The organism is Halomonas profundus, from assembly GCF_020865425.1.
Classification (GTDB): Bacteria; Pseudomonadota; Gammaproteobacteria; order Pseudomonadales; family Halomonadaceae; genus Vreelandella; species Vreelandella titanicae.
This window is the reverse complement of the sequence record NZ_CP086344.1, coordinates 1,552,593-1,610,263: the sequence shown is the minus strand read 5'-3', so window position 1 is coordinate 1,610,263 and position 57,671 is coordinate 1,552,593. Positions and strand designations below refer to the sequence as shown.

The 57,671-nt window shown below is 54.6% G+C and carries 45 protein-coding genes (1 of these 45 only partly in view); 10 read left to right on the top strand and 35 right to left on the bottom strand.

Features of this window, described 5'->3' with window-relative positions; all coding sequences use genetic code 11:
- Window positions 1-30 precede the first annotated feature (30 nt).
- The 5 genes from msrB to yrfG all read right to left on the bottom strand — a co-directional run bounded on the left by msrB (window position 31) and on the right by yrfG (window position 4,811).
- Window positions 31-537 (bottom strand): peptide-methionine (R)-S-oxide reductase MsrB, encoded by a 507-nt coding sequence (gene msrB / locus LMS44_RS07245; protein WP_022519711.1) that lies wholly within the window; start codon window positions 535-537, stop codon window positions 31-33.
- A 223-nt stretch (window positions 538-760) separates the two neighbouring features.
- A complete protein-coding gene (locus LMS44_RS07240; RefSeq protein WP_498947170.1) occupies window positions 761-2,317 on the bottom strand; it encodes a phosphoenolpyruvate carboxykinase (ATP) in 1,557 nt (518 codons plus the stop codon).
- A 301-nt stretch (window positions 2,318-2,618) separates the two neighbouring features.
- Complete coding sequence (gene hslO / locus LMS44_RS07235) at window positions 2,619-3,494, bottom strand: Hsp33 family molecular chaperone HslO (RefSeq protein ID WP_022519713.1); 876 nt, start codon at window positions 3,492-3,494, stop codon at window positions 2,619-2,621.
- A gap of 238 nt (window positions 3,495-3,732) precedes the next feature.
- Entirely contained in the window at window positions 3,733-4,122 is a 390-nt protein-coding gene (locus LMS44_RS07230) for an RNA-binding S4 domain-containing protein (RefSeq protein ID WP_039860606.1), read from the bottom strand.
- A complete protein-coding gene (gene yrfG, locus LMS44_RS07225) occupies window positions 4,119-4,811 on the bottom strand; it encodes a GMP/IMP nucleotidase (RefSeq protein WP_027958816.1) in 693 nt (230 codons plus the stop codon). Before yrfG ends, LMS44_RS07230 begins: the two co-directional genes overlap by 4 nt.
- Before the next feature lie 77 nt (window positions 4,812-4,888).
- Between yrfG and nudE the strand changes: the two genes are divergently transcribed.
- Window positions 4,889-5,530, top strand: a complete 642-nt coding sequence (nudE, locus tag LMS44_RS07220) for an ADP compounds hydrolase NudE (protein WP_022519716.1) — start codon at window positions 4,889-4,891, stop codon at window positions 5,528-5,530.
- Between the two features lie 208 nt (window positions 5,531-5,738).
- Here nudE and LMS44_RS07215 read toward each other — a convergent pair whose 3' ends face one another.
- The 13 genes from LMS44_RS07215 to nrdR all read right to left on the bottom strand — a co-directional run bounded on the left by LMS44_RS07215 (window position 5,739) and on the right by nrdR (window position 23,192).
- Window positions 5,739-6,797 (bottom strand): oxidoreductase, encoded by a 1,059-nt coding sequence (locus tag LMS44_RS07215; protein WP_498947169.1) that lies wholly within the window; start codon window positions 6,795-6,797, stop codon window positions 5,739-5,741.
- 56 nt (window positions 6,798-6,853) lie between these two features.
- A complete protein-coding gene (gene ilvD / locus LMS44_RS07210) occupies window positions 6,854-8,698 on the bottom strand; it encodes a dihydroxy-acid dehydratase (RefSeq protein WP_498947168.1) in 1,845 nt (614 codons plus the stop codon).
- A 208-nt stretch (window positions 8,699-8,906) separates the two neighbouring features.
- The gene (locus tag LMS44_RS07205; RefSeq protein WP_230806113.1) at window positions 8,907-11,081 is read right to left on the bottom strand and encodes a methyl-accepting chemotaxis protein; all 2,175 of its coding nucleotides are present in this window, start codon (window positions 11,079-11,081) and stop codon (window positions 8,907-8,909) included.
- Between the two features lie 249 nt (window positions 11,082-11,330).
- A complete protein-coding gene (locus LMS44_RS07200) occupies window positions 11,331-13,496 on the bottom strand; it encodes a methyl-accepting chemotaxis protein (protein WP_041157914.1) in 2,166 nt (721 codons plus the stop codon).
- A 162-nt stretch (window positions 13,497-13,658) separates the two neighbouring features.
- Window positions 13,659-16,211: an endopeptidase La gene (gene lon / locus LMS44_RS07195; protein ID WP_027958812.1), complete on the bottom strand. Its 2,553-nt coding sequence runs from the start codon at window positions 16,209-16,211 to the stop codon at window positions 13,659-13,661.
- A 149-nt stretch (window positions 16,212-16,360) separates the two neighbouring features.
- Window positions 16,361-17,617 carry a DUF945 family protein gene (locus LMS44_RS07190; RefSeq protein WP_027958811.1) on the bottom strand — a complete coding sequence of 419 codons (1,257 nt, stop codon included), beginning with the start codon at window positions 17,615-17,617 and terminating at the stop codon, window positions 16,361-16,363.
- A gap of 151 nt (window positions 17,618-17,768) precedes the next feature.
- A complete protein-coding gene (locus LMS44_RS07185; protein WP_009288468.1) occupies window positions 17,769-18,242 on the bottom strand; it encodes a phosphatidylglycerophosphatase A family protein in 474 nt (157 codons plus the stop codon).
- Window positions 18,239-19,240, bottom strand: coding sequence for a thiamine-phosphate kinase (thiL, locus tag LMS44_RS07180; protein WP_490204128.1), 1,002 nt, complete (start codon window positions 19,238-19,240; stop codon window positions 18,239-18,241). Before thiL ends, LMS44_RS07185 begins: the two co-directional genes overlap by 4 nt.
- Before the next feature lie 36 nt (window positions 19,241-19,276).
- Complete coding sequence (gene nusB / locus LMS44_RS07175; protein WP_007114491.1) at window positions 19,277-19,771, bottom strand: transcription antitermination factor NusB; 495 nt, start codon at window positions 19,769-19,771, stop codon at window positions 19,277-19,279.
- Window positions 19,768-20,256, bottom strand: coding sequence for a 6,7-dimethyl-8-ribityllumazine synthase (gene ribH / locus LMS44_RS07170; protein WP_007114490.1), 489 nt, complete (start codon window positions 20,254-20,256; stop codon window positions 19,768-19,770). The genes nusB and ribH overlap by 4 nt, the downstream gene beginning before the upstream one ends.
- Window positions 20,257-20,274: 18 nt before the next feature.
- A complete protein-coding gene (gene ribBA, locus LMS44_RS07165) occupies window positions 20,275-21,441 on the bottom strand; it encodes a bifunctional 3,4-dihydroxy-2-butanone-4-phosphate synthase/GTP cyclohydrolase II (RefSeq protein ID WP_022519725.1) in 1,167 nt (388 codons plus the stop codon).
- 87 nt (window positions 21,442-21,528) lie between these two features.
- Entirely contained in the window at window positions 21,529-22,704 is a 1,176-nt protein-coding gene (ribD, locus tag LMS44_RS07160) for a bifunctional diaminohydroxyphosphoribosylaminopyrimidine deaminase/5-amino-6-(5-phosphoribosylamino)uracil reductase RibD (RefSeq protein ID WP_022519726.1), read from the bottom strand.
- Window positions 22,701-23,192 carry a transcriptional regulator NrdR gene (gene nrdR / locus LMS44_RS07155; RefSeq protein ID WP_022519727.1) on the bottom strand — a complete coding sequence of 164 codons (492 nt, stop codon included), beginning with the start codon at window positions 23,190-23,192 and terminating at the stop codon, window positions 22,701-22,703. Before nrdR ends, ribD begins: the two co-directional genes overlap by 4 nt.
- A 211-nt stretch (window positions 23,193-23,403) precedes the next feature.
- Here nrdR and LMS44_RS07150 point away from each other — a divergent pair, with 211 nt between their 5' ends.
- The 3 genes from LMS44_RS07150 (at window position 23,404) to LMS44_RS07140 (ending at window position 27,450) form a co-directional block, all read left to right on the top strand.
- Complete coding sequence (locus LMS44_RS07150) at window positions 23,404-25,170, top strand: sugar phosphorylase (protein WP_159176485.1); 1,767 nt, start codon at window positions 23,404-23,406, stop codon at window positions 25,168-25,170.
- Window positions 25,171-25,389: 219 nt separating this feature from the next.
- Window positions 25,390-26,172 carry a thiol:disulfide interchange protein DsbG gene (dsbG, locus tag LMS44_RS07145; RefSeq protein WP_498947167.1) on the top strand — a complete coding sequence of 261 codons (783 nt, stop codon included), beginning with the start codon at window positions 25,390-25,392 and terminating at the stop codon, window positions 26,170-26,172.
- Between the two features lie 984 nt (window positions 26,173-27,156).
- Window positions 27,157-27,450 carry a GIY-YIG nuclease family protein gene (locus LMS44_RS07140; protein WP_022519796.1) on the top strand — a complete coding sequence of 98 codons (294 nt, stop codon included), beginning with the start codon at window positions 27,157-27,159 and terminating at the stop codon, window positions 27,448-27,450.
- Between the two features lie 343 nt (window positions 27,451-27,793).
- Here the strand turns inward: LMS44_RS07140 and LMS44_RS07135 are convergent, their stop codons facing one another.
- The 7 genes from LMS44_RS07135 to LMS44_RS07105 all read right to left on the bottom strand — a co-directional run bounded on the left by LMS44_RS07135 (window position 27,794) and on the right by LMS44_RS07105 (window position 33,451).
- Window positions 27,794-28,810, bottom strand: a complete 1,017-nt coding sequence (locus tag LMS44_RS07135; RefSeq protein WP_201304204.1) for a c-type cytochrome — start codon at window positions 28,808-28,810, stop codon at window positions 27,794-27,796.
- On the bottom strand, window positions 28,807-29,472 hold the full coding sequence (locus LMS44_RS07130) for a c-type cytochrome (protein ID WP_027959595.1): 666 nt from the start codon (window positions 29,470-29,472) through the stop codon (window positions 28,807-28,809). Before LMS44_RS07130 ends, LMS44_RS07135 begins: the two co-directional genes overlap by 4 nt.
- Window positions 29,473-29,499: 27 nt before the next feature.
- On the bottom strand, window positions 29,500-30,819 hold the full coding sequence (locus LMS44_RS07125; protein ID WP_498947166.1) for a sensor histidine kinase family protein: 1,320 nt from the start codon (window positions 30,817-30,819) through the stop codon (window positions 29,500-29,502).
- Window positions 30,816-31,517 carry a response regulator transcription factor family protein gene (locus LMS44_RS07120; RefSeq protein ID WP_498947165.1) on the bottom strand — a complete coding sequence of 234 codons (702 nt, stop codon included), beginning with the start codon at window positions 31,515-31,517 and terminating at the stop codon, window positions 30,816-30,818. Before LMS44_RS07120 ends, LMS44_RS07125 begins: the two co-directional genes overlap by 4 nt.
- 127 nt (window positions 31,518-31,644) lie before the next feature.
- Window positions 31,645-32,064: a DUF6691 family protein gene (locus LMS44_RS07115; RefSeq protein WP_089690616.1), complete on the bottom strand. Its 420-nt coding sequence runs from the start codon at window positions 32,062-32,064 to the stop codon at window positions 31,645-31,647.
- A 23-nt stretch (window positions 32,065-32,087) separates the two neighbouring features.
- Window positions 32,088-32,555, bottom strand: a complete 468-nt coding sequence (locus tag LMS44_RS07110; RefSeq protein WP_041157907.1) for a YeeE/YedE family protein — start codon at window positions 32,553-32,555, stop codon at window positions 32,088-32,090.
- 29 nt (window positions 32,556-32,584) lie between these two features.
- On the bottom strand, window positions 32,585-33,451 hold the full coding sequence (locus LMS44_RS07105) for an MBL fold metallo-hydrolase (protein ID WP_498947164.1): 867 nt from the start codon (window positions 33,449-33,451) through the stop codon (window positions 32,585-32,587).
- A gap of 199 nt (window positions 33,452-33,650) precedes the next feature.
- Between LMS44_RS07105 and htc2 the strand changes: the two genes are divergently transcribed.
- Window positions 33,651-35,267 carry a methyl-accepting chemotaxis protein Htc2 gene (gene htc2 / locus LMS44_RS07100; protein ID WP_022519604.1) on the top strand — a complete coding sequence of 539 codons (1,617 nt, stop codon included), beginning with the start codon at window positions 33,651-33,653 and terminating at the stop codon, window positions 35,265-35,267.
- A 731-nt stretch (window positions 35,268-35,998) separates the two neighbouring features.
- The gene (locus LMS44_RS07095; protein ID WP_009288459.1) at window positions 35,999-37,615 is read left to right on the top strand and encodes a methyl-accepting chemotaxis protein; all 1,617 of its coding nucleotides are present in this window, start codon (window positions 35,999-36,001) and stop codon (window positions 37,613-37,615) included.
- A 281-nt stretch (window positions 37,616-37,896) separates the two neighbouring features.
- On the opposite strand, the gene LMS44_RS07090 is transcribed toward LMS44_RS07095, so the two are convergent.
- The 3 genes from LMS44_RS07090 to LMS44_RS07080 all read right to left on the bottom strand — a co-directional run bounded on the left by LMS44_RS07090 (window position 37,897) and on the right by LMS44_RS07080 (window position 41,742).
- Window positions 37,897-39,117: a glycosyltransferase family protein gene (locus tag LMS44_RS07090; RefSeq protein ID WP_009288458.1), complete on the bottom strand. Its 1,221-nt coding sequence runs from the start codon at window positions 39,115-39,117 to the stop codon at window positions 37,897-37,899.
- A gap of 46 nt (window positions 39,118-39,163) precedes the next feature.
- Entirely contained in the window at window positions 39,164-40,081 is a 918-nt protein-coding gene (locus LMS44_RS07085; RefSeq protein WP_159176477.1) for an HAD-IIB family hydrolase, read from the bottom strand.
- Window positions 40,082-40,731: 650 nt separating this feature from the next.
- Window positions 40,732-41,742 carry an OmpA family protein gene (locus tag LMS44_RS07080; protein WP_317890272.1) on the bottom strand — a complete coding sequence of 337 codons (1,011 nt, stop codon included), beginning with the start codon at window positions 41,740-41,742 and terminating at the stop codon, window positions 40,732-40,734.
- A gap of 210 nt (window positions 41,743-41,952) precedes the next feature.
- Between LMS44_RS07080 and LMS44_RS07075 the strand changes: the two genes are divergently transcribed.
- The 3 genes from LMS44_RS07075 (at window position 41,953) to LMS44_RS07065 (ending at window position 43,799) form a co-directional block, all read left to right on the top strand.
- A complete protein-coding gene (locus LMS44_RS07075) occupies window positions 41,953-42,618 on the top strand; it encodes a hypothetical protein (protein WP_235976189.1) in 666 nt (221 codons plus the stop codon).
- A 64-nt stretch (window positions 42,619-42,682) separates the two neighbouring features.
- Complete coding sequence (locus LMS44_RS07070) at window positions 42,683-43,213, top strand: FlgO family outer membrane protein (protein WP_035538611.1); 531 nt, start codon at window positions 42,683-42,685, stop codon at window positions 43,211-43,213.
- 85 nt (window positions 43,214-43,298) lie between these two features.
- The gene (locus LMS44_RS07065; protein WP_241254249.1) at window positions 43,299-43,799 is read left to right on the top strand and encodes a GNAT family N-acetyltransferase; all 501 of its coding nucleotides are present in this window, start codon (window positions 43,299-43,301) and stop codon (window positions 43,797-43,799) included.
- A gap of 20 nt (window positions 43,800-43,819) precedes the next feature.
- Here the strand turns inward: LMS44_RS07065 and LMS44_RS07060 are convergent, their stop codons facing one another.
- Window positions 43,820-44,143 carry a DUF6916 family protein gene (locus tag LMS44_RS07060; protein ID WP_089690610.1) on the bottom strand — a complete coding sequence of 108 codons (324 nt, stop codon included), beginning with the start codon at window positions 44,141-44,143 and terminating at the stop codon, window positions 43,820-43,822.
- A gap of 63 nt (window positions 44,144-44,206) precedes the next feature.
- Window positions 44,207-44,752, bottom strand: a complete 546-nt coding sequence (locus tag LMS44_RS07055) for a phage tail protein (protein WP_278371842.1) — start codon at window positions 44,750-44,752, stop codon at window positions 44,207-44,209.
- Between the two features lie 889 nt (window positions 44,753-45,641).
- On the opposite strand from LMS44_RS07055, the gene LMS44_RS07050 reads away from it, so the two are divergent.
- Window positions 45,642-51,857 carry a DUF4347 domain-containing protein gene (locus tag LMS44_RS07050; protein WP_498947163.1) on the top strand — a complete coding sequence of 2,072 codons (6,216 nt, stop codon included), beginning with the start codon at window positions 45,642-45,644 and terminating at the stop codon, window positions 51,855-51,857.
- A 192-nt stretch (window positions 51,858-52,049) separates the two neighbouring features.
- On the opposite strand, the gene LMS44_RS07045 is transcribed toward LMS44_RS07050, so the two are convergent.
- From LMS44_RS07045 to LMS44_RS07025, 5 genes are all read right to left on the bottom strand, one after another.
- Window positions 52,050-53,570: a M14 family zinc carboxypeptidase gene (locus LMS44_RS07045; protein ID WP_498947162.1), complete on the bottom strand. Its 1,521-nt coding sequence runs from the start codon at window positions 53,568-53,570 to the stop codon at window positions 52,050-52,052.
- A 387-nt stretch (window positions 53,571-53,957) separates the two neighbouring features.
- Window positions 53,958-54,170 (bottom strand): DUF6447 family protein, encoded by a 213-nt coding sequence (locus LMS44_RS07040; RefSeq protein WP_022519984.1) that lies wholly within the window; start codon window positions 54,168-54,170, stop codon window positions 53,958-53,960.
- Between the two features lie 91 nt (window positions 54,171-54,261).
- Window positions 54,262-54,558, bottom strand: a complete 297-nt coding sequence (locus LMS44_RS07035) for a hypothetical protein (protein ID WP_278371845.1) — start codon at window positions 54,556-54,558, stop codon at window positions 54,262-54,264.
- A 407-nt stretch (window positions 54,559-54,965) separates the two neighbouring features.
- Window positions 54,966-56,636, bottom strand: coding sequence for a DUF4214 domain-containing protein (locus LMS44_RS07030; RefSeq protein WP_498947161.1), 1,671 nt, complete (start codon window positions 56,634-56,636; stop codon window positions 54,966-54,968).
- Between the two features lie 314 nt (window positions 56,637-56,950).
- Window positions 56,951-57,671 carry the 3' portion of a SapC family protein gene (locus tag LMS44_RS07025; protein ID WP_211593771.1) on the bottom strand. It continues 32 nt past the right edge of the window, so only the last 721 of its 753 coding nucleotides appear in the window; its start codon lies off the right edge, out of view; its stop codon occupies window positions 56,951-56,953.

Genomic DNA, 57,671 nt, shown 5'->3' with positions numbered 1-57,671 from the left:
GATTGTTCTATCCTCCCCCCGCTCGGCAGCCTAGCTCGATTCAGCAGGCACGAAGCGTAGGGCAACGCCATTGTTGCACCAGCGCAGGCCGGTGGGTTCGGGGCCATCTTCGAAGACGTGGCCCTGATGACCACCGCAGCGGGCGCAGTGGTATTCGGTACGGGGCCAAACCAGCTTGAAGTCCAGCTCGGTCAGCATATGCCCTTCCACGTGTTCGAAAAAGCTTGGCCAACCGGTACCGGAATCATATTTCATTTCACTGGTGAAGAGTAACAGATCGCAGCCAGCGCAGCGGTATTCACCATCCCCCCACTCCTTGTCCAACGGGCTTGAAAAGGCGGGCTCAGTGCCTGCCTTTCGGAGTACATCAAAGGCTTCATCGGAGAGTCGTTCACGCCATTCGGCTTCACTCAACTCCAGTGGCTCCAGGCCTGGTGCAGCTTCCAGGTCAAGCCGTGGAAAGCCAAATGACAGTCCAGGTATCACCCCGACCGCGCCGGTTAGTCCGGCCAGGCCTAAAAATTGACGTCTTTTCATGAGAATCACTCCCCAGAAATTGGCAAGGAAAATAATCGGCCAGCAAAAGAGCCAATAAAAATGGGACAGTGCCGTGGCGCTGTCCCATTCTGAGGTCGATCATTTCTGTGTAGTTTAGTCGCTATTGGGTGCGACTTACTTACACTGGCACGCTACTTTTTCTGCTGCTTTTTCTAGCGGCCTGACACGCTGGTCAACTGACGTCCAAGTCATCAACTGATGCTCAGGTCAGTTGGGGGCCTGCCTGGATAATGGCCTCATTGACGCCTTCAAATTTCTTGAAGTTATCGACGAATTTGGTCGCCAGGTCTTTGAGGTGGCGGTCGTAGGCGTCACGGTCTTGCCAGGTTTCACGCGGGTCGAGCAGGCTGGAATCAACGCCCGGCACGGCAAGCGGCACTTGCAGATTGAGCCCATCGATGTGCTTGGTCTCGATGTCGCGCAGCACGCCAGACTGAATCGCGCTGATGATGGCACGTGTGGTCGGAATGGAGAAGCGTGCGCCACCTTCGCCGTAAGCACCGCCAGTCCAGCCGGTATTAACCAGATATACCTGGGCGTCTTTTTTCTCGACACGCTTGATCAGTAGATCAGCGTACTCACGGGCAGGACGCGGGAAGAACGGTGCGCCAAAGCAGGTAGAGAATGTGGCGGCCAAGCCTTCAGAGGAGCCCATTTCAGTGGAACCCACTTTAGCGGTGTAGCCAGACAGAAAGTGATACGCCGCGGCTTCTTTGGAAAGAATCGACACTGGGGGCAGCACGCCGGACATATCGCAGGTCAGGAACACGATGGCATTCGGCTCGCCAGCTAGGTTTTCCGCTACGCGCTTCTCAACGTGCTCTAACGGGTACGCGGCACGGGAGTTTTGGGTCAGGCTATCGTCGGCGTAATCAGGCTCACGACGGTCGTCCAGCACCACGTTTTCCAGTACGGTGCCAAACTTGATGGCGTTCCAGATGACCGGCTCGTTCTTCTCGGAAAGATCGATACACTTGGCGTAGCAGCCACCTTCCATATTGAAGACGACCCCATCCCCCCAAGCGTGCTCGTCATCGCCGATCAAGAAGCGCGCCTGATCCGCCGAGAGCGTGGTTTTACCGGTGCCAGAGAGACCGAAGAAGAGACAGGTTTCGCCATCTTCACCCACGTTCGCCGAGCAGTGCATGGGCAGTACGTCGGCAGCTGGTAGCAGGAAGTTCTGCACCGAGAACATGGCTTTCTTCATTTCACCGGCGTAGCGCATACCCGCGATAAGCACTTTTTTCTCGGCGAAGTTGATGATCACGCAGCCGTCAGAGTTGGTGCCATCGCGAGTAGGGTCACACTCAAAGCCTGCGGCGTTAAGAATCGTCCACTCGTCTTTAACTGCTTGGTTGTAGGCCTGAGGGCGTACAAACATGGTGCGGCCAAACAGGTTTTGCCAAGCAGTTTCGGTGGTGACGCGCACCGGCAGATAGTGAGCGGAATCACTGCCCACGTGCAGCTCAGAGACAAAATGCTCTTGGCTAATCAGGTGGTCATTGACTCGATCCCACAGGGCGTTGAATTTGCCAGCGTCGAAGGGCTGGTTAACATTGCCCCAATCGATTTGGCTGCTAGTGGAGGGCTCGTCAACGATATAGCGGTCTTTCGGTGAGCGGCCGGTACGCAGGCCGGTATTGACTACCAAGGCGCCGTTGGCTGAGAGGCGGCCTTCGCCACGTGCCACTGCGCGCTCGACTAGTTCGGCGCTGCTGAGATTAACGTGGGATTGGGGAGCGGCTTGAGTCGTGGTCATGTCGATTCCTGGGCTTCTCTCGATTTACCGGGCGTCACCGACGCCTTGATGTTCATCCCAACCACTGTGAAACCGGCTGGGTGCGCTGAAGTCCGGCGCATTATGGCAAAAAGAAAGCCCCCAGGAAACGGGGGCGAAGATCAAATATCTTGTAGTTAAACTACTACAAAGGCACTACATTTTGTGTTGCAGCGCAGTAAAAATTAAAACAGTCGTTTGCAAGAACCGCCAAAATCATTGAATACAATGGCGCTCCTAGTACGGCAGGTAGTCGCCCTGGTATACGCTTTCGACTACACACTTAGTGAATCGTGGGCGGTGGCGCGTCAGGGTCGTCCAACAAAGTTTCAATATCCGCTGCTGTGTAGTGATATTTCGTGTGGCAAAAGTGGCATTGGGTATCAATAGCCCCCTGCTCGTGCAAAATATCCCGCAGTTCCTCTTTACCCAGAGAGTGCAACGCGTAGCTCATACGCTCACGGGAGCAGGTGCAGCCAAAGCGCAGTGCTTTGGGTTCAAAAACACGCACGGTCTCTTCGTGATAGAGACGATGCAGCACCTCGCGCTGCTCAAGGCCGAGCAGTTCTTCCGTTTTGATCGTATCGGCTAGCTGTACGCTGCGATCCCAGGCATCGACATCCTGGTTTTGTGACTCTTCTGGTAGCCGCTGCAGCAGTAACCCGCCCGCACGCTTCTCATCGGCGGCCAGCCAGAGGCGGGTTGGCAACTGCTCGGATTGGCTGAAATAGGCTTCCAGGCAGCCGCCCAGGGTCTCTTGATCCAACGCCACAATACCTTGATAGCGGTGGCCCTCACGGGGATCGAGGGTAATCACGATCTGGCCTTCTCCCACTAGTTCGCGGAAGCTGGCGTGCTCGCTGGGCAGTGCGGCGTCTTCTGCTATGCGGGCAATCGCGCGCAGTTCACCACCGGGGTTGGACTCGGCCATTAACAGTGACAGAACGCCGCGTCCACGTACCTCGATACTCAAGGTGCCATCCAATTTCACGGTATCGGTAAGCAACGCCACGGCGGCTAATAGCTCGCCCAACAGCTCATTCACCGCCGGTGGGTAGGCGTGGCGATCCAACACTTCGTGGTAGGCGGCCGCCAGGGTGACGATCTCGCCGCGGACATTGGTGTGATCGAACATAAAACGTTGAATTTGATCGGACATAATTTGGCAACCTAAGGTTTAACTGGTTTATTAGTGGCTAAGGACTACTTGGCTCAGGGCTATCGCAGCTGACAATCCGCGCTCCTCAGTGCCGAGGGCAGGTTTACGCGAGGGCGCTGTGAACCCATCCATGGGCGCTACTTTTGACATCCCTGTCAAAAGACCCTCGCTTCAACCTGCTCTCGGATCCCGTTATGGGGGAGTAATTAAAGGGAGTCACTCAGCTACGATAGTCTCGTTACTCACCCTGGTGGCGCTGGAAGCGCTGGATATCGCGGCGCTGCTTTTTGTCGGGGCGCTTGAGAGGATGCTGCATCGCTTCGTTAGTGAGGCGTCTTGCTTCGGCCTCTTTAGCACGACGCTGCACGCTCTCTTCGGTTTCCGCATAGAGCGTGCGCGCTTCTGGTGCCCCGCGGCGTTGATCCGAAAGCGATAAGACCTCTACCTCCAATATCTCCCAGCCCTGGGGCACGCGAATAAGCGCACCGATTTCCACCTGCTTGCTGGTTTTAGCGCGGCCGCCGTCGTAATTCACTTTCCCACCCTCGATGGCTTTTTTAGCCAGTGCGCGGGTCTTGAAAAAACGTGCGGCCCAGAGCCATTTGTCCAAGCGTACGCTGTCACTCATTTAGGCACTCCTTGGGTTGCTGACACCTGTTCAGGAAGCTGTTCGGGTAGCAGGTGGGCAAAGCGATCGAGGGCAATAAATTCTTGCAGCTCTTTTTCAGGCCGCTGGCTGTCGGGCTGTTTAATGCCCAGTAAATGCTTAATGCCAAACTCACGAGCGCTCTCGAGTACACGGGCGTTGTCGTCGATAAACAGCGTACGCGTGGGATCAAAGGCTTCGATGTCTTGTAGCGCAAACCAAAACGCCTGCTCCTCTTTGGCGGCTCCTACGTCCTCGGAAGAGACGATCGCGTCCAGGTAACTTTCCAAACCGGTGAGCGGCAGCTTCAGGGCAAGACTCGCACGATCCGCGTTAGTGGCGAGCACGACCCTCGGGTGGGCCTGTTTGAGCCATTTGAGGAAATCCAGAGCATCGCTACGCAGGCCTATCAAGTGCTGGACTTCGCGCTTCAGAGCGACGATATCCACGCCCAGCTCGCGGCTCCAGTACGCCAGACTGTACCAGTTTAAGGTGCCCTGCTCGCCGATAATACGCGCGCGCAGCGCCTCCTGGGAGGCTTCATCCAGTTGGTGCAGTTCGCGGTAGCGCCGCGGCAGGTGCTCGAGCCAAAAGTGGCTGTCGAAGTGTAAATCCAGCAGCGTGCCGTCCATATCCAAGAGGACGGTGTCTATCTCGCGCCAATCAATCATTGCCGCTCCAGTCACGTTAGGAGTAAGCGTGCTATTGTAGCTTAACCGCCTTTTACCAGCCATGGAGGCCCACTTTTATGTCTACGCCCCCCCCAACTCGCGACACCTTCAATCACCCTGAAGGTGCCAGTGCTAAGCGTTCGGGCTACCAGCAAAAGCCGCAAATTTTGGCTCGCAAGAGCGTGGCCCAGAGCCGTTTATTCCAGATTGAGTCGCTTGATTTGCGTTTTTCTAACGGAGAAGAGCGCCAATTTGAGCGCTTGACCGGCGCTGACCGCGGCGCAGTGATGATGGTGGCGATGCCCGACCCAGACCACGTGCTGCTGATACGTGAATACGCCGCTGGATTTGAAGATTATGTGCTCACCCTGCCAAAGGGATTAGTCGACCCTGGCGAAGATATCATTACCGCGGCTAACCGCGAGTTGATGGAGGAGTGTGGCGTTGGCGCTCACCGCATTGAACCGCTGGTCGAGCTTTCGCTGGCACCCAACTATATGCGCCACCGTATGCAGGTACTCCTCGCCACCGACCTGTACCCCAAGCGCCTGCCAGGGGATGAGCCAGAGCCATTGATTGTGGAAACCCACGCCATCGAGGAGCTACCCGCCCTACTACTGCGCGAGGATTTTCACGAAGCCCGCGCTATCGCCGCGCTCTATATCGCCCGGGATAGGTTGCGGGAAGAGAAACGCAATAGTGCGACGGATTTGCTTTGAAGTATCTAAGTAGGCAGTAGCTTCGCTCGAGGTGGGTCGATGTCATCGTGAGCGAAGCTACCTCATTTTTGTCATTGCGAGCGAAGCGAAGCAATCTCGGGGTTATACTGCCGCCGCTGGTTGAGATTGCCGCGTCGCTACGCTCCTCGCAATGACATAATAAGAAGGCTCCTCACATGCAAAAGCGACTAATCCCCCGCCCCTCTCTCTAAAGATGAGTTTTCAATGCGATCCAGCGGCGCTGGCGGTGGCTATCCAGCCCGGCTTCCAGCAAGGACATTGAGCGCAGGGCATCATCGGCGCTGACCGGTAGTGGCTCCTTATCGCGGATAGCGGCGGCTATACCTTGGTAATAGGCCAGGTAGTCGCCCGGCAGGGTAGGAAGCTCACGACGCGTTAGCGGTGCGTTATCCCCCTCCCCTTCGCGCAGTGTCAGGGTGCCATGTTGAGTATCTTCGCCCCACAGGGATGTCGGCACTTCGCCTGCTTTTAAGCGATCCTCCTGAGGGTCTAAGCCGTATTTTATGAAGCTGCCTTGGGTGCCATTAATCCGGAAGCGCGGTGTCGGTTCGGCCACCAGCGTGCCCGCCGCTAAGGTAACGCGAAAGCTTTCGTAGTCGAGCAGCGCGAGGAAGTCATCGTCAGCCTGGGCGCCATCTCGCAGCACGCCGAGTTCTAGCAGAATAGCCTGGGGCATGCCAAACAGCTCGCAGGCTTGATCTAGCAAATGCGGCCCCAGATCAAACCAGATGCCGCCACCGGGGGTGGCCTTCTCGCGCCAGCGATCGCGCACTTCCGGGCGGAAACGATCGAAATGGGATTCGAAATTGACCAGACGTCCTAGCGTCCCCGCCTCAAGCAGGGCCTTAATGGTCAAGAAATCGCTGTCCCAACGACGGTTGTGAAACACCGACAATAGACGCTCTTTATCATCCGCCAATTTTTTGAGCAGCTTGGCTTCTGACAGGGTCACCGTGAACGGCTTATCGACCACTACGTGCTTGCCCGCCGAGAGAGCGGCTTTGGCGAGGGAAAAGTGGGTATCGTTAGGAGTGGGAATAACGATCAGGTCAATATCACTGCGCTGGCAAAGTGCTAATGCCTGAGCCTCTACCTCAACATCCGGCAGTGACGCCTGCACCTTGGCGGCATCGCTTGAAGAGACCGCGACCAAATCCAGGCCTTCCGTGGCCTGGATCAGCGGTGCGTGGAAGGTTTGGCTAGCGAAACCGTAGCCGACTAATCCAACGTTTATAATCGCCTTCATTTGATTCCTTACTCGGGCTTATTGCATGTTTCAGCTGCATGTTTCAGCTGCGTATATCAGTCGAGTTTGCTTAGATCCCGAACAGCCCCTTTGTCAGCGGAGGTCGCCAACAACGCATAGGCTTTAAGTGCCGGAGTGATCTTGCGGGGACGCTGCTCGGCAGGCTTCCAGGCAGCGGCACCCTTGGCGTCCATTGCCTCGCGGCGGGCCGCCAGCTCGGCATCGGTCAGTTTGACGTTAATCGCCCGATTGGGGATATCGATGCGGATCAGGTCGCCCTGCTCGATCAATCCAATCGCGCCGCCCGCCGCTGCTTCAGGGGAAACATGGCCAATAGAGAGTCCTGAAGTACCGCCAGAGAAGCGCCCGTCAGTCAGCAGCGCGCAAGCTTTACCCAATCCTTTGGATTTGAGGTAGGAGGTCGGGTAGAGCATTTCCTGCATGCCGGGGCCGCCTTTCGGGCCTTCGTAGCGAATCACGACGACATCACCCTCTTTGACCTTATCCGCCAACACATCGGCGACTGCCTGATCCTGAGACTCCACCACATGGGCGGGGCCTTCAAAGACCAGGATCGAGTCATCGACCCCGGCGGTTTTGACCACGCAGCCATCCAGCGCGATATTGCCATAGAGCACGGCTAAGCCGCCCTGCTGAGAGAAGGCATGCTCAAGGTCTCGAATACAGCCGGTGGCACGGTCACCATCCAAACTCGGCCAGCGGGCACTTTGGGAAAATGCCACTTGGGTAGGGACGCCACCCGGCCCGGCTTTAAAGAACTCAACCACTTCCGCGCTTGGCGAGCGCATGATATCCCACTCTTCCAGCACCGCTTTCAGGCTGTCGCCATACACGGTGGGCACCGAGGTATCCAGCACTCCGGCACGATCCAGTTCCCCCAGGATGGCCATAATGCCACCTGCACGGTGGACGTCTTCGATATGGTACTTCTGGGTATTGGGCGCCACTTTACAGAGTTGGGGCACTTCACGGGAGAGGCGGTCGATATCGGCCATGGTGAAGTCCACCTCGGCTTCCTGGGCCGCCGCCAGGAAGTGAAGAATAGTGTTGGTAGAGCCGCCCATGGCGATATCCAGGGTCATGGCATTTTTGAACGCCGCCTTGGAGGCAATGGCACGCGGCAGCAGGTGGGCTTCTTCGCCTTCGTAATAGCGCTTGGCCAGCTCGACAATGCGATGGCCAGCGGTTTCAAACAGGCGACGACGATCCGAGTGAGTCGCCAAGACGGTACCGTTGCCGGGCAAGGCCAGACCCAGCGCTTCGGTTAAGCAGTTCATGGAGTTGGCGGTAAACATGCCCGAACAACTGCCGCAGGTGGGGCAGGCGCTGCGCTCTACTTCCGCCAGGGTGTCATCATCCACGCTGTCGTCGGCGGCCATCACCATGGCATCGACGAGATCCAGCCCGTGGTTGAGAAGCTTGGTTTTACCCGCTTCCATGGGGCCGCCGGAAACAAAGATAACCGGAATATTGAGGCGTAGAGCGGCCATCAGCATTCCTGGGGTGATTTTGTCGCAGTTGGAAATACATACCAGCGCATCGGCGCAGTGGGCGTTGCACATATACTCAACGCTGTCAGCGATCAGGTCGCGGCTGGGCAGCGAGTAGAGCATGCCGTCGTGGCCCATGGCGATACCATCGTCCACCGCAATGGTGTTGAACTCTTTGGCGACGCCCCCGGCTTTCTCAATCTCCCGCGCCACCAGTTGGCCCATATCCTTTAAATGCACATGGCCCGGCACAAACTGGGTAAAGGAGTTGGCTACCGCGATAATCGGCTTTTGAAAGTCGCCGTCCTGCATACCGGTGGCGCGCCACAGCGCGCGGGCACCGGCCATATTGCGGCCAGCGGTGGTGGTACGTGAGCGATACTCTGGCATGGTGTCCTCTACTCTCTAATAAATAGCTAGGCTCTATTTTTTATTAGCCCACAGCACGCAAGGCTGCAGGCTAGACTAATTCTGAAAAATATCAGTAGCTTTTGATTGTGGCATGAGCAATGCGCAGAGACTAGATGTGGAGGCTGGATGTAGAGGCTAAATCACGAGACCCGATAGGAAGTAAAGCGCCCTCCATGGCGCCGATTCATCAGAAGGTCGCCCACGCCTCTTCGGCTGGCTGGGCTTGGGCAGTACGCTGAGTCGGGGAGTTTTGGGGCGAGACTAATGCGGGAGATGACGCTAGTGGGGGCGTGGAGCCAAGCCCTGCTTGTTTAAGCAAGCGCATGCGGGCAGTCTCGCTGCTCTCTTCGGCAGCACCCTCTAAGCGAAAGGCGGCGATAACGTTGGCCAGGCTCAGCGCTTCGCGGGTGAGGCCTTGAGCAGCGCTGGAAATCGACTGTACCTTGGAGGCATTCTGCTGGGTGACATGATCCATCTCCGCGACGGCGGTATTGATTTGCGCGATACCGTTGCTCTGCTCATCGGAGGCGGTGCTGATCTCTTCCATGATATCGCTGACTCTCATTACCTGAGTCACTACCTGATCGATAGCGGCTTCGGCCTCCTTCACCGCTTGGGCACCGCCGCTAATCTCCTGGGAGGAGGAGTCGATTAAACGACGAATGTCGCCAGCCGCATCAGCGCTACGCCCGGCCAAGCTACGCACCTCATTTGCCACAACTGCAAAACCACGCCCCTGCTCGCCAGCCCGAGCAGCTTCTACTGAGGCATTCAGCGCCAGAATATTGGTTTGAAAAGCGATGCCGTCGATGACGCTAATAATGTCGGTCATCTTATCGGCGCTGGCAGCGATACGCTCCATGCGTTCGACTAGCGCCTGCATGCGCTCGCCGGTTTCGCGGCTGGTGGTGGCATTTTGCATGGCCAGTTGATTGGCCTGACGGGCGTTTTCGCTGTTTTGCTGCACGGTCGCCGTCATCTGATCCATGCTAGAGGCAGTTTGCTGAAGCGAGGAGGCCTGCTGCTCAGTGCGCGATGCCAGGTCTTCATTCTGCTGTTTGATATGTTCGGACGCAGGTGTCACCACATCGACTTTGTTGCCCACCTCGGTAATCAGCCCCGATAAGCTAGCGCGCATGGTTTCCAGCGAACTCAGCAACTCGCCTAACTCGTCATTACGCTTTAAAGTCACTCGGTTGGCGAGGTTACCCGCGGCAATTTGGAACGTTACCCGGCGGGCCTCGTTGAGTGATTTAATCAGCGATTTGAGTACCGCCATGCTCAGCCCCACCATTAACACAATACCCAGCAGCAGCACGCCCAACTGACCGTACAATAATACCTGTTGCTGCTGTTCGGCATTGTCCATCAGCGTATGCGCAGCCGTGCGTTCCTGTTCAACCAATACATTGATAGTGGCACTAATACTTTCAGAGGTGGGCTGCACGTTGTCATTAAAGGCTTCAAAAGCAGCAAAGCCGTTACCATCGCGGATAGCCGTCAGGGTGGTATCGGCACCTTCAATAAAAGTGGTGAGATGTGCCGCTAGGCCCTCTTGCACACCGCCGGCTTCGCGCTCTGCAGTATAGCCTTGCCACGACTGCTCAATGTCGGCACTCATGGTGGTTAACTGGCTTTCAAGAGCATCAAGATCCGCCCGCCTCGGGTTGCGCACCGCCGGTTCTAACGCCTGAATGGCTTGGCTAACCCGCTGGCCTATCTGCTGAAGGTCGGTAATGCCTTCAAGGCCCGTTTGATTGAGAGTGCGTAAGCGTTCAGCGGAACTGGTTAAGCCATACACCCCCGCCGCCCCTGCGATGACTAGTAAAACCACCGAAGCCAGCACCATGCCCATTAGTTTGGCCTGCATACTGCTGAAACTAAAACGCTTTACCCATCCACGCAGACCGGTGTGGCGTATTGCACCATAATGCAGCTTGAAACCACGTGTTTTGCCCTGTTGCATTGCAGCGTATACCCGCTCTGCCCGGGCAATGGCTCTATCCGCCGCTTTACGCCGGATAGAGGTATAGCCCACCACGCGGTTACCATCGAGCAGCGGCGCGATGGTGGTATGCATCCAATACGCTTCTCCCGTTTGGCGGCGATTCTTGATCAGCCCCTGCCAGGTTTTACCGGCTTCAATGGTTTCCCACAGGTTCTGAAAAACCGCCTTGGGCATGCTGTGGTGGCGGAACAGACTATGGGGTTCACCCATGATCTCGTCCAGCGTGTAACCACTCACCTCCACGAAGGTTTGGTTGGCGTAGGTGATTCTGCCCTGCAGATCCGAGCGTGAGATCAACACTTCGTCATCGGCTAATTCATAAATAGTGGATGCTGCTTGTGCGGCATTATGCATTGAGACCCCCTACTTTTTTATTGAAGGCTTGTGCCATCTTTAGGATTAGCGGTTCCCTAGGAGCCTGTCCGACTTAACACTGATCTACTGCGAATCTATGCTTCTCGCGACGATCGGCCAAGCCAGACAGGCTCCTAACGCTAAGCCTTTTCAATTAGAGGTAATGCATGAAATATGCCACCGCGAAGGGTGGCATGTCATAAAACCGAATAAAGGGAAATCAAGCACCTAACAGTGTCGTCTACCGGGCTAAAACGCTTCCCACTGGTCAGCGCGAGGCTGTGTTGCGGGTGTCTTAGCACGCTGCTCTGAAGGGGCTGTCAATTGCTGAGTTGCTTTACTGAGTGCCTGGTTGGCGCGCTGTAACTTCGCCCGCGCCTCTTTGATGTTCTCGTCTTGAGCGCCTTCCAAACGGAATGCATCGACCACGTTAGCGAGTTCAAAGGCTTCGAGGGAGAGATTGTCCGCTGACGCCGCAATCGACTGAACTTTTGAAGCGTTCTGCTGGGTCACAAGATCCATTTCGGCAATCGCCGAGTTAATTTGACCGATCCCACTGCTCTGCTCGCTGGACGCAGTGCTGATCGACTCCATCAGCTCACTGACTCGACTCACCTGCTGAGAGACTTCCTCAATCGCCCGCTCCGCCTGCTCTACCGCACTACGACCACCGCTGACTTCCTGAGTAGTGCTATCAATCATCTTGCGAATTTCCTGGGCGGCATCTGCGCTGCGACCAGCTAGATTGCGCACTTCGCTGGCGACTACCGCAAAGCCGCGTCCATGTTCACCAGCACGCGCAGCCTCAACCGAGGCGTTGAGTGCCAAAATATTAGTTTGAAAGGCAATGCCGTCGATCACGCTGATCATCTCGGTCATCTTTTCAGCACTCTGGGCGATACGCTGCATGCGCTCCACCAGCTTTTGCATTTGCTGACCGGTTTCCTTGGTGCTGGCAGCGTTCTGCACTGCCAGATCAGTCGCCTGGCGGGCATTATCGGTGTTCTGCTGAACCGTCGAGGTCATCTCCTCCATACTCGAAGCGGTCTGCTGAAGCGACGACGCCTGCTGCTCAGTGCGCGAAGAGAGTTCCTCATTTTCAGCGGCTATCTGCTGAATCGCCGGAGTAACCACTGAGACACGATTCTCTACATCGCCCACGATGCTGGAGAGGCTAAAACGCATGGTGTCCAGGGAGTAGAGCAGCTCGCCCAACTCGTCGTTAGTTTGACGACGTTCACGGGCGGCCAAGTTACCCGCGGCAATTTGGAAAGTGATATACCGCGCGCCCGACAAGCTGCGAAACACGGATTTCAGAATCATTACACTCAAGCCGATCATGACTAAAAAGCCTACCGCCAGTAGCACCAGCTGCGCTATCAGCATTTGCTGACGCCCGCTTTGTGCCTCGGTCACCAGCAATTCGGCATCGGCACGCACCTGCTCAACCAAGGTGCTGTTCATCTCGCGCAGCGACTCTGTGGTCGGCACCACCACGTCATTCAAGGCCTCAAAGGCCGCGAACCCATTACCCTCTTCAATCGCCACAAGGGCGGTTTGCACCGCATCAATCCAGGTATTCAGAGCACTATCAAAAGCCTGGGCGGTCTCATCAGTGACCGTCGCATCCGCATAGTAGCCCGCCCACAGCGTCTGCATGGCATCGGTATACTGGCCAATGTCTGCGTTGACGGCCTCCAGGTCAGCCCGACGAGGGCTTCGTACCGCAGGTTCCAGCGTGCCAACCGTTTGACCAATATAGCGTTCGATATTCTGCAGCGAGGCGACATCGCTCAACCCTGAGCGATTAATGGTTTCCAGCCGCTCGCCGGAGAGTAACAGCGCAGAGACTCCCAACCCACCCGAAAGACAGAGTAGCAGCAGCGACGCCACCACCATACTGATGAGCTTGGCTTTCAGGCTAGTGAACTGAAAGCGCGACAGCATTCCGGTCAAGCCTTTACGCCGCAGCGTGCCATGGGCTAGTGCGTAGTGGCGGGATTTACCTTTTTCGCGAATCTCGGCATAGATTTTTTCTGCCTGGTTAATGGCTTTTTCTGACGCTTTGCGGCGCACGGAAGTGTAGCCGACGATGCGCTCACCGTCCCGCAGCGGCGCCACGGTGGCATTCACCCAGTAGTGATCGCCATTTTTACGCCGATTTTTAACCACGCCTTGCCAGGTTGTCCCCGCTTGGATGGTTTTCCAGAAATCCTTGTAAGCAGCTTCAGGCATATCAGGGTGACGAAGGAGGTTATGGGGAGAGCCAATGAGTTCTTCACGGCTATAGCCACTGACCTCAACAAAAGTAGGGTTGGCGTAGGTCACATTGCCCTTTAAATCCGAGCGGGAAATAAGCACCGCTTCCTCACTCAGAACATACTCACGCTGCGTCACGGGCTGGTTATTGCGCATTAGTTCTCCAAGAATTAGATATTCTTAATTTTTATAAAAGCATAGATCATTATCGCTATAGATCATCTCGGCAAACCAGTGAACAAATGTAAAAAAAGCGCCTTACTCTCGTAAGACGCTTTAAAAGGTTAAATAGCCATTGCTGCAAATAAAATCAACGCTCTATTTTCGGCCAAACACGACATCTGCCACATCACGGTAGCGCTTGGCAAAGTGCACCGTCATGCCCTCTTTCAGGTAGTCCGGCAACTCTTCGTAATCGCGCTTGTTGGCGTCGGGCAAAATCAATTCAAAAATATCGCTGCGTCGCGCGGCAATGACTTTCTCACGAATACCGCCAACGGGGAGCACTTGGCCGGTTAACGTTAGTTCGCCGGTCATCGCCAAAGGCCTATCGATCGCATGGTGCTTGGCCAGCGAGAGCAGCGCCGTGGTCATGGTGACACCCGCCGAAGGGCCATCTTTCGGCGTGGCGCCCTCGGGTACGTGCAAGTGTACAAACGCCGAGTCAAAGAAGTCGGTATCGGCACCATACTCCTGCAGGTGGCCCAGGGTATAGCTGTAAGCGATATTGGCGGACTCCTGCATCACTTCGCCTAACTTACCGGTCAGTTTAAAACCACGATCCAGTGAGTGTACTTTGCCTGCTTCGATGGGCAATGTTGCCCCCCCCATGGAAGTCCACGCCAGGCCGGTCACTACCCCTTCGCCGGTGAGCACTTTCTCCTTACGGAAAATCGGCGCACCTAAGAACTCCTCCAGGTTTTTAACTGATATCTTGACCGTTTCAGACTCCTCTTCGAGCAGTTTAACGGCCGATTTACGCACAATGCGGTGCAGTTGCTTCTCCAGCTGGCGCACTCCGGCTTCCCGGGCGTAGCCTTCAATGACCTGCTTTAAAGCCGCATCGGAGAGGCTGATCCTCTTTTTCGTCAGGTTGTCGCGCTTGAGCAGCTTCGGCCACAGGTGGTGCTTGGCAATCGCCAGCTTCTCTTCAGCGATATAACCGGAGAGGCGGATCTGCTCCATACGGTCAAGCAGCGGCCCTGGAATCGAATCAAGCGTGTTGGCAGTGCAGATAAACAGCACCTTGGAGAGGTCCATGCGCACATCAAGATAGTGATCAAGGAAATCGACGTTCTGTTCGGGATCAAGTACTTCCAGCAGCGCCGATGCTGGATCGCCCTGAAAGGACTGCCCGAGCTTATCGATTTCATCCAGCATGATAACGGGGTTTTCGACCTCGACCTCTTTAAAGGCTTGCACCAGTTTGCCGGGCATAGCGCCCACATAGGTACGCCGATGGCCTTTAATTTCCGCTTCATCGCGCATACCACCGACTGAGAAACGGTAAAACTGGCGCCCTAAGGCTTCGGCGATCGAACGTCCGATGGAGGTTTTGCCTACCCCAGGAGGGCCTACCAACAATACAATCGAGCCGCCTACGTCGCCTTTGAAAGTACCCTCGGCCAGAAATTCGATAATACGCTCTTTAACGTCTTTCAAACCGTCGTGGTCGCGATCCAGCACCTGGCGGGCATGGGGTAGATCCAACTGATCCTGGCTGGTCACTCCCCAGGGCAGCGAGGTTAACCAATCCAGGTAGTTACGCGTGGTGCCATACTCCGGCGAACCGGTTTCCAACACGCTGAGCTTATTAAGCTCATCGTCAATACGCGATTGAACACGCTCGGGCACTACCAGTGACTCCAAACGCGCTCTAAAGGTATCTACATCGTTTTCTCGATCACCTTTGGAGATACCCAATTCACGCTGGATGACCTTGAGCTGCTCGCGCAGGAAGAACTCGCGCTGGCGATCCTGCATTTGCGCGTTTACCTGCTCGCTGATCTCGCCCTGTAGCAACGCAACATCGATCTCTTTTCGCAGCAGCGGCAGCACTTTCTGCATCCGCTCTTCTACCGAAAGTGTTGCCAGCACATCCTGAAGTTCGGGGCCTTTGGCGGAGGTAATAGCGGCGGCAAAATCGGTCAACGGCCCCGGCTGATGAGGACTAAAGCGGTTGAGGTAGTGCTTGAGTTCTTCACCGTACAGCGGGTTAATCGGCAGCAGCTCTTTAATGCCGTTGATGATCGCCATGGCGTAGGCGCGGGTCTCTTCGTTCTCCGCATCAACCGGCTCTTTAGGGTAGGTCACCTCGACGAGGTAAGGCGGCTCTTTGGAGAGCCAGCGGGTAATTTTAAAGCGCTGAAGCCCTTGAGCGATAAACTGAATCTGATCGTCTTCGCCCTTAAGTTTGTGCACTTTGACCGCAGTACCGATCTCCGGGAAACCTTCGTGATCCAGGGAGGTGACACCCTGCTCGCCCACAAAGGCAACACCCAATGTGTGGTGCGGCGTGTTACCCACACGGCGCATGGTCTCTTCCCAGCGCTCACGATTAATCACCAGCGGCTGTACCTGGGCGGGGAAGAACGGCCGGTTATGAATAGGCAGGAGGTAAATGCGTTCGGGCAGCATTTCGCTAGCGGGCACCAGAGAGTTTACCCGCTCGCCGTCTGAGCGGTACTCACTTCCTCCCTGCTTACTATCGGGCTCTTGAGAGCTTTTTTCAGTCTGTTCGTTAGAGTGGTTTGCACCACTGTCTTCACTACTCTCTTCACTACCGGGGGTGTCATCAGTAGTGGATGACTGCTCATCATCAAGTTGCCAATCAAGATGTTCAGCGTCGTGTTCGTAATCCTGGTCGCTCATGCGTCCTCCAATGAACCGATACCGGCGGTGAGAACCGCCTAGTGTTGTCCATGGAATGCGGGCAGTGGGCCAAAACTTCAACCCTTCGCGAGTAGAACAGTCAGTTTAGCGGCGCTCCCTGCGACCGTAGGTAAACTTTTCTTTTAAAATTATTGAGGCCAAAGCTCGGGCATCGGGCGCCCATTGATACGCCAAACGCCACGCACCACATCAAACTGCAGCTCCCGAGTACCCAGGGGCAGGCCTAACCATAATGCGGCGACGGTAGGCGCATCGTGCCAGGTAAAGTCGCCATCAATACGCTCCAGCCATTTCGCCTGCTCTTTCTTTTTGTCGAGGTTAACCACACTCAGCTCATCCAACTGGCGGGCATCAAAAAACAGCGCGCCATCCGCATCCAGGCGAATACCCAACAGCGGACTGTCGATGGCGATGGTCATGACATCTAAACGTGGCGAGTCGCTAAGCACTTTGCGCAGATCCGGCTCCAACCGGGCCAGCAACCCTTCGGCCATAGGTAGACTAGCGTCTCCCCAGGCGGCTTCCTGGCGCAAACGGCGAATCAAGTGGCGAACCGCATCGGCATTCAAACGCGAAAGCTCCATCTCTATGCGGCCATTGAGCAGCGGCATATCAGGCGCTTGAGAAGGCACCATCACATCGCCCACTTCAAGCTCGCCTTTGATACGGAGTTCGCTCTCATCCAGCACCATATGGCTGTTTAGATCGAGAGGTGAAAACTGGATATCGTAGGAGGGGTAGCTGAGCGTCAGCGTTTCAATATGCAGGTGATCGCGTTGAGCAAAGTGGTAAGCATCATCAATATAAGTATAGCGGCTTTCGAGCACCGTGGGGCCTATCGCAAGCTGGGCCATACCGTCGGTCAGGGTAAGTTGATCAAATAACGCGCGTAGTCGCCAATCGCCAAACACGCCTTCCAAGCGCAGCCGACCACCGCGGACGGCTAAATCGCGGCCATTTTGTTGAATCACAAAGGGGGCAAGGGCAAGGCGCAATTCGCTATGACCGCTAAGGGTGTGATAGCGCCCCTGCCAACGCGGCACAGAGGGGGCGGTGACCTCACCCACGGCTTGCTGCAGAACGGTATCGAGACGTGGTAGTACGGTGCCTTCGACATCCGTGCTTAAAATACCGTGCCGCGCGCTATACGTGAGCTCAAGGCGCCAGGGTCGACCCAAAAGCGGTGACAGTATCACCCTGCCTTGGGAGCTTAACCACCCTTGATGACTCTCAGTACGATTGACGCGCCACTCGCCCCGCGCCTCCAGATCTTCGAGCGCTTGGCGTAGACTGCGCTCAAACAGCACACTGGAGAGTAGCTGCGCTGCCATCCACACTACGGCTATAATCGCCAGCGTGGGGACAATCAGACGTTCCTTGCGCATGCTACCTCCTTGAAGCCAACGCCTTGCAGCCAATGCACTCGAAAAAAGTTATCAACCGCTCCTGATCTCTATTTACCACTTACCACTTACCACTTACCACTTACCACTTACCACTTACCACTTACCACTTACCACTTACCACTTACCAAGTTTAGTGTAGCCAGAACCACAGGTGCATAGTACTCCAGGCGTAGGCCCCTGCCATCACGTCATCGATCATAATACCAAAGCCGCCCGCCACGCGGCGGTCAGCCCAGCGAATCGGCCAGGGCTTAAAGACATCGAAGATGCGAAATACCACAAATCCCCATAGCGCAGCCTCCCACGAAAAAGGCACCGCCGCCATGGTTAGCCAGTAACCCACAAACTCGTCCCACACGATACCCGAGTGATCGTGTACCCCTAAATCGTGGGACGTTTTATCACATAGCCAAACGCCGACAATAAAGGCAACAAAACAAATACTCAGGTACCACCCCAGGGGCAGTTCCGCCATCATCCAGTAGAACGGAATGGCCGCTAGCGTGCCAAAGGTACCCGGCGCCCAAGGCACAGCGCCGCTACCCAAGCCGAAGGCAAAAAAATGTGTTGGGCGACGCCAGACACTTTTCGGTGCATGATTCATGGCGCTTCCCCACTAAAATGCTGCCAGCCGGCATAGCCGCTGACATAACGACTCAGTTCACTCTGGCCAGAGGCAGTAACGCCTAACGCTTCACTACAGTGGCCAATGACGGTCAGCGCTAGACCCAATGGCGCTAAACGCTGTTGCGCCTCTGCGACGTCGTCAGCGCCGAGGGTAACAAGCAGTTCGTAATCATCCCCGCCTGAAAGTGCCGCCTTTAGTGCAGCTTCCCGACCTAGGGAGCTTTCCAGTCCGTCCGCCAGTGGTAAGGCGTCTAACGCGATGACGGCTCCGACCTGCGAGGCGTCGCGAATATGCGCCAAATCGGCCAGTAGCCCATCGGAGATATCCAGTGCAGCGGTGGCTAGACCACGTAGCGCCAGGCCCGCGGCTAAGCGCGGCTGCGGCAATAGATAGCGACTTAGCAGCGGATGCGCTACATCACGCTCGCCCCGCTGCCAAAGCGCCAGCCCGCCTGCCCCACCACCTAGTGCACCGGTGACAGCGATCAGATCTCCCGCCTGGGCACCACTACGGGTCAAGGCTTCGCCCACCGGGAGTTCACCCATCACAGTAACGCCTATGGAAAGCGCACCGGAAGTGACATCGCCCCCCACCAGCGTGGTGGCGTGCTGCTGACAAAGCGTATGAAAGCCTCGCGCATAGTCTGTAAGCCAAGCATGGGTGGCTTCATCATTGGTAAATTGGCGCTGATCAAGGGTTAACGCCATCAAACACCAACGCGAAGTCGCCCCCATGGCGGCCAGATCGCTCAGCGCAACGGCCAAGGCACGGTGACCCACCGCAAATGCTGATGCTTCGCGGGGAAAGTGTACATCCACCACCGAGGTATCAACGCTCACGACCAACTGTTGGCCTGCTTGCGGCAACAGCAGCGTGGCGTCGTCTCCACATCCCAGTGTGACGCCATTTGACGCAGCCGACGCCTCCTGCGACGACATAAAGTAGCGTCGAATCAAATCAAATTCGGCAAGCACAAAGGCCCCTTAAACGCATTGTCATACCGCTCGCGTTCAGAGACGACGAGCGCTGACCTCGGCACTGCGCAAGCGAATAGCCAGCTTGTCGAGAATGCCGTTCACGTATTTATGGCCATCGGTGGCGCCAAATGACTTAGCCAGCTCAACGCCTTCGTTAATGACGACACGATAAGGTACTTCCATGCGGCGGGAAAGCTCGTAAGCGCCCAACCGTAGGATGGCCAACTCTACCGCATCGAGATCTTCTAAGCGGCGGTCTAGCAGGGGAGAGATTTCACGATCCAGTTCCGCTTTAAACCGCACGGTATTATGGAGTAACTCGTGAAACAGTGCCTTGTCGGCGATCTCCATCACCTTGACCCAATTTTCGTGATCTTCCAGGTCATCGTCGGCGACCTGGCTACGAAACTCGGCTTCAATGGTAGTAATGGATTTACCCGTCATGTGCCATTGATAAAGCCCCTGCACCGTTAATTCCCGCGCCGCGTGGCGGCCCTGCTGAGCGGCAGAGGGTTTACGCTCGCTCATTGGGTATCTCCTGACGGTAGCGCACGGAGCAGAGAGACCATTTCCATCGCGGCCATGGCAGCTTCGGTGCCTTTGTTACCGGCCTTGGTGCCTGCACGCTCAATCGCTTGCTCAATGGTTTCAACGGTTAACACACCATTAGCCACCGGGGTATCAAACTCAAGCTGTAAGTGATTAATCGCCGTATTACAGCCGCCCGCCACGTATTCAAAATGCGGTGTGCCACCGCGAATGACCGCGCCCAGGGCAATCACTGCGTCGGGTTTCATTACCTTCAACACGCGCTTCACCGCCAGCGGGAGTTCCCAGGCGCCCGGCACGTGAACAATGTGGATATGCTCGGCGTCGACACCGTGACGGGTCAAGCTGTCGACGGCGCCTTCCACCAGGCTATCGACCACGTGATGGTTAAAACGGCCGACCACGATGACATAGCGGCCATCGACATCAACAAACGTACCTTCAACTTGAGTGAGGGAGTGCATCAATTTATTCCTGCTGAATTAGTTCTGCTGAGAAGTTGGTTCATACGCCGTGTCATTAGGGCCCAGACGCTCTACGACTTCGAGGTCAAAGCCGGACAGCGCCGAAAACTTCCACGGTGAACTAAGTAATCGCATTTTACCCACGCCTAAATAGCGCAGAATCTGAGAACCGGTGCCGATGGTCAAGTAGTTACCGGCACCGTCGGAGTCGCTGGTACGCGGCTGGCGCACGCGATCCAAAAAGATATCCAGCTGGTCTTTCAAATCCTGGTGCGGGCGGCCGTCGTCAATCAACACAAACACACCTGGCGCGGCTCCGGCAATCTCTTCCAGCGCACGATGGGCATCCCAGCGGCACTGTTCGTCTTTCATCAAGCCCATTACATCGCGCAGCGTATCAGTCAGATGCACGCGCACCGTGGTGGCCTGTTCCGGCGTGGGCTGACCGTTCACCAACGCCAAATGGTGAGCGCCCTGGATACGATCACGGAACACGTGCAGCTCAAGCTCGCCATGGGAGGTCATGACCGTTGACGCTTCCAGATGATCGATGGTCTGTTCGTTAACGATACGGTAGTGAATCAGATCCGCGATGGTACCGATCTTAATACCGTGCTCCTGGGCGAAGGCTTCAAGCTCGGGGCGGCGCGCCATGCTGCCATCATCATTCATAATCTCGCAGATTACACCGCTAGGGTCACAGCCCGCCAGTGCCGCCAAATCACACGAAGCTTCCGTATGCCCGGCACGGCGCAGCACGCCGCCCGGCTCGGCCATCAGCGGAAAGATATGGCCTGGCTGAACGATATCAGAGGGCTTTGCATTGGGTGCCACCGCGGCTTGCACGGTACGCGCACGATCTGCAGCTGAAATACCCGTCGTGACGCCTTCGGTTGCCTCAATGGAGAGAGTAAACTTGGTGCCAAAACCGGAACCGTTATCACGCACCATTAGCGGCAGATTAAGCTGCTCACAGCGGGCGCGAGTCATCGGCATGCAGATCAAGCCGCGGGCGAAACGGGCCATAAAGTTGATATGCTCGGCCTGCACTTTTTCGGCGGCCATGATGATATCACCTTCATTTTCGCGATCCTCATCGTCCATGAGAATCACCATTTTGCCCTGGCGGATATCGTCCACCAGCTCGGCGATAGGGGCTAAGCCTCTAGAGGAGGGGTGCGCCATGGAATCTCCAATAAGTGTTGTCACGATAGCTTGTCAGGATAGGTTATCGAGAAAGAGTGTCGCGAGAGTGAGTCACGATTTTGCGCGTCAGGGTACCTTGCTCTCGCAAAATTCGCCAGATGCGCTAGTCGCTAGAGGGGATGCAATAATGCGCCAATCGCGCCCTACTGCTCGCATATCGTGAATGGTTAACCGCCGCTGATCGGCCATACGTGAGAGCCCTGGCAACGCAAAAAGGGGCCGCGCTTCGCCGCCTAACAGTGTGGGGGCAACAAACAGCTGTAGCTCATCGACCAACGCCGCATCGAGCATAGCGCCCGCCAATGTCGCTCCGGTTTCCACCAGCAGTTCATTAACCTGTTCATTTTCGGCTAACCACTGCAGCATTGCCACTAAATCGATACGGCCATCGCTACCGGCGGGCAACACCTGTACTTCAGCGCCCGCCTGAGTTAACCGTTCCCGCTTCTCTTCCAAGTGGTCTGATGTGGTGATCACTAGCGTACGCCCAGGCTCGCTTAAACAGGCTGCCGCCAGAGGTAGGCGCAAGTGGGTATCTAAAATCACCCGCAGGGGCTGGCGGTGAACCACTTGGTCTGCGTTGTTCAGCTGTAACTGCTCTGCTCGTAACGTCAGCCGAGAGTCGTCCATAATGAGCGACTCAACGCCGCTTAATATCGCGCTGGAGCGTGCCCGTAGCCGCTGCACCTGGGTGCGTGCTTCAGGCCCGGTGATCCACTGAGACTCCCCCGACCCCATGGCGGTACGACCATCTAGACTCATCGCCATTTTCAGGCGCACAAAGGGACGCTGCTGGGTCATGCGAGCAATAAAGCCGGGATTCAGAGCGCGCGCGTCACTCTCTAATAACCCCACCGCCACCTCAACACCCGCCTCTTCAAGCAGACGAATACCGCGGCCACTCACCTGCGGGTTCGGATCCACCATGGCAACCACTACCCGCGACACCTTCGCTTCCTGGAGCGCCACCGCGCAGGGGCCAGTGCGGCCGGTGTGGGAACAAGGCTCCAGGGTGACGTACGCGGTCGCGCCCAGGGCTTGCTCACCAGCATCATTCAACGCGTGAATTTCGGCGTGGGGTTCACCGGCACACAGGTGAAAGCCTTCACCGACAATCTGCTCGTCACGCACAATCACACAGCCGACCCGCGGGTTGGGATCCGTGGTGTATAAGCCTTTTTGCGCCAGTTGCAGCGCCCGCGCCATATAGCGGTGGTCGGCTTGGCTAAAGACAGCACTCATTTTGACGACTCGCTGCCATGGCCCAGTCGGGAAGAGGGCTCTTGGGACAGCCGGTCAATCTCAGCGCGAAATTCATCCAGATCCTGGAACTTGCGATATACCGAAGCAAAGCGGATATAGGCTACGTGATCGAGGGTTTTAAGCGCTTGCATGACCGACTCGCCAATATCACGGGCGTTGATTTCGCGATCGCCCCGGGCACGTAAGGTTTGGCGGATGCGCTCTACCGCCGCTTCAATGGCTTCTGCACTGACCGGACGCTTTTCCAGCGCACGCAACATACCTGCCCGCAGTTTGGCTTCATTAAAGCTCTCGCGGGAGCCGTCGGACTTCACCACCCGCGGCATTACCAATTCTGCGGTTTCGTAGGTGGTAAAGCGCTCTTGGCAGCTCGCACACTGGCGTCGACGGCGTACCTGATCACCATCCGCTACCAGGCGCGAATCAGTCACTCGAGTATCGTTTGCACCACAAAAAGGGCAATGCATGGCGGTCAACCTGTTGTCAGCTCGTGTCGGCGTACCGCACGAGTTAGCGTGTTATAACCTGTCAATGTGTGTGCTATTAATAGCGTTTTAGCAGTAGTAACTGCCACAAGCTAATGTATCTTAGCGTTTAAACGCGGTATCAACCTCGTATTGTAACGATTTGGCACACAAGCTGCAGCGTTTGTGGCAGATTGTTTATCAGGAGCTACCCATGCCCCCCTTTGAGCAGACCGTTAACGACTACCTCAGCCACCTTTATGGCCCCAGGGCGGGGGAAGTGCAGCGCCGTTTAAACCAGCGTCTAGCGCATTTTCAGTCGCTTGCCCCATTTTCATCCAGCTCCGGTAGAACCAGCACTAAAAATGCACCCTCTTGGAGCGAAAAAGATCAGTGGGTGATCAGCTACGGTGACTCGATTATTGAAGATGGTGTGCCGCCGTTGGCAGTGCTTAGCGATTTTCTTCAAGCGCGGTTGGGCGATCGCATCAGCGGTGTACATGTACTGCCCTTCTTTCCCTGGAGCAGCGACGACGGCTTTTCGGTGATCCACTACCGGGAAGTGAACCCCGATCTTGGTGATTGGTCGCACATCCGCGAACTCGCCAGCCATTACGACTTAATGGCCGACCTGGTGCTCAATCACGTCTCACGGGAGTCTCTCTGGTTTGTGGATTACCTGAGCGGCAGCCTGCCCGGCCGCGACTACTTTATCGAAGTCGATCCAGAGACCGATGTCTCCCAGGTGGTGCGCCCACGCAGCAGCCCGCTGCTGGTGCCCATTTCCACCCGGCGTGGCACCCGCTACCTGTGGGCGACGTTCTCCGAAGACCAGCTTGACCTGAACTTTGAAAATCCGGATGTGCTGCTGGAGTTCGTGGGTATTTTGCTGTTCTACCTGGAGCAAGGAACGCGGATTGTACGTTTGGATGCGGTGGCCTTTCTGTGGAAGCGGCTGGGTACTGCCTGCATTCACCTGCCGGAAACCCACACTGTGGTGCGGCTGCTACGAGCGATTGTGGATCACGTGGCCCCAGGTACCCTGTTAATCACCGAAACCAATGTGCCCCACCAGGAAAATATCAGTTATTTTGGCTTGGATCGGTTGCCAGCGGGGGACCCCGACGAAGCCCATATGGTGTATCAGTTTGCCCTCCCCCCGCTGCTATTGCACACCCTCACCCGGGGCGAAGCGAGCACCTTACAGACCTGGCTTGCCAGCCTTCCGGTACTGCCCGACCAATGCACCTACCTCAACTTTACGGCCAGCCACGACGGCATTGGCGTTCGCCCCTTGGAAGGTTTATTGCCCGATCACGAGCGGGATGCGCTGCTGGAGCTGATGCACCGTTTCGGAGGCTTTGTCAGCATGCGTAGCAACCCCGATGGAAGCGATACGCCCTATGAGATCAATATCACCTGGTTTGAAGCCATGCGCGGCACCCGCCGCGGCCCCGACCCGTGGCAGGTAGCGCGTTTTCTATGCAGCCAAGCAATTATGCTGAGTTTGCAAGGTATCCCCGCGCTGTATATTCACACCCTAACTGGCACACTCAATGACGTGGAAGGCGTTGAGCGCAGTGGGCGGCTACGTTCGATCAACCGCCGGCGCTGGCAGCGTAGCGAGCTTGACCTCCTACTCGATAGCCCGTCGACGCCCACTCACGATGTTTTCCACGCCTTAAACCGGCTATTAGACCAGCGCCGCAAGGAGCCCTGCTTTCACCCCAATGCCGCTCAACGGGTTGTGGTCTCAGCACCGGAACTATTGGCAGTAGAGCGCGGCCCGCTCCACGATGGTCGCCGGCTGCTAGCGCTGTATAACGTCACCGACCTACCGCTTCCTTTAGAGAATATGGGTGAGGCAGTTACCCAGGCACTTGAAAAACACGCCTGGCAAGCGCTGGATCCTGCTAACCCCTGGAGCGCCGAAGGTTCGCTGCCGCCTTACGCGGTGCGTTGGCTGGTAGCGGATAGTTAACACCATTTCGTTAATACCATTGAGAAATCTAAAGTTTCAAAAACCGTAAACTTCAAAAACCGTAAGTTGCGACATATTGCCCCAGTTATAAAGCGCATAATCCCTAAATAATGTTGTGCTGCGATAATCGCAACACGGCATTATTTTAGGGATTGCCAGCACTAAGGCGGCGGTTATTAAATCTCTAGCCTCTCACTCTTATTCAAACAAGGCGCTGCAATGCACTTAAAACGTCACGCTGGCATAAGTGGTTTTCTCCTGCTGGCAGGATTGGTCGGCACCTCTGCGAGCTATGCCGATGAGCTACCCGCCCCTATTCAGGCACTTGCCGACCAAGGCTTGGAAATTCATGGTCAATTCGATGCCCCCGGAGGGTTGCGCGGCTACGGCGCCAGCGTGCAGGGCCAGGACATGGCGATTTACCTGACGCCGGATGGCGAGCACGCCGTGGTGGGTACACTAATGGATAATGAGGGGAATGACCTTACCGAAGCGCAACTGGATGAGCATGTACGTGCACCGCTAGAGGCACAAACATGGCAGCTATTAAGCGAAAGCCACTGGGTACAGGACGGCAATGTGGATGCCCCCCGGGTGATTTACACCTTCACGGATGCCAACTGCCCCTACTGCCGTCAAATGTGGCAAGACGTTCGCCCCTGGGTGGAAGCAGGTGAGGTGCAGCTACGCCATATCATGGTAGGTATCTTAGCACCCGACAGCCCTGGAAAAGCAGCCGCTATTCTCGGCGCCGACGATCCAGCGGCGACACTGCATGCCCATGAAAGCGGCCAGCAGGAAATCGAAGCTAGTGCCCAACCGAGAGAAATTGAAGAGCAGGTGTACGCCAATAACCAGTTGTTCGAAGAGCTGGGCCTATATGCAACCCCCACTTCCGTTTTTCAGCGTGAAACAGAGAACAGGGCCGTGCGTCTTGACCGTATTCAGGGTATGCCCAGTGATGAGCGGCTGATCGAGATGATGGGCAGTGAAACACCTTGATGAACTTATCCTGCCACCGCTAGCTGAGATTGCCGCGTCGCTGCGCTCCTCGCAATGACTTAGGTGATGTCATTGAAATCCTTCACCTGTCATTGCGAACGTAGTGCAGCAATCTCGGGGTTAATCTGCCACTGCCAAAGATTGCCGCGTCGCTGCGCTCCTCGCAATGACGTAGGTGATGTCATTGAAATCCTTCACCTGTCATTGCGAACGTAGTGAAGCAATCTCGGGGTTAATCTGCCACTGCCAAAGATTGCCGCGTCGCTACGCTCCTCGCAATGACGTAGGTGATGTCATTGAAATCCTTCGCCTGTCATTGCGAACGTAGTGAAGCAATCTCGGGGGTTAATCTGCCACCGCCGCCAAAGATTGCCGCGTCGCTGCGCTCCTCGCAATGACGTAGGTGATGTCATTGAAATCCTCTACCTGTCATTGCGAACGTAGTGAAGCAATCTCGGGGTTAATCTGCCCCCGCCGCCAAAGATTGCTTCGTCGCTGCGCTCCTCCCAATGACGTAGGTGATGTCATTGAAATCCTCTACCTGTCATTGCGAACGTAGTGAAGCAATCTCGAGGTTAATCTGCCACCGCCGCCAAAGATTGCCGCGTCGCTTCGCTCCTCGCAATGACGTAGGTGATGTCATTGAAATCCGCTACCTGTCATTGCGAACGTAGTGAAGCAATCTCGGGGTTAATCTGCCACCGCCGCCAAAGATTGCCGCGTCGCTGCGCTCCTCGCAATGACATGAATAGGGCTACTCGCAATAGCATCTAATTTGTTATTGCGAGCAACCCGACATTGTGAGCCCGCCCCCTGTCATTGCGAGCGCAAGCGAAGCAATCTCTAGGTTAATCTACCACTGCAAGCTAAGGTCGTTTCACTTTTCATAGTCAAAATAAGGATACTGACTGCAATGATGCGCCCCTACCATTGCTAATAAAATGAAGTTAGATTAATAAAAATCCATCACCGAAAGGTCGGTTCATGTCGACAACAAACAATCTTTATTATGTTTATATGCTGACTAACCGCACTCACCGCGTTCTTTACATAGGAGTTACAAACAACTTGGAGCGCAGGCTTTATGAACACCGCCAAGGTTTAATGCCAGGATTCACCAAAAAGTACCGTTGCCACAAACTTGTATGGCTAGAGGAGTCAAATAGTATAGAAGATGCCATCAGGCGCGAAAAACAGCTTAAAGCGGGTTCACGTCAACGTAAAAATGCTCTAATTGACTCCCTTAATCCTGATTGGGTTGAGCTTGCCCCATACTAATATCATTCTGAGTGCCACACCCCTTATTATCGTGAGCCTCTCTTTCATTGTGGGCCCTCCCTGTCATTGAAATCCGCTACCTGTCATTGCGAACGTAGTGAAGCAATCTCGGGGTTAATCTGCCACCGCCAAAGATTGCCGCGTCGCTACGCTCCTCGCAATGACGTAGGTGATGTCATTGAAATCCTTCACCTGTCATTGCGAACGTAGTGCAGCAATCTCGGGGTTAATCTGCCACCGCCGCCAAAGATTGCTTCGTCGCAAGTTCCTCGCAATGACATAAAGAGGACTCCTCTCAATGACAAAAAATGAAAGTTCCTCATAATCACATTTCGTGACGGTATTACTCCTCGGAAAGGTTTTCAAACCTCGGCATCCCGACGTTCCAGGGTTTAAGGTCGCCCTTCTCCCCGAAGTTGTCGTGATCACCGAGTACATGGCCGTCGTGTTCACGGGTTTGCCCATACAGTGAACGGTTATGAAAGGTCGGGCCGAAGCGCTCGGCTGTCTCGGCGACATCGCCCGTGTAGCGGGGGTCCTGGGGGCGCTCTTGGCTGTTTATATAGTAAGCAATATCCCAGGCGTCTTGATCGCTGAGCGACCGCGGCTGACCAAGCGGCATATTTTGGTAAATGAAGCCCGCCATGGTTTCTACTCGCGCGATTCCCGCACCCCAATTATTAGAGCCGTCGCCCCAAGGGGCTGGAAATACGTATTCGCCGTTTTCATAGTGGCCCGATCCATCCTTTTGGTGGCAAATCGAACAGTTTTCCTGGTAAGCCGCTTCGCCCCTAGCATAGTCGGGCTCTTCAGCTGGCTCATCCGGTGCGGGGAAGCCACGCCCATAGATCGGTTTGTCTGGATACATCGGCGCACCGGTGGCCAGCCATTGATGGTAGGCGCTCAGCGCCAGCATTTCATCGCTGCCATACTCCGGTGGCACGCCATTCATGGAATAAGCAAAGCAACCTGCGATACGTTCTTCCAGGTTATTCACATGCTGATTCTTACCACGAAAATCCGGCAGCGTGATAGCCGCGGCCCACACTGGCGCACTGAACGGCACCCGCCCTTCGCCCAAATGACAGCTAGAGCAGTTCATATCATTGAACACGTTCTCACCACGCAACTGCTGCGTATTGGTGAATAGATCATGCCCATAGCGGATGACTTTCTTCAGCTCCGGATGAAGTTCGGAATTCTCAAGGTCTTCCATGGTGGGGGGCTCGTGTACCAGCATATTCAGCGCAGCGTCTGGACGCTCTTCTGGCTGGGCAAAAACCGTGGCTGTATAAACGGTACCGAACGCCAGCGAGCAGCCGGTCAGGGTTATGACGAGGGAGCGACGACAGATGGTCATTGTGCTGTCTCCTGTTCTTCTGAACCGGGTTGCGTGGCATACCAGGCAGACACCGCCTGAATGTCGTTATCGCTCATGCGTTTGGCAATGGCCCCCATGAGATTCTGTGGGTCGTTGATGCGTGTCTCGTTTTTCCACGCCCTCAACTGAGCGCTGATATAGCCAGCATGCTGGCTGGCGACACCTGGGAAGGTGCTGCCAACGCCCGTACCACCGGGCCCGTGGCAGCTTTGGCAGGAAACAATGTAGGCGTTCCAATCGCCGCGTTCGGCAAGCTGTTGACCCCGCGCCAGCAGCGCTTCGTCGGCCTCATCGCCGCCTTGCCCCGGCGTTACCGGCATTTGGCTATAGTATTCGGCAACATCGGCTATTTGCTGATCGTCGAGCATATTGGCAAACGTCATCATGGTCGCATTTTGACGCTGCCCGGCTTTAAAGTCGTGCAACTGCTTAGCGATATAGTCCGCATTCAGCCCCGCTAAGCGCGGCCATGACTCACCATTGGGCACATTCATACCGCTGCCATCGGCCTGATGACAGGCTGTGCAGGTAGCCGCTGCAGCCTGGCCTCGCTCCGCGTCACCCTGCTGCGCCAGCGCGCCTCCAGTGACTAAGCTAATCCCTATCAGCAGGCCAAACCTGCTTAAGTATTTTTTATTCATCTCGGTTTCTCCCTTGCGTTATCGTTGTTAGCTACCCGCCACTGGCACCACCAGACGGGCGGTAAAACCACCTCCAGCAGGGCTGACAAACGTCACTTCGCCACCAAAACGTTCGGCGATAGCAGCCACAATGGCTAACCCCAGTCCACTGCCTTGCTGTTTACTGGCGCGCCAGAATCGTTGAGTTAATTGTTCAAGCGTCGCGCCATCAACACCTGGGCCTTGGTCGCTAACGCTAAAGGTAAGATGGCGCTCCCCTGGCTCCCACTGCGCATCAAAGTTAACGGGGGCATCGGCGGGCCCATGGTTAATAGCGTTATTGAGCAAATTACGCAGCGCGGTGATAGCCAATTCGCGGGGCATCGCAAGGGCGACATCGGGCCAATGGGGCGACACTACAAAGCGGGCTGATTTGTTGTGCTGGCTATCCGCCAGGGCGTGTTCGGCTACATCTGCGACGCGACTAGCCTCACCATCATCAAAGCGCACACGCCCCTCTACGCGAGCCAGCGTGAGCAGTTGGTCAAGGGTTGAGCTCAACCGCACCACGCCCTCTTCAGCATAGTTGAGCGATGTTATTGCGGCCTGACCTTCGACCCGGCGAGCCACTTGCAGGTGGGTTTTGATCGCAGTAAGCGGTGTGCGCAGTTCGTGGGCGGCATCGTTGGTAAAGCGCTGCTCACGGATAATGGTTTGCTGTACGCGCGCCAAGAGCGCATTAAGGGTTTCAATCAGTGGCCGTATCTCTTTGGGTAGGCCGTAGGTGGCGACCGGAGCCAGCGCATCGGGGTGGCGATTGGCCAGCGATTCGCGCAGCCGTGTTAGCGGTGCTAAGCCACGCCAAACCCCCAGCCAAAGCGCAAACATGCTGCCCACCAGCGCTACGATAAAGGGCACCACGGTCATGCGTATAACGCCGCTAAGCAGCATATCGCGCTCATCCATACGATCAGCGGTGGTAATCACAATGCCACCGCGCTCGTAGGTAAATACCCGCCAGGTCACGTCGCCTGCCTGGCGATAAGTGTGGCCGCCCTCTCCCGGGGCGAGAATAGCGTCCATGTCGGCATGGGTGCGCGCCATGATTTCGCCTTGGGGCGAGTGCACTTGGCAGGCCAGCCCCTCAATGGGCGGAATAGACAGCACTGGATGCTCGGCATCCTCCCATACGTCAAACGGCAGCTGCAGGACTAACCCGGCCACCATTCTTGCCGACTGCGCTAAGCGCTGATCCAGGGTTTCCACAAACTTCTCTTCCAGGTCGCGCATCAGCCACGCCGCCGCCACACCCCAGAGCAGTGCCAGCGTTAATCCCAGAGTCAGCAGCAAGCGCGCGCGTAAACTCATAGCTGCCCCTTGTAGGGCGTACCAGCCACATGTACCGCCTCGGGTTTGCCCAACCGATGGCCAAGCCCGCGCACTGTTTCAATCACGCCGCTCCCCAGCTTGCGACGCAGATGGTGGATATGCACATTCAGCGCATTGCTCTCAACATCGTCGTTCATACCGTAAAGGCTATCTTTGAGTTGGTCGGCTGACAGGACGCTGCGTGGCGATTGCAGGAAGGTTTCAAGCAGCACCAGCTCCCGGCGAGACAGCATAATCAGCTGTTCATCGACGTAGACCTCCCTAGCCGTTGGATCTAAGCAGAGTGCGCCATGGGCAATCAGGCCGCTGCTGCGCCCTGCTACTCGGCGTAACAAGGCGTGCAAACGCGCTACCAACTCATCTAAATCGAAAGGTTTCACCAGATAGTCGTCGGCGCCGCCCTGCAGTCCATCCACTCGGTCACGCACCGCATCCCTAGCGGTTAACACCAGCACGGGAACGTCATTGCCCTGCTCGCGCCACTCGGCCAGCAATTGAAGACCATCGCCATCGGGCAATCCGCGATCAAGAATGACCACATCACTGACCACAGTTCGCATCGCCTGACGGGCAGCGCTCCCCGTGGAGACGTGATCGACCACAAAGTCGAAGGTCATTAATCCAGCGCGAATACCCGAAGCAACCAGCGGGTCATCTTCAATCAACAAGACGTGCATAGCGGTTTCCCATTTATTACCCATCAGCATGGCAGACGGGCATTAACCCAGCGTTAAGACAAATAAAAACGCCCTTGCTTTGATGGCAAGGGCGCGGGCATGGCAATCGCCGAATAAGGACGAATGGCTAGGCGAGACGCTTAGCAGCAAAACGCCTCGCAAAAAACCAACCCAACACCATGGTCACCAGCATGGCCAATAGCGGTAAGGAAAGACCGCCGATGGAGGCTATCGCTGGCCCTGGGCAGTAGCCGGAAAGCCCCCAGCCAATGCCAAACAGAGCCGCGCCCCCTAACAACTTTGCGTCTAACTCCCGTTTGGCCGGTAACTGAAAGACGCCACCCAATAGTGGTGCAGTACGCTTGAATACCAGCCGATAGCCGATAAAGGTGGTGACGACAGCCCCGCCCAATACGAACATCAGCGTTGGATCCCAGGCGCCCGCTACGTCTAGAAACCCCACAACTCGCGCGGGGTCGGTCATGCCTGAAACAGCTAAGCCGATACCGAAAAGTAGCCCCGCCGCATAGCCTGCCGCTGTTTTCATCCAATGACTCTTGTTTGACTGACTCATACTCCACCGCCTAGGCCTAGCATGTGGCGCGAGATATAAACGGTCACTAGCGCCGTCAGCAAAAACATACCGGTGGCCGCCATGGAGCGTGGTGCCAAGCGCGCCAGCCCGCATACCCCATGGCCGCTGGTACAGCCACTGCCCAGCCCCGTGCCTACGCCCACTAACAGCCCAGCCACCAGCATTAACCCTACGCCTCCCACCGGCGCGCCAATCACCTCACCAGGGCTTCCGGCAACGTTGCCCAAACCACCACCTAACGCCATAAGCAGAAGCGGGCCGCTAATCAGCCCTAACAGAAAAGCCACTCGCCAAGCGCTATCGCCCTTGGGGCGCTGGGTTATCAAGTTACCCACGATGCCACTGATACCGGCGATACGCCCCAGCGTTGCCATCAGCCAGGTAGCGGAAAGCCCAATTAATACACCCCCAACCAGCCCTTGTAAGCCTGCTGTCCAATCCACTGATCACTCCTCAGCTCGCACTTAAACCGTTAGAAAAAATTAAGCGGCACTTTGAGATAGACAGTGCCGTTCTCTTCCGCCGGAGGCAGCTCCCCCGCACGCATATTGACCTGCACCGAAGGAATAATGAGCCGTGGCATGCCTAAGGTGGCGTCACGCTCAGTGCGCATCTTCACAAACTCGTCTTCGCTGATACCTTTATGTACATGAACATTTTCATTTACCTGCTCAGCAACGCTGGTTTCATGCTGAAAGGTATCGCGGCCAGGGGCTTTATAGTCGTGGCATAAAAACAATCGTGTCTGCTCGGGAAGCGCCAATACTTTTTGAATAGAGTGATAAAGAGTGCGCGCATCTCCACCGGGAAAGTCGCACCGCGCGGTGCCATAATCCGGCATAAATAGCGTATCGCCTACAAAGGCGGCATCGCCTATTACGTAGGTTAAACAAGCGGGAGTATGTCCTGGGGTATGCAGCACCTGGCCCTGTAATTGGCCAACGGCGAACGTATCCCCTTCTTCAAACAGCGCATCAAACTGGCTGCCATCCCAGGCAAACTCACTGCCCGCATTGAATGCCTTACCGAATATCTCCTGCACCTTCACTATGTTGGCACCAATGCCGGTTTTACCGCCTAACTGCTCATGCAGGTAGGGCGCCGCCGAGAGATGGTCTGCATGTACATGGGTCTCCAAAATCCAGACTACATCGAGATCGTGTTCGCGAATAAAAGCGATGATGGTGTTAGCAGATCGCACGTCGGTTCGCCCAGCGGCATAATCAAAATCGAGTACCGAATCTATAATTGCGCAGGCACGGCTATCAGGGTCTTGGACGACATAGCTAAAGGTGTTCGTAGGCTCATCAAAAAAGTGCGTAACGATTGGGCGTTGCATCGTTGCCTCCCATAGGGGTGGTGATCTCAATCTCATGCTATAAAGACAGCATAGTGCATTTTAAGTTCTATATTTAGATTATTTTAGAATATAAGAGTGCTATATATCCCAAAAGAGTGTTCAAGACTATTTTTGCTAAGGTCTGCTCCATTTAGGCCGATAATGAAGGAGTTACTCAATTACAAAAATTAGGAAGAACATGACTCACTTAACAACGACACAAAAACTCTGGGGAACGCTGGGTATTATCTGGGTTGCCATGCTGCTATTGGTTGGCTGGCTTGCCTGGGAGAACCGCCAGACGATTGAGAGCGAACGCCGCGATAGCATTCAATACGTAGTGGAAAGCGTGCAAAACCAAATTGAAGCCCTGCAAGAACGGGTAGCCTCCGGTGAACTTAGCCTGGAAGAAGCGCAGCAGCGTGCGATCGATAATATGTCTAGCGTTAGCTTTGGGGCGGGCGAGTATATCTTTTCATTCAACGATGACTTACTGATTATATCGCATCCTAGCCGCACACCCGGCACTGACATGACCAATTATGAAGACGCCAGCGGGATGGCGCTGTACCCCGAGTTGCTGCGTGTCGCGCAAGCAGGTGGTGGTCACGTCAATTACTATTCTACCCGCGCGGGTGGCGACGAGCAGCTGCCGAAAACCAGTTATGTAGCACACCTTCCCGAATGGGACTGGTCACTGGCGACCGGCGTTTATGTCGATGATATTAATGCCGCCTTTATTGCCGGTTTGATTCGCTCGATCGTGATACTACTGATCATTGGCCTGCCGGTAACGCTGCTGATGGGATGGGTTATTCGTGATGTTTCTCGTCGTTTAGGTGGAGACCCACGCTATGCAGCCAACGTAGTACGTCATATTGCCGACGGCGACCTGACCCAGGTCACACGGCTTTCGCCGAAGGATCAACAGAGCTTACTTTTTAATATCAACCGGATGCGTGAAGCTCTTGCCGAGACGATTGGTGACATCCACCACGGCGCAAGCCAGGTCAACAGTGGCGTAGAGCAGATCGTGGGCGTAAACGAAGAGCTTTCGACCCGCACCGAAGAGCAGGCAGCATCACTAGCTGAAACCGCTTCCAGTATGGAACAGCTCACCGCGACTGTTAAGCAAAATGCTGAACACGCTGACCATGCGCGTAAGCTTGCCACCAGAGCGGCCGATAGCGCTCAGCGCGGCAGCGACTCGATGTCGTCCGTCACGACCACTATGGCGACGATTAACGAAAGCGCCACACAGATGAGCAGCATCGTTAACACCATTGACGGTATCGCTTTCCAAACCAATATTTTGGCACTGAACGCGTCAGTTGAAGCCGCCCGAGCAGGTGATCAAGGGCGCGGTTTTGCGGTTGTCGCCAATGAGGTTCGTCAACTTGCCAGCCGCTCAGCTGCTGCGGCACAGGAGATTAAAACGCTGATCGAAGCGTCGGACAGCAAAGTAGTTGAAGGCAGCCGCCAGGTACGCGACACCGGTGATGTGATTAACAGCATGGTCGATGATATCAAACAGCTCAGTACGCTGGTTCAGGAAATTTCTGCGGCTACCATTGAACAGAGCAGCGGCATTGAGCAGGTCAACCAAGCGGTAACGCAAATGGATCAAATGACCCAGCAAAATGCCAGCTTGGTGCAAGAAAGCACTCACGCGACTCAAGCCCTGGCCCAGCTCAGCGCCCAACTGCGCCAACTGGTTGCCCACTTCCGCATTCACCAGAGCACGGAGCATACACAGGCAAGCTTACCCGCCTCCTCACCCGCCCCGCAGACCGCTCATCAGCATAGCGATTTTTGATGTTTTGTCATTGCGAGCGCAGTGCAGCAATCTCAGGGTTACCTGCCACCGCAGATCGAGATTGCCGCGTCGCTGCGCTCCTCGCAATGACGTAGGTGATATCATTGAAATCCTTCACCTGTCATTGCGAGCGCAGTGAAGCAATCTCAGGGTTACCTGCCACCGCAGATCGAGATTGCCGCGTCGCTGCGCTCCTCGCAATGACGTAGGAGATATCATTGAAATCCTTCACCTGCCATTGCGAACGTAGTGAAGCAATCTCGGGGCTACCTGCCACCGCAGATCGAGATTGCCGCGTCGCTGCGCTCCTCGCAATGACGTAGGTGATATCATTGAAATCCTTCACCTGTCATTGCGAGCGCAGTGAAGCAATCTCAGGGTTACCTGCCACCGCAAATCGAGATTGCCGCGTCGCTGCGCTCCTCGCAATGACGTAGGTGATATTATTGAAATCCTTCACCTGTCATTGCGAACGTAGTGAAGCAATCTCGGGGTTACCTGCCACCGCAGATCGAGATTGCCTCGTCGCTGCGCTCCTCGCAATGACATATGAGTAGGCTCCTCACAATGATCAACTGGGTGTCATTGCGAGCGATGTGAAACACATCTCAGAATATGCTGCCTCGGCAAGCGAAATTGCCGCGGCAGCATTTACTTTAAATTTTGCTAAGGTATTGGTGCCTTAGGCCGATAGGGAACAACGTTGCTTACTTACATCGGCTAGGAAAAAAATGACTCGCTTAACGACGACGCAAAAACTCTGGGGAACGCTGGGTATTATCTGGGTTGCCATGCTACTGCTGGTAGGCTGGTTGGCCTGGGAGAATCGCCAGACGATTGAGAGTGAACGCCGAGACAGTATTCAATACGTGGTGGAAAGCGTACAGAGCCAAATTGAAGCGCTACAAGAGCGGGTAGTTGCTGGAGAGCTCAGCCTTGAAGAAGCCCAACAGCGTGCCATCGACAATATGTCTAGCGTCAGTTTTGGCGGTGGAGAATATATCTTCTCCTTCGATGATGACCTAAAGATCGTTTCCCACCCCAAGCGCCCCCGCGGTGAAGACATGAGCGCTTACCAGGATGCCAGCGGCATGGATCTTTACGCTGCTTTTCGAGAAGCAGCTCAAGCTGGCGGTGGGCACGTTGACTACTACTCCCGTCGTATTACTGGTGATGAGCAGGTACCGAAAATCAGTTACGTGGCCTATCTTCCCGAATGGCAGTGGTCGCTGGCCACGGGTGTTTATGTAGATGATATAAACGAAGCTTTTATTACACGTTTAATTTACTCGGTAATGGTACTGCTGATTATAGGCCTTCCTGTAACGCTGCTAATGGGCTGGGTCATTCGTGATGTTGCTCGCAGGCTGGGGGGCGACCCACGCTATGCAGCTAGCGTAGTACGCCATATTGCTGATGGAGATTTGACCCAAACCACTCAGCTTTCGCCGAAGGATCAGCAGAGCTTACTATTTGATATCAACCGGATGCGTGAAACCCTGGCCAATACCATTGGCGATATTCACCACGGCGCAAACCAGGTTAACAGTGGCGTAGAGCAGATTGTGGGTGTTAATGAAGAGCTTTCCACACGCACCGAAGAGCAGGCAGCGTCGTTGGCCGAAACGGCCTCCAGCATGGAGCAGCTTACCGCCACGGTTAAACAAAATGCCGAACATGCGGATCACGCGCGAACACTTGCCACACGCACCGCTGACAGCGCTCAACGCGGCAGTGACTCAATGTCCACGGTGATCTCCACCATGGCGACGATTAACGAAAGCGCCACCCAAATGAGCAGCATCGTTAACACCATTGACGGCATCGCCTTCCAAACCAATATTTTGGCTCTTAACGCCTCGGTGGAAGCCGCCCGAGCCGGCGAGCAGGGGCGCGGTTTTGCCGTTGTCGCCAATGAAGTTCGCCAACTAGCCAGCCGTTCGGCTGCTGCCGCCCAAGAGATCAAAACGCTGATCGAAGCGTCGGATAGCAAAGTGGTGGAAGGCAGCCGTCAAGTGCATGACACCGGCGATGAGATCAATGGCATGGTCGATGACATTAAACAGCTCAGTACACTGGTTCAGGAAATCTCTGCAGCCACCATTGAGCAGAGCAGCGGCATTGAGCAGGTCAATCAGGCGGTAACGCAGATGGATCAAATGACCCAGCAAAATGCCGGCCTGGTGCAAGAGAGTAACCACGCCACCCAAACGCTCGCACAGCTCAGTGCTCAGCTGCGTCAACTGGTTGCCCACTTCCGCATTAACCAGAGCACGGGACATGCACAAGCAAATTTACCCGCCTCGTCATCGGCTCCGCGTGCAGCCCTCCAGCACAGCGATTTTTGATGTCTTGTCATTGCGAGCGCAGTGAAGCAATCTCGGGGTTACCTGCCATCGCAGATCGAGATTGCCGCGTCGCTGAGCTCCTCGCAATGACATATGAGTAGGCTCCTTGCAATGACAAATGGGTGTCATCGCGAGCGAAGCGTGGCGATCTCGGTGTTGTCATTGGGAACGCAGTGAAGCAATCTCGGGGTTACCTGCCACCGCAGACCGAGATTGCCGCGTCGCTGCGCTCCTCGCAATGACATATGAGTAGGCTCCTTGCAATGACATATGAATAGGCGCTAAACCTTACCTTGGTTATCCAGCTCTACCGCTTCGTGCATACGCGTGAGCAGATCTGGCACCGCGGCCTGAACACGGTTCCAGCTGGGGATAAAGGGTCGCTCACGTGGGTTATCCATAAAAAGATTGCCCGCTTCGAGCAGGTTACTGGCAAACAGCTCCACGGCCTGCTCTTCGCTGTGGCGATCAAGGCTTAGGCCGTTCATCGTCGCATCGTGGTCGTAGGCTTCGATCAAATCCAGCGCAAAGCGGTAGTAGGTAGCTTTAAGCGTGCGGAAGTCTTCGCTGCTAAAGGTAACCCCCTGGGTGGCTAGTTTGCGATAGAGCGCTTTTGAAATATCCAGGCTCATGCGGTTTAAGCCGCTATCAGGATCATCTTCGCTAACCGGCTGATGCTTGTGGTCGTAGGCATCGGCAATATCTACCTGGCAGAGCTGGCGCAGGGAGTAGTTGCGTTGTAACTCCGACAAAACGCCAATTTCCAGCCCCCAATCCGCAGGCATACGAATCCCCTCAAGCACTTCGCTGCGCATCGCAAACTCACCTGACAGTGGGTAGCGAAAGCTATCCAGGTAATCAAGGTAGGGCATCGGCCCACAGACAGTTTTAAGCGCCCGCAGCAGCGGTGTGACTAACAGCCGTGAGACGCGCCCATTCAGTTTACCCTCGGCAATACGGGGGTAATAACCTTTGCAGAAGCTGTAATTGAAATTGGGGTGCGCCACCGGATACATCAAGCGCGCAAGCAGCCCACGCTCATAGGTCAAAATATCGCAGTCGTGAAGCCCTACCACCGTCGAGCGCCCTGACGACAGCATATAGCCTGCGCAATACCATACATTGCGCCCTTTCCCAGGCTCTAAAGCGCCTAAACCGTGCTCTTCCAGCTCCGCATCCAGGGCGCGCAGCCGTGGGCCATCGTTCCATAAGATGCGCGTGTGTTGCGGCAGGCGTGAGAAAAACTCCCGAGCATATAAAAATTGCTCGCGATCGGCTCTATCCAGACCAATGACAATCTCGTTGAGATAAGGGACTTTAACCAGCTCATCGACGATCGCCGACAGCGCTGGCCCTTCCAGCTCCGAAAACAGCGACGGTAGAATCAGCCCCATTGGACGTCGTCGAGCAAACTGGCACAGCTCTTGTTCAAGCGCCTCCACCGAGCGCCGGGTAAGGTTGTGAAAGTCGGTAATAATTCCGTTTTGATGAAAGTCACTCATTCACTTACCTCCCTGGATTCATAGAACTGGGGTCAAAGAACTGTACTCAGAGGACAGCGGCATCGCCCTTTTCCGCCGTCGCTAAACGGCGGTCATCTCGCCCCCACCAGTAGGCCACTCCCTCAGCCCAGCCGGTTGGCCCTGTGGCATACGTGCGATAGAGCGAAGCATTGCGGGGTTCTACGGCTAAGTCGTGACAACCTCGTATCACGACCGCTTGATCCACTGCTTCGAGCATGGTGATATCGTTTGGCCCATCTCCCAAACCCAATGAAAGAGGCATTCGCCCTCTTAATGCCGTGAAGCGTTTAACCAGCCACTCGACGGCATTGCCCTTATCGGCGGAGCGCCCCATTACATGCCAAAAGCGTCCACCTTGAGTAAGCTGTAAGCCATCCCCCTCTAAAGCGGCGCGAAACGTCTCAAGGGCCGCGGCCGAGTCTTCCCACAACAACGGTTCGCTACCTTCCCGCTGCCGAGCATCCCGGGCGCGAACTGCGTCGAGCTCGGTAAGCTCCATCACCTCAGCTACGCTCATCTCTCCCATGCGGGTAAAGCGAATATCCAAGCGTTCACGCCACACCTTTAATCGGGCACGTATAAAGCCAATATCCACACCAGGATGTTTGATAACAACACCATCACGGCCACTGCCTGGACGGTCTAAGCGTGCATGACACCAGCCAGGGGGGAGACCAATAACCGCACCATTTTCAGCAATAAATGGGGTTGCCGTGAGGCCCAGCGCTTCGCGCAGCGGTATCAGTTCGGCATGGGTTTTACTGGTCACCGGAACCACCGGCACCCCCATTTGCTTTAAGCGGGCAAGCCAGGGAGCAGCAGGGCTGAAGTCATAACTGTGATGGTCGAGCAGTGAGCCATCTAAATCGGTCAAGACAAGCCGCGGCTGCAGAGCCGGATCAACCGAAGGGGTTGACGCTGAAAGACGAGCGGGTTCAGGCATAGCACTACCTCTCTTCGGCCTTAACGCTTCGTTAAGACGTCGTGTCTAGAACGCCTAAATAGCTATGGCCAGCTATTAACTACTATGACCAGCTATTAATTGCTACGTAAAGCATAGCAATTAATAAGCCAGAACAGAGAAGTGTCTATTCAACAGAGGGTTACGTGGCATTTGACGGGATAAATAAATCAGAGTACTTGCAAGCACCAAAAAGAGGCAGTTAAAACGCACCACAAAAGTGCATGAAGCAGATCGGTGCGCTTTGTACAGCCCCTTTCAGAATAAGCATTAGCGATAACTAAGATGATAAAAAGTAAAAAAAGCTTTACCGCACTTGGCAACGCTTAATAAATAGCTATACTGATATTGTACCCACTGACAATCCTGTACACCCCTCACCTGATGCCAGTGGACTGCAGTGAGCCAAGCCCTTTAATGCCCGCCTCCCCCGGCGGGCTTTTTTCTATGTCATTGCCCCTCTTATGTCATCGCGAGCGAAGCGTGGCGATCATGTTGCCGTCATTGCAAACATAGAGAAGCAATCTCGGGGTTAGCTATCACTGACAAATCAGATTGCCGCGTCGCTGCGCTTCTCGCAATGACATTTTCCTTATAGCTGAGCAGCTATTTACTCCTCTATTAACTGCCCCTTACTCCACATGAATCACCACCTCAACCCGCCGATTACGTGCACGCCCTTCCGCGGTGGCGTTGCTCTCTAGCGGTTTTGTTGCTGCCAAGCCGACTGCGCGAAGGCGTTCAGCATCCACGCCCGCCGCTTCCAGCGCTTCCACAATGGCAATGGCACGAGCACTCGACAGCGCCCAGTTAGATGAGAACTCCTCGGTGCTAATGGTCTGGCTATCCGAATGGCCCTCCACCCACACTTCGCCATCGTAGCGCTGAATAGTCTCGAGCAAACTGCTCACTAGTGACGACCCATCGTTGGTTAGCTCAGCCGTGGCAGAGGGAAACAGCAGTTGATCCTGTACACGCAGGCTAATCCCCTCAGCCACCCGCGATACTTCAACACCCTCCAGGTCGGGCAAATAGGTAGACTCTTCAACGCGTTCCGAAAGCGCCTGATTTAGCGCAGTCGCCCCCGCTACTGACTCATCGCTCACCACTTGTACATTTGCCGGGGGGTGGTCGGTTAACACCACCATGTAGTCAGCTAAGGGCGATGTAAAATCATCGCTGCCCGCGGGCATCAGTAGTTTTGGTAAGGAAATAACCGGCTCAGCAGGCGGCAATGGTGCTGCCAAAAGCGGTGGAACACCGAAGCTGACTCGTCGAGGAAGATCGGCCAGCTTGGGCAGCCCTGCCACGCCAAGTGCCGCACTAATCGCCATGGGGTTCAATCCTGCACTGCTCCACCGGGCGACACTCTCACGCTCATGGCTTACCTGGGCCAATGCTTCAGGCAGGGGGACTCCCAAAGTAGGCGAGGATGTGCCCGCGTCCTCGCTCACACTATCCTTCTGGTTCAATTGAGGAATAACCGGCCCTGCAGCGGCGATAATGACCACGAACAGAGCCACCAACAAGGTCATGATATCGAGATAACTGATCATCCAACCGCTACCGCTATCACTTTCATGATAGGCCGACATCAGCGAATCATGGCGCGGACCGCCGCGGTGATCTTCAAGCATTGGCATTATCGCTCATTCAAGTTTTTAACCTCGTGGCCGATCTTGCTAGGTATGATGAATTAGATACGTCGAATTAGGCATGGCAAACTAAGCAAAGCACATAGTCTATCAAAAGCCGTTTTGTAGCGAAAAAGGAACCAGCAGGTGCGCACCCGTCCCCGATTATTTCCATTACCCTATTTCATACGTCCTGTTAGTTTGGGGCTGGCAAGCTTAATGCTTAGCGGCTGCTTTTATGCCAATACATCTCAAGCGCCGATCGCCACTACCTACCCCTATACCGAACAGCAACGTATGCAGGCAGCTCACCACTGGGATGTGCTGGCCCGCCATGAAGCTACCAGCATTTTACAACGCGAGCGCGTTCGCAATCGCGATTTACACATCAGCGAGTCAGACAGTGAAGCACTGCACGCCTACAGTGGCGGTGAATTTGGGCGTGGCTTTCGCGCACTGCTGACCAGCGAACTGGTGTCACGGGGCGCTAACCTTACCACCGTCCCCACTGCAAACAGCGCCAATATCACTATCGACGTCGAAGTTGTCGAGCACCGTGACCGCGGCTTTATCCGCCCACCGGTTGGCGCTTTTACCGCACTCACCGCGGGCATTGCGGTAGCCACGATTCCGTTTAATCAGTGGAGCGAACCTGCGCTGGGATTAATCCCCGCCGGCATGCTTGCCGATACCACCAGCGGTAGTTGGACATACACCGGTGACGAAGAGATCATCGTGACCACGCAAATTATCGACGGCGAACGAATTCTCTACTCTTCGTCCAACATTTACTACATCAATGCCGGTGACCGTCGTCAATATGCCCCCCATCGCGTGCCTCAGGCACCTACCACACCCTCCGTTTCCCTTACTGATACGTGGTAATTTCATGCTGATGACACTTTTCACTACTTGGCGCGCTCGCTCTATCGGCCATGCTACCCGTGGGATGACCATGGGCATAACGCTACTGTTACTGGCTGGTTGCAGCGCGCTGGGCAATGCTAACAATACGCCCGCCGAACCGGAACCCGATCTCTCTGAATTGGTTCATGCCGCTGCCGAGCAGATGGTTGCCAGCAATCCAGAGCTCACGCGCTATAGCCCCATGATTGCTGCCACTTTTGTGAGCATCGACAATCTAAGCCAGTCGTCTACGCTTGGGCGTATTAGCTCTGAAATTATGGCCTCCGCACTGGCCCGCCAGGGTATGCAGGTACGCGAAGTCAAAATGCGCGACAGCATGTTTATCGAAGAGAGCGTGGGGGAATTGATTCTTTCACGGCAAGTTCAGCGCCTAACCGCTCAGCACAACGCCCGTTCAATTTTAATGGGCACCTATGCACAGGGCCAGGACTACGTCTATGTAAGTGCTCGGGTCGTGCGAGCAGGCGATGCCATGGTACTCGGCAGCGCCGATTTCCGCTTACCGCTCAATAACAACACCCGAAGCTTGTTAGAGGGCCAAGGGGGTTGGTGAGCACTCACGATTTTTGGCAAGCTCACGTTTATCTTGTAGTGGTGGGCAATTCAATCAACTTATATCCTTGGGCAATGGCAAACGAATGGCAGGTATTGGCGGACACTTAAACGATGGGTTGCAACTTCGACCCTCCAGAGATTCAGATAATCTTTTTCTTGAAGCGCTTTATCGAGATATCCGGCAAGACCTGCAACTGGCGCTGGCTGATCAAGATATGATTGAGGCGCTGCTTGAGATGCAGGTTAAGGCCCAGGCAATCGGTTATGGAACTGCCTACCCCAATGCCTTGTATTATATCGTCGAGAAACAGGGTGAGCGGATCGGCCGTGTCACCGTGGATTTCGGTGCCAACGAAGTGCATATTCTCGACCTCGCGCTGATCAAGGGAGCACGTAATAAAGGCTATGGTGCTGTCGTTCTTAGGGCAGTCCAGGCAGCAGGGGCTCAAGTTATGAGCCCCGTTTCCCTTTCCGTCGATCCATTTAATGTTTATGCCAAACAGCTTTACCAGCAGCTAGGGTTCCGCTTTGAAAGATTAATGGGGGCAGTAGAACGCTGGGTCTGGTATCCGCAAACGCCCTAGTCAACTATTAGTTAAAAATATTAGTTAAAAACCAGTTGATACCAGGGCCGCGGGTCGCCACCCATTGGGGGTAACACACGGTTAATGTAGACGCCTTCCAGCGTTGCCCCGTCGCCTAAGCGCAAGACCCCGGTGGCGCTGGTAAAATCAACCTCGGCTTGTTGCCCCGATAGAAGAACACCAAAAGGCTCCCGCCCTTCGCCTGCCCCCGGCACTTGGCAGTCGGGGCGGCTGGTGACTTGCTCGACCGTTAATCTCACCGAAAGCGTTGGGTTCACCGTTTCAAAGATACACACTTGTCCTTGTAGCGGCTGAAAGTCCGCCGCCGTAATGGTGCCTAACATTGTGACTCCTACGATAAGAGGCCGAACCTCCAAACGTTCGGCCACCATCACTTGTTGCCCTACCTATTGGCGGGATGGATAGATACCCTGCAATGCAATACTGAAGTTCAGGGCGAGATAAGGGTTCATAACGTTAAACGGTTGGCTCCCTCCGGTAATGCCCGTTTGGCCATTACCTAATTCAACCGTGCCAGAGGGGGTGCCACGATAGTAATTACGAACCGGGTCATTGAGATTAACTTTACCGCTGGCTAGATAATCCCCTGTGGCAGGCGTGTCTTCATTGGCGGCATCAGGTGTGGTCATTGCCCCAGCGGCATGGGTATGTTGAGGCATTTGATTGATAGTCAGTGTGCGGTTTTCCGCTCCAGCCTGCTCACCGATAGTGGCATTTGGCATGCCCGCTCCCTGACCTTGCCCTCTGGGCATTCGCCCTCTCAGATCTGGCAGGTTAAAGGTGGTTTGGCCGTTACCGCCATAAACAGTGCCGAGCAAAGAGAAGAGAGCCTGATACTGTGCAATAGATAGCTGGGTACCACTGCATAACCCCCAGCCCACAGGCGCCCATGGAAAACCTAACATTTTGATTTCGCCTAGAAATGGATCCATAAAGCACTCCTTGTTACTGTTGTAATAAAAATGCCTTTAATAAGGCGTCGCTTAATGCTTACGGCAACTACTTGTCCACTAGCTTAGGCCACTAACCGCTGACAAGCCTGCTACACGCCCTAGTACCATAGCCTCATTAAACCTAGCAGTAAAATCTTGCATACACTTAGGCCAGCGACCATAATCTTAGTACTTATTTGGTAATTGCCTCAATAAACTTTAACAACTGTTTTTCCGTAGTAAGAGACCCAAAAACTGCATAAGCAGCAAGGTAATTTAAATAAGAAAAAGCTAAAAAAGAAAAATTGAATGATAGCTTAGGATACTTCACACAGCAGCGGGGCCCTTTGATGTAGCGAAGAGCGCGATCACGTGTTTCTGAACGTGGAAAGATGGGCCTAATCGAGCGACCAGATCATCCAGCAGTGTTGAAAACTGTGTTGAAATAGGGAAATCCAATGTATGCATCTTTCACCCTGTGAGCGTCTTTATATCATATCAATCACAGACAGTGTCGCTTACTCAGTGACGGCTGTCATACTCAGCATTTCAGCTTAAATGCCGCAGAATCACAGTATCAGTTGGGTATCACTGAAACTACTAGAACGGTCACCCACAGCACAACGGATCACTTCAGTATCAGCTTCTCACAACCCCTTGTCAGCGACGTGCTTTAGAAAGATTCTGGAGAAAAGAACTGCACTAGGAGCATTAAAATGGACATTACAGCGCTTCGGGTTGCTATCTTTGACGGCGACAGCTCCAGCCTGTCACTTGCCTATTGCCGGGTCGACGCCGTATAAGAAAAGACATATAAACAAATGCTTACAGATAAAATCTACACAAACATATAACCAAATCTCTAGACAATTTAAAGAGTGTGCTCTTTATGAATACTCCCACCCGCCAAACGTCCCCAAGCCAATCGACTGGTCGTAACGAAGTCATCTTCGTCGACCCCCGAGTTGAAGACTACCAAACACTGCTTAACGGCGTGGCCGACGATACCGAGGTCATACTGTTAGACCCCAGCGCTAACGGCGTTGAACAAATCGCCCAGGCGTTAGCACAGCGCGGCGAATTTGACGCCATCCACCTCGTGTCCCACGGCAGTGAGGGTCGTATAGCGCTTGGTAACAGCACGCTTGATAGCGAGACTCTGCCGAGTTATGCCAGCTTCCTGGAACAATGGGGCGAAGCATTGGGGCCAAACGGCGACATCCTGATTTACGGCTGTGATGTTGGCGCGGACGAGCAGGGACTGCGGTTTGTGGAAGCGCTAGCACGGGTAACCGGGGCGGATGTGGCCGCCTCCGATGACTTAACCGGTGCGAACAGCCTTGGCGGCAACTGGGTGTTAGAGCAGCAGTATGGTCAAGTAGAAACCAGCAGTTTAATAGGTATTGAGCAGCAGAGCACTTGGCAAGGGCTGCTGGCGGCAGAATCTGTATTTGATTGGGATTCAGGTAACGCCATTGATAACGGACTAACTGTCAGCGAACAAGTTAACGGGGTTACCTTGACAATATCGGCGTCTAATGGCGCCGATTTGGGTCTGCAAAATGTAGGCTCCATGTATAATTTGGAAGGCTTTGCCGCTTATGTAGAGACTAACTACAGCACTGCAGGAACCACATATACTTTTACATTCGATCAAGTTGTTGATATGGGAACGATCGAACTCCTGACAACTTCTGGCGAAACTCAGGCTACGTTCAGCGCCAGCGGTCATACGGATATACCCAGCGGCCCCATTGCTAATCTAAACGACGCCAGTGTCGTTGACTTAAGCAGCTTTACTGGCATCATATCGTTTACTATGGCACCAGTTGACCCTGAGCAGTTTTATTTTGACGACATCAGTTTTACTAGTGCAAACAACTCGCCAGTGTTCACTACCATCAACGACGGCAATATCGATGAAACCGCCATCAGTGGCACAGTGGTGCTGGCAGATAGCGATATAGAAGCGAACGATGGAGACGGTGGCGGAATTGATTCGGTCACTTATTCGATTGTCGGTGGTACAGGGGAAGACTACTTTGATATCAATGCTACCAACGGCAAAGTCACGTTAAATGCAGCGGGTGAAGCAGCACTCGACTTTGAAAACACTCAGAGTTACACCCTCACTCTAAGTGCTAACGATGGCAATAGCTCTACCGATGAAACCGTCACCATAGCGGTCAACGATATCGCCCCGGTCATCACCGCCGGCCAATCCTTTAGTATTAACGAGAGCGATACCAACAGCACTTCCCTAGGCACTGTCGCCACTACTGGCGACAATAACTCGGTGAGCTACTCCATCGAGTCCGGCAACACCGGCAACGCCTTCACTATCGATGACTCCACGGGCGAGATCACCCTGAGCGATACCAGTCAGCTCGACGCCAGCGCTACCGGCAGTTATACGCTCAGCATACAAGCCACCGATGACAATACCGCATCAACGCAAGATGTCACCATCAACGTCACCGACGATGTGGCTCCCAGCGTTACCAGTATTGCCCCCAGCGGTTCACCCGATGCCAATGCTGCATCCGTCGATTTCACCGTTACCTTTAGCGAAAGCGTCAACAATGTTGACGCCGGCGATTTCACCCTCACCTCTACCGGCACCGCCTCGGGCACTATTAGTGCGGTTGCTGGCAGCGGTGACAGCTATACGGTCAGCGTTACCGGTATTAGCGGTGAAGGCGACCTGCGCCTGGATCTTAACAGTGGCACCGATATCGACGATGGGGCCACCAATGCCCCGGCAGGCTACACCAGCGGTACGGCTCACAGCGTTGATCTGGTCAAGCCGAGCGTCACCAACGTCACTTCGCTGACGGCCGACGGGACGTATAACGCGGGTGACACCGTTGATATTACGCTGACCTTTAGTGAAGTTGTGACCGTCACCGGGACGCCGCAGCTAACGCTGGAAACCGGGGCAACTGACCGAGTCATTGACTATACAGCGGGCTCCGGGACTAACACGCTGACGTTCGCGTATACCGTTCAAGCGGGCGATGAAACCAGCGATCTGGCGCTGGCGGGCAGCGAGATCCTGCTCAGTGGCGGTACCCTTCAGGATGCCGAAGGCAACAACGCGGTGGTCACCCTACCCACACCAGGTACCGCCGGCTCGCTAAGTGCGAACAAGGACATTGTGATTGATGCCATCGCGCCTAGCGTTACGAGTATTGCGCCCAGTGGTTCGCCTGCGGCCAATGCTTCCTCAGTGGATTACACCGTTACCTTTAGCGAAGACGTCGACGATGTTTCTATCGATGACTTCCTACTCAACACCACCGGCAGCGCGTCGGGTAATATCGCCTCCATTTCAGGCTCCGGCAGTAGCTACACCGTCACTGTGGATACCATTACTGGCGAAGGCGACTTGCGCCTTGACCTGAACGACGGCACCGACATCAATGATGGTGCAGGCAATGCCTCGGAGGGCTTCTCCAGCGGCACTGCACATACCGTTGACGTGGTGAACCCGAGTGTAACCCATATCACCTCGACGAATGCCGACGGTACTTATAAAGCAGGCGACACCGTTAACATCACCCTAGCGTTCAGCGAAGCCGTGACGGTCAGCGGTACACCGCAGTTGACGCTGGAAACCGGGGCAACGGATCGCACCATAGAGTATGTGGCTGGCTCAGGTACCGACGAGCTGACGTTTGCGTATACCGTCCAGGCGGGGGATGAGTCCAGTGATCTGGCGCTGACCAACGCTGGTATCATCCTCAATGGCGGCTCCATTCGCGATGCAGCAGGCAACGACAGCGAACTCACCCTGCCTACACCGGGGACTGCCCACTCGCTGAGCGCCAACAAAGACATTGTCATTGATGCCGTAGCGCCCGTCATCACCAGCGTTTCTATACCGAATAGCAGTCATAAAATCGGCGATACCGTGACCGTCGCTATTACCGCGGGAGAGGCAGGCTTGTCGCTGGACGCCGGCACGGTAAACGGGGTAACGGTCACCGGTTTTACCGATCAGGGCGGCGGCAACTATACCGCCACTTACACGGTACAGGAGGGGGATACATCCCGCGCCCCAGGCGACGATATTCCCGTTAACTTTGTGCTGTCCGATGCGGCAGGCAATAGCTCTAGTACTTACACTACCGCAATCAGCCAGAGTGCTGATGTCATCGACGCGGCTCGCCCCACCCTGGATGGCGCTATTGTACCGTCGCTCACCACCATCACTGATGATCAAATAGGCAGCAGTCGTTTTACCCTGACGCTGAACTTCAACGAAGCGATGGATACTGGCGTTGCACCCACGATCACCTTCCCAACGGAAGATCCCACAAACACGCTTACCTTTAACGCCGGCAGTTGGACGGATGCCAAGACCTATATCGCCACCTTTGACACTGCCGATGCCAATGAAGTGATCAATAACGTGGATGTGCGAGTCAGCGATGCTCAGGATGCGGCGGGCAATACGCTTGCCGCCGTAACGCAAAACGACCTCTTCAGCGTGGTGACCGCCACCAGCCCGGCGATTCAGGCGATTACCTCGCCCACCGCCGATGGCACCTTTGCGGTGGGCAGCAGCATTGATATCACCGTGACGTTCGATAAAGCGGTCGACTTTACTGCCAACGGCGGCGCGCTAACGGCTACACTCAACACCGGCGCAACGATCCTTCTCACCAATAGCGACGCCGCTAACCAAACGCAGTTTAGTGGCCGTTATACGGTACAAGAGGGTGAGACGGACACCGATGGGCTTAACGTCGCCTCGCTAACCCTGACCGGCGGTGCCACGCTGGTCGCCCACGATAACGGCGTAGCGGCGGACCTTGATACGCTGCCCGGCAGTCAAAATCTGGCCGACAGCGCTGAGTTGGTGGTTGATGCTAACTCGCCCGCGGCTACCCCAGCACCCACATTAGCGGCTGATTCCGATAGCGGTGTGAGCGATAACGACAATATCACCAATAACAATACACCCACCCTCATCGGCACCGGGGCCGAGGCAGGCGCTACCGTGATGGTACGTGTCGACGGCATCAGCGTGGGTAGCGCCACCGCCAATGGCAGCGGTGACTGGGCCTTCACCTTGGCCGAAGGCGACCTGAGTGAAGGCCTCAACACGATCGATACGCTGGTTGGCGATAGCGCAGGTAATACCAGCAGCGCATCGGCGGGTCTTGCGCTAACCCTGGATAACACCGCGCCCACCGCCAATGACGATACAACGGCCACGGTACGTGAAGACGCGGGGGAGGCCCTGCTGACCAACGTTAACGGAGCCGGCGATAAGCTCACCGATAACGACACAGGCGCAGACGACACGGCCCCTATCACCGCTGTGAATGACCGTGCCGATGCCCTGAGTAGCGCGGTGGCGGGCAGCAACGGCGGGCGCTTTATTATCGAAGCCGATGGCACGGCTAGCTTCGACCCCAATGGTGAGTTTGAAGCCCTTGCCCACGGTGACACGCTTACCACCGATGTCACCGTCGACATTCAAGACACCGCAGGCAATACCAGCACGTCCACCCTTAGCGTGACAGTGGAAGGCGTCAATAATGCACCTACCATCGCCACCAACGCAGGCCCCAGCGTAAAAGCCGGCCGTAGCGTCACATTAACGACGGCCAACCTGAATGAAGGCGATCCGGATGATGCTGGCGATGAGCTCACTTATACACTGAACACCCTGCCAACGTCCGGTACGTTATTGCTCGATGGTACCGCCTTAGCCGCAGGCGAGACGTTTACCCAACAAGACATCGACAATGGCTTGGTGACATTTACGGCGGGCAGCAGTGCGGGCAATGCCAGCTTTGACTTTACCCTGGCTGATGGTGGCGAGGATGGTGTGGAAAGGGTCTCTGGAACTGTGACCTTTACGGTGGAAGCAGCACCGGAGCCAGAACCTGAGCCAGAGCCTGAACCAGAACCTGAGCCTGAACCAGAACCAGAACCAGAACCAGAACCTGAGCCAGAGCCAGAGCCAGAACCGGAGCCAGAGCCAGAGCCAGAACCTGAGCCTGAACCCGAGCCAGAGCCTGAACCCGAGCCAGAGCCTGAACCCGAACCTGAACCCGAGCCTGAGCCTGAGCCTGAGCCTGAGCCTGAGCCTGAGCCTGAACCCGAGCCTGAACCCGAGCCTGAACCCGAGCCAATTGAGCTCGCCAACTTTGTTGATATATTCACTGAAAAGGGATGGGAATTGCCATCTGAGCTCTTGGAACAGCTGCGTAATACCGCCACCTTTGTGCGTTACCCTGAGTTCGATACGGTGCTGACACCCATTATCCGTTTATACAACGGCATTCTTGATCGCGTTGCTGAACGGGAAGGCTTGGAGTACTGGGTGGCACAGCAAAATGCAGAAGGCAGCTTCAACGATATTGTTCAGGACTTTATGTTAGCAGAAGAGGTGAGCACCGCGTTACAAGCCATGGGCAGCGATAATGCCACCTTTGTGGATACGCTTTATCAAGCCGCACTAGGCCGTGCCGCGGATGAGAGCGGCCGCGATTACTGGGTAGACATCCTTGAGAGCAACAACGGGGATCGTAGTGAGGTCGCCCGTTGGTTTGTCCAATCACAGGAGTATATCAACGCCAACCCTCCTCTAGTGAACGGCAATAAGCTGCTGGCCTGGGGCGTGAACCTAGAACAAATGGAAATGCGCTCGCTGGGTTTTGATACCGGCGTAACGGCCGATCAAGACGACTTAGCGGAGACGTTAGTCCGGCTTTATACCGGCTTAGCCGGAGAGTCACCTAATGAGGCGACGTTTAATGAATGGCTGGAGAGTGGCCAAACGCCAGAAGCACTAGCGGCAAGCCTGCTAGAAAGCGAAGACTTGCTAACCACCGGAGAACCGATAGATTTTGAGATATTGATCGATACGCTTTATGAGCGGGTGCTAAATCGCTCACCGGACACCGCAGGTGAGCAGTATTGGCAAGAGGTGCTGCAAAACGGAGATGCCAGCCTGACTGAAATGGTGATGGCGTTTACTGACTCAAACGAGCACCAGCAGCTCAGTCGTTCAGAAGTGGATAATTATCTTGATGCCGCCAACCTGGTAGGCGTCGAAACTGACCTTGAGTCCTACCTGTTCGGCTAGGGCTATGGACTAACCCAACGGCACCGCAACTAAGTAAGTGGCGGTGCCGATTTCCTCCCGTCGCTCAATACATGCAGTTTTTTTGAGAGCCAAGTGGCTTGGTGAGGTAATAAAAAAGCTTCCCCTACTCAAACTCAGAGCTTATGGGGAAGCTTTTTTGATACTCAATCCTAATGGGCTACAAGTCTATCCTTAAGCCACTAGCAATTCTTGGTGAAGAGGCTCAGAGGTGCCAATAATGGGCGTACTTTCCATCAGCGTATCCAGCCCTGCGCCTATCTCGCCTTGATGAGACTCCTCACCCTCGCCTGCCCATTCGATCTCTTCAGCATAAATCTCGTCAAATTCAATTCGCTCACCGCGCTCAGGTATCAGTGTTGCCAAAGCAGGATCAATGCTATCAAAACTGTTTTTCCCCATAGCCTCGACAACGCCTAGCATACTCAGTACACCCTCAAGCACTATGGCGCTAGAAACCGCATCAAAATCTAGCTCTAGCCCTTCCAGCGCTTTTAAGCTCAGCTCTTCCAGGCCCCGTTGCTCAATGAGGAGTGTAGGCACACCATCAATAGCAATTCCATTGCGTGCTATTTGTGGCGTGTCGCCACCGGGAAACAGTGACAAGTAGCCATAATCAAAATCATCGAGCCCTTGTGATATAGCTACCGCCGCTTGCTGTGCTGTTGCGGTAATGGTGGGATCGACGTCATCATTGGTTGGCCACAAGATTGACATAGTGTCGAGCTTGCCTGACTCGTTGATGTAGTTATTTTGGTTATGGTAATCAAGAATTAATTCAGGTTGAATCGCTTCGACCACCTGCCTAACAGCGGTGGTTTCTGGGATTAATGATGCATCAATCACTTCACTAGAATCCCAGGTACGGTTAAGGTCAATGTCTTCGGAGTTACGACGGGGATCGATGGTTGTTTCAGGATCTAATTCACCTGCAACGAGCCCCTCCCAGCGCTCAAAACCGTCAGGGTTTACTCGTGGCATTACGGTTAACGTCACTTGCTCACGCAATGCTTGAGCAGCTTCACTGTCACCGCTCAGCCACTCTAGAAAATGCATGGCCGCCTCTGTCCCGGTTGGTTCATCACCATGCTGTTGGGTCACGATCATTAATTGGCGCACCCCTTCGCCTACCGTGGCACTATATAAGGGCCTGCCTTCCAGCGACTCACCAACCTGCTCTAAGCTCAACGTATCATAGCTGGCATCTAGCGCTTCCAGGTCTTGATAAAGCTGTTCGTTGCTGCGAAAGCCATCCTGCACAAGAGGGCGTTCTGCATCGTAACTATCAGCATCAACACTGGACGAATAAAAATTAGCAATAGAGGCATAGGCCTCGAGCGCCTCTGCATCTGTCGGGCTAGCGCCCCCAATTAGAGCCTGTAACAGCGCTTGGGGAGAGAGCCCAGCACTAGCCTGCTCCGACCAATATTCAATACCCTCTGCCTCTGCTTCACGAGCAAACAGGCTTTGATAAACTTCGTTTATCCACTCATTATCTTCCAGCCCTGACAGTTCAATGCGCCTTGCCTGGAACTCTTCAGACTGCAACATAAACGCCGACACACCATCCATATCCACTGAGCCGCTTTCTACCTGCTCTAGCCAATAATTAAACCCGTCTGGATCAGCCGCGCGCCCTAGGACACCCAAATAAAGAGTTTGTAGATTTTTTTCAATGGAAAGAGTTGTCATCATTAATGCCTCCAGGCATCACTACATATCGTTCCCTGTATCGCCGGTGGAGCGTCATTAGCGAAGCTGAAAATAGGCAGCTACCGCTAGTCACAGCACTTTACTAAGCACCTTTATATTTTTCACGCAGAAGGCTCAGAGTTAAAGCCATCCTTTTCACACCCCTTTAAGGAATAGAGACAAGCACCCTATTTGTCAATATTCACCCTGGGCTTATGTGCTGGCTAAGTCATCGTCAGAGACCTCTATGCTCCAGCACGAGTATTTCTATCCTCTTTTTCATTACAGTATGACTGGCTTCCACCTACCCAGAAGCACAATAAAAAAGCCAGTCAACATTAGCTGACTGGCTTGTAGATCAAGATGGCCATGCCTGACCAATGTCTTCTTTTAGTGTGTCTTTTGCTCAGGAAGCTCATCTTTTAGCGCACGCGCGTAGGCTGTACGAGCCGTTTGGGCGATAGCTAACTGCTGATTCAAACGTTGAATTTCTTGATCAGTCACGCGCAGGTTGAGTAGCTGATTACGTGCATTTTCAGATAGATCTGACACATTGAATTCACTGCCGTCGATAGTAACGGTTTGTGCTTTATCCTTCGCCATACAAAGCTCCTTAGGGTAATACAAATTAGCGGTAAATTATTGCAGCTACGCGCATAAATGTCGAAGCGGTGTGCACCTAGCAAACCTTCTACTACGCTGCTTGGGTATCAAGCGCTGTCAACAGCCCATCAATATCGGCCGTAGCTGGCAACGCCTGAGATGGGCGACTAGGGTGGCGTAGCGAAAATTCTTTTAGCGTTTTAGCAGGCAGTGCGGCATCCAGCGTTGGCACGCCGACTTGCCAGACCAAATGCCTTTTGGTTGAGTGAGTGTCCTCCTCAACCACTCCCCAGCCCACTACCCCATGACCTTTCACGTAGCATAGTACTCGATCATCTTGCCGGTAATCGTTAGTCGACTCAAAATCGCTCAGGCGAAATGTAGCCATTCTGATGGGCCAATGCTTTTGCGCCCATTCTTTTGAAACGCTTTGCCAGAAGTATCGGGGGGATTCGGATACCGAAGGCTGTCGCTGAGGATCTGGCAACGCGCTTGCCAACAGTAATTGATAATGCTTGCGAGCGACATGGTGATGCGCCAGCCGTTGATGGAGCTCTGCAATGTGCGCATCTACAAGGCCTAAATTTACCAGCTGTTTTCGCGCTTTGGCACTTAATGCCCACGTGGGGTAGCGACGCCCTTCAATAACGATACTTTTCGGTAATTTCGCCATCACTTCCCAATCTCGTCGCTTAAAATCAACGCGGCATTGTACTCAATTCAATCAGCACGGTAAAAAGATTCGTCCTGCGCCTCTGGCGTTAGTCAGTCGGATTCATTCAGTCGCTATGTTTTCTAGCCCAGCAGGTATGTCTCGATATCTTCCGGCACCCCAATAAGACCCTGCTCGTAATGCTGTTGAACGTATGCATCAACATTAGCTTGAGTTGCATTGATGTATTCATCAGAATTCGTAAACGCTAACACCAAATCCCCCCCATCAAATGCCTCTTTTTGTAGTTGCGTCTGCCAATAGACGGCTCCCTCTGCATCTGGGGCACGTCCTAAAACCTCCTCATAGAGGGAGTCGATCAGCACCTCTGCCGTCGTCTCAGTTTGGCTATCCAAAAACTCACTGCTTGCAAAGAAGTCGGCAGCGGTGGACGTAAGTGATTTGCCACCTGCTAACGCTTCAAGCCAATAGTCGAAGCCTTCCTCATCAGGTTCTCTCCCTAGCACACCGGTATACAAGCGTACCAATGCAGTAGCCAATTCCTCTTCAGCTGCCGTCGACCGACTGTCAAACCCAAGCGCTTCTGGGTCTAAAGCCTGCAAATCAACGCCCCACATTAACAGCTTTGCCCCCTGAACCAGAGAGTAGCTACTATCCACATACTCTGCCGAGTTGGTAAACGCTAACGCAATGTCTGCCAGCTCTACTTGCCCCCCTGCGAGCTGTTCTAACCAGTATGCCTGCCCCGCTGAATCCGGATCGCGGCCAAGGACACTGCTATAAAGCGCCTCAATACGCCCCTGCGTTCCACCGCCCAGCTGGTCTGCCAAGTAAGTAAACTCTTCCGACACCACAAAGCTATCCGCCAAAACGCGTAAGCTACTTCCCGCATTGAATTGTGATACCCAATACTCCACACCTTCTTTATCCGGCTCTCGCCCTAGCAGACCTGTATAGAGTCGTAGCACTGGATCGATAGTGCTTTCTAAACCAGGGTAGCGAAGTAGCTCATCTCGACTTTGCAGCGCTTGATCAAGCGTCTCAGACCACTCCCAACCCGCTGCAGCTAGCAGGGATTCAAACGTCTCCACATAAGACGCGCTATCCTCAGCGTCTTGGCTTGGCAGTGGAGAAATCAAGCCGTCATTGCCTTTAATCCATTGATCAAGCGTTGCTAAGTGAGCACTCACATCAGCCGCCCATTCATCAGTCGAAACGGCGCCTACTACCACTGGGCCGTCACTTGATGAGTACCATACTGGCCCACCGCTATTACCTGGATTAATTTCAAAGTTCTTGAGGTCTATTAAGTCATAAGCAGGCATAAGTGTTGTGGCGCTATTGTCTTCCATGAGCCTTGGGCCACTGGCATCACGATATACGCCGGGATAACCTGTCACACGATAGGTCTCCCCAGAGGCATAATCCCCCAATGAAAACCAACCAATATCATCACCAATGGCATCACCTAACGAGACTAAAGCAAGGTCATACTCGCTTTCGGACGGTGACAAAAACCCTGGTTCTTCAACATCTAACTCATAATAATCAAGTCCAGCCGCTTGAAAGGTGCCATAAGGGCGTGCCCCACCATCGCGGCCAAACTCCACTTCTACATCAGTAGCAGCCCCCAATACGGGATCATAAAGCACATGGGCAGCCGTCAGTACATCGTTACGACCGACCAACGTACCCGAGCCTGAGACCCGTGTACCATCATGAAAGGTAGCTTCTAAGTAAGCCACGGCTGAGAAAGGAAAGGTATTGCTATCAGTACCAACATAACGGGTCATGGATAAACCTCTTTAACAAGCCAGTAATGGCTTACCTTATAAAGCAACATTGGACTGCTCAGAATATTTTCTACGCTGCGAGATGCCGCCTCATAACTTTTCGTTAAAAGCCAATAAAATTTTTTCTGATATTCTCGGAATGAGCTTAATTATTCACCGCAACCCAATTATGCTGTTATCCCATGCTGGGCATTACCAACATTGTATCTTTGCGTGTCTATAATTGACAAAACTTTAGCTGTATAGCATACATTGTTTGGATGTCTAATAAGTAAACTCAAACAATGCAGAAACAAGCGTATACAATTAAATTACTAACCAAAATCGAATTGCAGATCATCGCTATCGTCTGCAAATAATTCATCGACTGATTCAGTCACGCCTATTTTGGCATGCAGTGCAGCACGCTGTGCCAACTGGTCATGCTGCGCCATGGAAAACATCTGACCATAGGCTACCGCCAAAGGCACTCCTTGCAGTTGATGCAACTGCTGCGCTGTCAATCTATTCAGGGCCTCCTCTTCGACTTTATAAAGCCCTTTAATGCCTGGCCCGTCTTCAGTAGTTTGCCATGGTTTCAAGATACCCTGCTCAGCAAGTGTCTGGCAGGCAGTGTCAGTAAGGCGACGGTTCTTAGCGCACTCACCAACGAAGTCGAGCTGCCGCCTTACCGTCTCTGTCAGCTCTCCCTGCTCATCGAACAGTGGCTCCCCCCCTTGTTGTAACAGATGATCAGCATGGACTTGCAGCACCATTTCATCTGAGTCCTGCCGCCTCGCTACTGCAAAAGGATAACCACGAAAATGGGCGGGAACATACGTCCCTAGCCAACGACCATCCTCGGGGTGGATATAGTGGTGTGAATGCGCTGCTCGACCAAGCAACGCAACAAGATGATAGCGCTCTTCACGCTTAATAAAACCCATAACGAACTGCGTCAAAGCCTGTCGCAGTTCTCCTGCCAGAATCGGTGCGACTGCCTGATCCGCGGTGAACCGATAGTTCTGGCGCGGCGAATAACGCATGGATGCATGC

Bases quoted from the DNA above. Each gene is read 5' to 3' on its own strand.
- LMS44_RS07050 (WP_498947163.1), top strand. From the start codon at position 45,642: ATGAATACTCCCACCCGCCAAACGTCCCCAAGCCAATCGACTGGTCGT.
- LMS44_RS07090 (WP_009288458.1), bottom strand. From the start codon at position 39,117: ATGAGTGACTTTCATCAAAACGGAATTATTACCGACTTTCACAACCTT.
- LMS44_RS07040 (WP_022519984.1), bottom strand. From the start codon at position 54,170: ATGGCGAAGGATAAAGCACAAACCGTTACTATCGACGGCAGTGAATTC.
- LMS44_RS07065 (WP_241254249.1), top strand. From the start codon at position 43,299: ATGGCAGGTATTGGCGGACACTTAAACGATGGGTTGCAACTTCGACCC.
- LMS44_RS07215 (WP_498947169.1), bottom strand. From the start codon at position 6,797: ATGAAGGCGATTATAAACGTTGGATTAGTCGGCTACGGTTTCGCTAGC.
- LMS44_RS07230 (WP_039860606.1), bottom strand. From the start codon at position 4,122: ATGAGTGACAGCGTACGCTTGGACAAATGGCTCTGGGCCGCACGTTTT.
- LMS44_RS07060 (WP_089690610.1), bottom strand. From the start codon at position 44,143: ATGTTAGGCACCATTACGGCGGCGGACTTTCAGCCGCTACAAGGACAA.
- ribH (WP_007114490.1), bottom strand. From the start codon at position 20,256: ATGCACTCCCTCACTCAAGTTGAAGGTACGTTTGTTGATGTCGATGGC.
- yrfG (WP_027958816.1), bottom strand. From the start codon at position 4,811: ATGATTGATTGGCGCGAGATAGACACCGTCCTCTTGGATATGGACGGC.
- htc2 (WP_022519604.1), top strand. From the start codon at position 33,651: ATGACTCACTTAACAACGACACAAAAACTCTGGGGAACGCTGGGTATT.
- nusB (WP_007114491.1), bottom strand. From the start codon at position 19,771: ATGAGCGAGCGTAAACCCTCTGCCGCTCAGCAGGGCCGCCACGCGGCG.
- LMS44_RS07095 (WP_009288459.1), top strand. From the start codon at position 35,999: ATGACTCGCTTAACGACGACGCAAAAACTCTGGGGAACGCTGGGTATT.
- LMS44_RS07085 (WP_159176477.1), bottom strand. From the start codon at position 40,081: ATGCCTGAACCCGCTCGTCTTTCAGCGTCAACCCCTTCGGTTGATCCG.
- hslO (WP_022519713.1), bottom strand. From the start codon at position 3,494: ATGTCCGATCAAATTCAACGTTTTATGTTCGATCACACCAATGTCCGC.
- ribD (WP_022519726.1), bottom strand. From the start codon at position 22,704: ATGAGTGCTGTCTTTAGCCAAGCCGACCACCGCTATATGGCGCGGGCG.
- LMS44_RS07045 (WP_498947162.1), bottom strand. From the start codon at position 53,570: ATGATGACAACTCTTTCCATTGAAAAAAATCTACAAACTCTTTATTTG.
- ilvD (WP_498947168.1), bottom strand. From the start codon at position 8,698: ATGCCAGAGTATCGCTCACGTACCACCACCGCTGGCCGCAATATGGCC.
- LMS44_RS07125 (WP_498947166.1), bottom strand. From the start codon at position 30,819: ATGAGTTTACGCGCGCGCTTGCTGCTGACTCTGGGATTAACGCTGGCA.
- msrB (WP_022519711.1), bottom strand. From the start codon at position 537: ATGAAAAGACGTCAATTTTTAGGCCTGGCCGGACTAACCGGCGCGGTC.
- nrdR (WP_022519727.1), bottom strand. From the start codon at position 23,192: ATGCATTGCCCTTTTTGTGGTGCAAACGATACTCGAGTGACTGATTCG.
- LMS44_RS07070 (WP_035538611.1), top strand. From the start codon at position 42,683: ATGACCATGGGCATAACGCTACTGTTACTGGCTGGTTGCAGCGCGCTG.
- LMS44_RS07240 (WP_498947170.1), bottom strand. From the start codon at position 2,317: ATGACCACGACTCAAGCCGCTCCCCAATCCCACGTTAATCTCAGCAGC.
- dsbG (WP_498947167.1), top strand. From the start codon at position 25,390: ATGCACTTAAAACGTCACGCTGGCATAAGTGGTTTTCTCCTGCTGGCA.
- LMS44_RS07080 (WP_317890272.1), bottom strand. From the start codon at position 41,742: ATGCCAATGCTTGAAGATCACCGCGGCGGTCCGCGCCATGATTCGCTG.
- LMS44_RS07190 (WP_027958811.1), bottom strand. From the start codon at position 17,617: ATGCGCAAGGAACGTCTGATTGTCCCCACGCTGGCGATTATAGCCGTA.
- LMS44_RS07055 (WP_278371842.1), bottom strand. From the start codon at position 44,752: ATGGATCCATTTCTAGGCGAAATCAAAATGTTAGGTTTTCCATGGGCG.
- LMS44_RS07205 (WP_230806113.1), bottom strand. From the start codon at position 11,081: ATGCATAATGCCGCACAAGCAGCATCCACTATTTATGAATTAGCCGAT.
- LMS44_RS07030 (WP_498947161.1), bottom strand. From the start codon at position 56,636: ATGACCCGTTATGTTGGTACTGATAGCAATACCTTTCCTTTCTCAGCC.
- LMS44_RS07185 (WP_009288468.1), bottom strand. From the start codon at position 18,242: ATGAATCATGCACCGAAAAGTGTCTGGCGTCGCCCAACACATTTTTTT.
- LMS44_RS07105 (WP_498947164.1), bottom strand. From the start codon at position 33,451: ATGCAACGCCCAATCGTTACGCACTTTTTTGATGAGCCTACGAACACC.
- LMS44_RS07140 (WP_022519796.1), top strand. From the start codon at position 27,157: ATGTCGACAACAAACAATCTTTATTATGTTTATATGCTGACTAACCGC.
- LMS44_RS07130 (WP_027959595.1), bottom strand. From the start codon at position 29,472: ATGAATAAAAAATACTTAAGCAGGTTTGGCCTGCTGATAGGGATTAGC.
- LMS44_RS07135 (WP_201304204.1), bottom strand. From the start codon at position 28,810: ATGACCATCTGTCGTCGCTCCCTCGTCATAACCCTGACCGGCTGCTCG.
- LMS44_RS07035 (WP_278371845.1), bottom strand. From the start codon at position 54,558: ATGGCTACATTTCGCCTGAGCGATTTTGAGTCGACTAACGATTACCGG.
- LMS44_RS07115 (WP_089690616.1), bottom strand. From the start codon at position 32,064: ATGAAAACAGCGGCAGGCTATGCGGCGGGGCTACTTTTCGGTATCGGC.
- nudE (WP_022519716.1), top strand. From the start codon at position 4,889: ATGTCTACGCCCCCCCCAACTCGCGACACCTTCAATCACCCTGAAGGT.
- ribBA (WP_022519725.1), bottom strand. From the start codon at position 21,441: ATGGCGCACCCCTCCTCTAGAGGCTTAGCCCCTATCGCCGAGCTGGTG.
- LMS44_RS07200 (WP_041157914.1), bottom strand. From the start codon at position 13,496: ATGCGCAATAACCAGCCCGTGACGCAGCGTGAGTATGTTCTGAGTGAG.
- LMS44_RS07120 (WP_498947165.1), bottom strand. From the start codon at position 31,517: ATGCACGTCTTGTTGATTGAAGATGACCCGCTGGTTGCTTCGGGTATT.
- LMS44_RS07075 (WP_235976189.1), top strand. From the start codon at position 41,953: ATGCTTAGCGGCTGCTTTTATGCCAATACATCTCAAGCGCCGATCGCC.
- lon (WP_027958812.1), bottom strand. From the start codon at position 16,211: ATGAGCGACCAGGATTACGAACACGACGCTGAACATCTTGATTGGCAA.
- LMS44_RS07150 (WP_159176485.1), top strand. From the start codon at position 23,404: ATGCCCCCCTTTGAGCAGACCGTTAACGACTACCTCAGCCACCTTTAT.